The 54651-nt window shown below is 38.0% G+C and carries 51 protein-coding genes and 2 pseudogenes; 23 read left to right on the top strand and 30 right to left on the bottom strand.

All coding sequences use genetic code 11. The annotated features are described in order from the left end of the window. Positions 1-335 precede the first annotated feature (335 nt). A complete protein-coding gene (locus tag WBM60_RS13220; RefSeq protein ID WP_424259766.1) occupies positions 336-1241 on the top strand; it encodes a DUF6268 family outer membrane beta-barrel protein in 906 nt (301 codons plus the stop codon). Positions 1242-1249: 8 nt separating this feature from the next. Here the strand turns inward: WBM60_RS13220 and WBM60_RS13225 are convergent, their stop codons facing one another. Both WBM60_RS13225 and WBM60_RS13230 read right to left on the bottom strand, forming a co-directional pair. After that, the gene (locus WBM60_RS13225) at positions 1250-3544 is read right to left on the bottom strand and encodes an FdhF/YdeP family oxidoreductase (RefSeq protein WP_424277935.1); all 2295 of its coding nucleotides are present in this window, start codon (positions 3542-3544) and stop codon (positions 1250-1252) included. Positions 3545-3584: 40 nt separating this feature from the next. Beyond that, positions 3585-3824, bottom strand: a complete 240-nt coding sequence (locus WBM60_RS13230; protein ID WP_424261381.1) for a DUF7009 family protein — start codon at positions 3822-3824, stop codon at positions 3585-3587. Positions 3825-3974: 150 nt separating this feature from the next. Here WBM60_RS13230 and WBM60_RS13235 point away from each other — a divergent pair, with 150 nt between their 5' ends. From WBM60_RS13235 to WBM60_RS13245, 3 genes are all read left to right on the top strand, one after another. After that, the gene (locus tag WBM60_RS13235) at positions 3975-4163 is read left to right on the top strand and encodes a hypothetical protein (RefSeq protein ID WP_424261379.1); all 189 of its coding nucleotides are present in this window, start codon (positions 3975-3977) and stop codon (positions 4161-4163) included. Between the two features lie 42 nt (positions 4164-4205). Continuing rightward, entirely contained in the window at positions 4206-4343 is a 138-nt protein-coding gene (locus WBM60_RS13240) for a hypothetical protein (protein ID WP_424261377.1), read from the top strand. Between the two features lie 79 nt (positions 4344-4422). Next, entirely contained in the window at positions 4423-5634 is a 1212-nt protein-coding gene (locus WBM60_RS13245) for a multidrug effflux MFS transporter (protein ID WP_424261375.1), read from the top strand. 126 nt (positions 5635-5760) lie between these two features. Here WBM60_RS13245 and WBM60_RS13250 read toward each other — a convergent pair whose 3' ends face one another. From WBM60_RS13250 to WBM60_RS13265, 4 genes are all read right to left on the bottom strand, one after another. Continuing rightward, complete coding sequence (locus WBM60_RS13250; RefSeq protein ID WP_424276636.1) at positions 5761-9003, bottom strand: VPS10 domain-containing protein; 3243 nt, start codon at positions 9001-9003, stop codon at positions 5761-5763. Positions 9004-9072: 69 nt separating this feature from the next. After that, positions 9073-10164, bottom strand: coding sequence for a hypothetical protein (locus tag WBM60_RS13255; RefSeq protein WP_424283182.1), 1092 nt, complete (start codon positions 10162-10164; stop codon positions 9073-9075). Next, entirely contained in the window at positions 10155-11270 is a 1116-nt protein-coding gene (locus tag WBM60_RS13260) for a hypothetical protein (RefSeq protein ID WP_424283183.1), read from the bottom strand. The genes WBM60_RS13255 and WBM60_RS13260 overlap by 10 nt, the downstream gene beginning before the upstream one ends. A 149-nt stretch (positions 11271-11419) precedes the next feature. Continuing rightward, positions 11420-11788 (bottom strand): hypothetical protein, encoded by a 369-nt coding sequence (locus WBM60_RS13265; protein ID WP_424277400.1) that lies wholly within the window; start codon positions 11786-11788, stop codon positions 11420-11422. Between the two features lie 138 nt (positions 11789-11926). Between WBM60_RS13265 and WBM60_RS13270 the strand changes: the two genes are divergently transcribed. Continuing rightward, positions 11927-12883 carry a TerC family protein gene (locus WBM60_RS13270; protein WP_424261333.1) on the top strand — a complete coding sequence of 319 codons (957 nt, stop codon included), beginning with the start codon at positions 11927-11929 and terminating at the stop codon, positions 12881-12883. Positions 12884-12892: 9 nt separating this feature from the next. Here WBM60_RS13270 and WBM60_RS13275 read toward each other — a convergent pair whose 3' ends face one another. Together WBM60_RS13275 and WBM60_RS13280 are read right to left on the bottom strand one after the other, a co-directional pair. Then, positions 12893-13234, bottom strand: coding sequence for a hypothetical protein (locus WBM60_RS13275; RefSeq protein WP_424261331.1), 342 nt, complete (start codon positions 13232-13234; stop codon positions 12893-12895). 264 nt (positions 13235-13498) lie between these two features. Then, the gene (locus tag WBM60_RS13280) at positions 13499-13879 is read right to left on the bottom strand and encodes a hypothetical protein (RefSeq protein ID WP_424261329.1); all 381 of its coding nucleotides are present in this window, start codon (positions 13877-13879) and stop codon (positions 13499-13501) included. 128 nt (positions 13880-14007) lie between these two features. Between WBM60_RS13280 and WBM60_RS13285 the strand changes: the two genes are divergently transcribed. Continuing rightward, entirely contained in the window at positions 14008-14514 is a 507-nt protein-coding gene (locus tag WBM60_RS13285; RefSeq protein WP_424261327.1) for a YceI family protein, read from the top strand. 47 nt (positions 14515-14561) lie between these two features. On the opposite strand, the gene WBM60_RS13290 is transcribed toward WBM60_RS13285, so the two are convergent. The 11 genes from WBM60_RS13290 to WBM60_RS13340 form a co-directional block, all read right to left on the bottom strand. Next, entirely contained in the window at positions 14562-14993 is a 432-nt protein-coding gene (locus tag WBM60_RS13290; RefSeq protein ID WP_424261325.1) for a hypothetical protein, read from the bottom strand. Between the two features lie 2 nt (positions 14994-14995). Continuing rightward, on the bottom strand, positions 14996-15250 hold the full coding sequence (locus WBM60_RS13295; RefSeq protein WP_424261323.1) for an acyl carrier protein: 255 nt from the start codon (positions 15248-15250) through the stop codon (positions 14996-14998). Positions 15251-15258: 8 nt separating this feature from the next. Then, positions 15259-16533 carry a beta-ketoacyl-[acyl-carrier-protein] synthase family protein gene (locus WBM60_RS13300; protein ID WP_424261321.1) on the bottom strand — a complete coding sequence of 425 codons (1275 nt, stop codon included), beginning with the start codon at positions 16531-16533 and terminating at the stop codon, positions 15259-15261. Beyond that, positions 16523-16978, bottom strand: coding sequence for a 3-hydroxyacyl-ACP dehydratase FabZ family protein (locus WBM60_RS13305; RefSeq protein ID WP_424261319.1), 456 nt, complete (start codon positions 16976-16978; stop codon positions 16523-16525). Before WBM60_RS13305 ends, WBM60_RS13300 begins: the two co-directional genes overlap by 11 nt. Before the next feature lie 3 nt (positions 16979-16981). Next, the gene (locus WBM60_RS13310) at positions 16982-17779 is read right to left on the bottom strand and encodes an SDR family oxidoreductase (protein WP_424261317.1); all 798 of its coding nucleotides are present in this window, start codon (positions 17777-17779) and stop codon (positions 16982-16984) included. 12 nt (positions 17780-17791) lie between these two features. Continuing rightward, on the bottom strand, positions 17792-18847 hold the full coding sequence (locus WBM60_RS13315; protein WP_424261315.1) for a type III polyketide synthase: 1056 nt from the start codon (positions 18845-18847) through the stop codon (positions 17792-17794). Then, entirely contained in the window at positions 18840-19565 is a 726-nt protein-coding gene (locus tag WBM60_RS13320; RefSeq protein ID WP_424261313.1) for a methyltransferase domain-containing protein, read from the bottom strand. The genes WBM60_RS13315 and WBM60_RS13320 overlap by 8 nt, the downstream gene beginning before the upstream one ends. Then, positions 19565-20770 carry an NAD(P)/FAD-dependent oxidoreductase gene (locus WBM60_RS13325; protein ID WP_424261311.1) on the bottom strand — a complete coding sequence of 402 codons (1206 nt, stop codon included), beginning with the start codon at positions 20768-20770 and terminating at the stop codon, positions 19565-19567. The genes WBM60_RS13320 and WBM60_RS13325 overlap by 1 nt, the downstream gene beginning before the upstream one ends. After that, positions 20771-21445, bottom strand: coding sequence for an OmpA family protein (locus WBM60_RS13330; RefSeq protein WP_424261309.1), 675 nt, complete (start codon positions 21443-21445; stop codon positions 20771-20773). Between the two features lie 27 nt (positions 21446-21472). Further along, entirely contained in the window at positions 21473-21982 is a 510-nt protein-coding gene (locus tag WBM60_RS13335; protein ID WP_424261307.1) for a hypothetical protein, read from the bottom strand. 81 nt (positions 21983-22063) lie between these two features. Beyond that, the gene (locus WBM60_RS13340; RefSeq protein WP_424278426.1) at positions 22064-24040 is read right to left on the bottom strand and encodes an alpha-ketoacid dehydrogenase subunit alpha/beta; all 1977 of its coding nucleotides are present in this window, start codon (positions 24038-24040) and stop codon (positions 22064-22066) included. Positions 24041-24172: 132 nt separating this feature from the next. Between WBM60_RS13340 and WBM60_RS13345 the strand changes: the two genes are divergently transcribed. The 5 genes from WBM60_RS13345 to WBM60_RS13365 all read left to right on the top strand — a co-directional run bounded on the left by WBM60_RS13345 (position 24173) and on the right by WBM60_RS13365 (position 28350). Beyond that, positions 24173-25123, top strand: a complete 951-nt coding sequence (locus tag WBM60_RS13345; RefSeq protein ID WP_424260259.1) for an isopenicillin N synthase family dioxygenase — start codon at positions 24173-24175, stop codon at positions 25121-25123. A 105-nt stretch (positions 25124-25228) separates the two neighbouring features. Continuing rightward, entirely contained in the window at positions 25229-25558 is a 330-nt protein-coding gene (locus WBM60_RS13350; protein WP_424260257.1) for a translation initiation factor, read from the top strand. 137 nt (positions 25559-25695) lie between these two features. Continuing rightward, complete coding sequence (locus WBM60_RS13355) at positions 25696-26628, top strand: DUF1835 domain-containing protein (RefSeq protein ID WP_424260255.1); 933 nt, start codon at positions 25696-25698, stop codon at positions 26626-26628. A 1-nt stretch (position 26629) separates the two neighbouring features. Next, entirely contained in the window at positions 26630-27502 is an 873-nt protein-coding gene (locus tag WBM60_RS13360; RefSeq protein WP_424260253.1) for a nucleoside phosphorylase, read from the top strand. After that, entirely contained in the window at positions 27499-28350 is an 852-nt protein-coding gene (locus WBM60_RS13365; protein WP_424260251.1) for a substrate-binding domain-containing protein, read from the top strand. Before WBM60_RS13360 ends, WBM60_RS13365 begins: the two co-directional genes overlap by 4 nt. Here the strand turns inward: WBM60_RS13365 and ung are convergent. Further along, positions 28337-29002 carry a uracil-DNA glycosylase gene (gene ung, locus WBM60_RS13370; RefSeq protein ID WP_424260249.1) on the bottom strand — a complete coding sequence of 222 codons (666 nt, stop codon included), beginning with the start codon at positions 29000-29002 and terminating at the stop codon, positions 28337-28339. The two genes, WBM60_RS13365 and ung, sit on opposite strands and share 14 nt — an antisense overlap. Before the next feature lie 89 nt (positions 29003-29091). Beyond that, positions 29092-30156, bottom strand: a complete 1065-nt coding sequence (locus tag WBM60_RS13375; protein ID WP_424260247.1) for a DUF6340 family protein — start codon at positions 30154-30156, stop codon at positions 29092-29094. A gap of 223 nt (positions 30157-30379) precedes the next feature. Here WBM60_RS13375 and WBM60_RS13380 point away from each other — a divergent pair, with 223 nt between their 5' ends. Next, positions 30380-32551, top strand: coding sequence for an endonuclease MutS2 (locus tag WBM60_RS13380; protein ID WP_424260245.1), 2172 nt, complete (start codon positions 30380-30382; stop codon positions 32549-32551). Positions 32552-32661: 110 nt separating this feature from the next. Then, complete coding sequence (locus WBM60_RS13385; protein ID WP_424260243.1) at positions 32662-33075, top strand: thiol-disulfide oxidoreductase DCC family protein; 414 nt, start codon at positions 32662-32664, stop codon at positions 33073-33075. Between the two features lie 30 nt (positions 33076-33105). On the opposite strand, the pseudogene WBM60_RS13390 reads toward WBM60_RS13385, so the two are convergent. The 4 genes and pseudogenes from WBM60_RS13390 to aroC form a co-directional block, all read right to left on the bottom strand. Further along, positions 33106-33252, bottom strand: a pseudogene (locus WBM60_RS13390) (tyrosine/phenylalanine carboxypeptidase domain-containing protein); the annotation flags it as partial. After that, positions 33251-33331: pseudogene (locus WBM60_RS13395) on the bottom strand (hypothetical protein); the annotation flags it as partial. The pseudogenes WBM60_RS13395 and WBM60_RS13390, both read right to left, overlap by 2 nt. A 34-nt stretch (positions 33332-33365) precedes the next feature. After that, on the bottom strand, positions 33366-34691 hold the full coding sequence (locus WBM60_RS13400) for a dicarboxylate/amino acid:cation symporter (protein WP_424260241.1): 1326 nt from the start codon (positions 34689-34691) through the stop codon (positions 33366-33368). A gap of 59 nt (positions 34692-34750) precedes the next feature. Beyond that, positions 34751-35815 carry a chorismate synthase gene (aroC, locus tag WBM60_RS13405; RefSeq protein WP_424277403.1) on the bottom strand — a complete coding sequence of 355 codons (1065 nt, stop codon included), beginning with the start codon at positions 35813-35815 and terminating at the stop codon, positions 34751-34753. A 229-nt stretch (positions 35816-36044) separates the two neighbouring features. On the opposite strand from aroC, the gene WBM60_RS13410 reads away from it, so the two are divergent. Beyond that, entirely contained in the window at positions 36045-36917 is an 873-nt protein-coding gene (locus WBM60_RS13410; protein WP_424260236.1) for a UDP-2,3-diacylglucosamine diphosphatase, read from the top strand. Here the strand turns inward: WBM60_RS13410 and WBM60_RS13415 are convergent. Continuing rightward, entirely contained in the window at positions 36903-39818 is a 2916-nt protein-coding gene (locus WBM60_RS13415) for an FAD-binding and (Fe-S)-binding domain-containing protein (protein WP_424278645.1), read from the bottom strand. The two genes, WBM60_RS13410 and WBM60_RS13415, sit on opposite strands and share 15 nt — an antisense overlap. Before the next feature lie 77 nt (positions 39819-39895). Between WBM60_RS13415 and WBM60_RS13420 the strand changes: the two genes are divergently transcribed. Together WBM60_RS13420 and WBM60_RS13425 are read left to right on the top strand one after the other, a co-directional pair. Beyond that, positions 39896-40393 (top strand): hypothetical protein, encoded by a 498-nt coding sequence (locus WBM60_RS13420; protein ID WP_424263679.1) that lies wholly within the window; start codon positions 39896-39898, stop codon positions 40391-40393. A gap of 101 nt (positions 40394-40494) precedes the next feature. Beyond that, complete coding sequence (locus WBM60_RS13425; RefSeq protein ID WP_424263677.1) at positions 40495-41604, top strand: redoxin domain-containing protein; 1110 nt, start codon at positions 40495-40497, stop codon at positions 41602-41604. 69 nt (positions 41605-41673) lie between these two features. Here WBM60_RS13425 and WBM60_RS13430 read toward each other — a convergent pair whose 3' ends face one another. Together WBM60_RS13430 and WBM60_RS13435 are read right to left on the bottom strand one after the other, a co-directional pair. Further along, complete coding sequence (locus tag WBM60_RS13430) at positions 41674-43320, bottom strand: hypothetical protein (protein ID WP_424263675.1); 1647 nt, start codon at positions 43318-43320, stop codon at positions 41674-41676. A gap of 164 nt (positions 43321-43484) precedes the next feature. Then, a complete protein-coding gene (locus WBM60_RS13435) occupies positions 43485-44132 on the bottom strand; it encodes a rhomboid family intramembrane serine protease (protein ID WP_424263673.1) in 648 nt (215 codons plus the stop codon). Positions 44133-44171: 39 nt separating this feature from the next. Between WBM60_RS13435 and WBM60_RS13440 the strand changes: the two genes are divergently transcribed. After that, positions 44172-45080, top strand: coding sequence for a lysophospholipid acyltransferase family protein (locus WBM60_RS13440; RefSeq protein WP_424278599.1), 909 nt, complete (start codon positions 44172-44174; stop codon positions 45078-45080). A gap of 37 nt (positions 45081-45117) precedes the next feature. On the opposite strand, the gene glmM is transcribed toward WBM60_RS13440, so the two are convergent. Continuing rightward, positions 45118-46506, bottom strand: coding sequence for a phosphoglucosamine mutase (glmM, locus tag WBM60_RS13445; RefSeq protein ID WP_424283184.1), 1389 nt, complete (start codon positions 46504-46506; stop codon positions 45118-45120). 95 nt (positions 46507-46601) lie between these two features. On the opposite strand from glmM, the gene WBM60_RS13450 reads away from it, so the two are divergent. Beyond that, complete coding sequence (locus WBM60_RS13450; RefSeq protein WP_424263667.1) at positions 46602-47195, top strand: ACP phosphodiesterase; 594 nt, start codon at positions 46602-46604, stop codon at positions 47193-47195. After that, positions 47183-48865 carry a gamma-glutamyltransferase gene (gene ggt, locus WBM60_RS13455; RefSeq protein WP_424263665.1) on the top strand — a complete coding sequence of 561 codons (1683 nt, stop codon included), beginning with the start codon at positions 47183-47185 and terminating at the stop codon, positions 48863-48865. Before WBM60_RS13450 ends, ggt begins: the two co-directional genes overlap by 13 nt. Before the next feature lie 58 nt (positions 48866-48923). Here the strand turns inward: ggt and WBM60_RS13460 are convergent, their stop codons facing one another. Beyond that, the gene (locus tag WBM60_RS13460; RefSeq protein ID WP_424263663.1) at positions 48924-49676 is read right to left on the bottom strand and encodes an XRE family transcriptional regulator; all 753 of its coding nucleotides are present in this window, start codon (positions 49674-49676) and stop codon (positions 48924-48926) included. 225 nt (positions 49677-49901) lie between these two features. Between WBM60_RS13460 and WBM60_RS13465 the strand changes: the two genes are divergently transcribed. From WBM60_RS13465 to WBM60_RS13480, 4 genes are all read left to right on the top strand, one after another. Beyond that, positions 49902-50081 (top strand): hypothetical protein, encoded by a 180-nt coding sequence (locus tag WBM60_RS13465; protein ID WP_424277405.1) that lies wholly within the window; start codon positions 49902-49904, stop codon positions 50079-50081. Positions 50082-50086: 5 nt separating this feature from the next. Next, entirely contained in the window at positions 50087-50860 is a 774-nt protein-coding gene (locus WBM60_RS13470; RefSeq protein ID WP_424277406.1) for a TIGR03915 family putative DNA repair protein, read from the top strand. Between the two features lie 325 nt (positions 50861-51185). Then, positions 51186-54047, top strand: coding sequence for an excinuclease ABC subunit UvrA (gene uvrA, locus WBM60_RS13475; protein ID WP_424277407.1), 2862 nt, complete (start codon positions 51186-51188; stop codon positions 54045-54047). Between the two features lie 48 nt (positions 54048-54095). Beyond that, positions 54096-54651, top strand: a 556-nt coding sequence (locus WBM60_RS13480; protein ID WP_424283185.1) for a TIGR00730 family Rossman fold protein, incomplete at its 3' end; no start/stop codon positions are given.

The following is a 54651-nucleotide window of genomic DNA, read 5'->3' on the forward strand; positions in this document are numbered from 1 at the left end:
CGGCGGGCTTCCTCAGCAGAAAGATAATCCGGTTCAAACTTAAACAGCATCGGGCCTTCTTCCGCTTCTACTTGTAATTTCGCCTCTTTTTGCGGCGTATATTGGGCATAGTTGGTCTTTGCCAACAACAGAATACCCATAAAAAAAGCCGTTCTAATTAATTTTTTCATATTCCCATAATCTGCTCTAGCTCAAAGTACAAAAAACTCCTCTATAACATTCATTTCGCCAGACAAAAGGCTTCTTTTTAAGTTGTTCTCTTGATTTAAGCTACCCTTAACCAAGACATTACATGATTTATAAGTATCTTGATGTTCAATAACCTTTACTTCTCAATGAAAAACCGGACTACCTTAATTATTATGGTCTGCTGTGCCTTTTCATATGCTCAGGATTATATAGATATTGGCAAGTTTTTTATAAGTACCACCCCTCAAAATGCCTTTAACCAGGAAAATGCAGGAACTACCGCTATTCAAGAGTTTGGTTTTCAAGTGGATGTCCCTATAGTACTCGACAGTACGAATGCTATTTTAGTTGGTGGTTTTGCAAACCGGACCGACCTATTCTTAGACCCTTCTCTTCCTGACATATCCAGGCTGTACGTAGTGGGTGCCAAAATAGGATTAAATCAGACCTACAATAAAAAATGGAGTGCTACCTACCTTCTTTTTCCTAAAATGGCCACTGATTTCTCCAGTGGTTTTAGACGCGGCTTTCAATTGGGTATTCTGGCTCTGTTCAGTCAGAAGAAAACAAATAAGCTTAAATACTCCTACGGCCTCTTCTACAACAGCGAAGAATTTGGGCCCCTCATTGTTCCTATACTCGGGGTTTACTACAAAAGCCCTAATGATAGATTAGAAGCCAATATCCTTCTTCCACTCTTAGCCGACCTTAATTATACCCTGGGGAGAAGAACTAATATAGGAGCTAATTTTGATGGCATTGGCACCTCCTATGCCATATCCAATCCTGGCTTCCCAAATACCTATGTAAATAAAAACACTAATGAACTTTATTTCTATTTTGAATACGAGTTAAGCCCTACTCTAAATATACGTTTTAAAACAGGTTATACATTCTTTAGAAACTATAGAATCTACGAGGAAAACGATAAGGTAGACCTTTCTATATCGTCTATTTACTTCGGGGATAATAGAACCATACTCAATACCGATTTTGAGGATGGTTTTGTTTTTAAAGCCGTTCTTCGTTATCGTTTCAACCTACCAAATTAGGTATGTTTTTACTTTAGAATACGAACTCTAATCGACTTACTTATTGGAGTTTGACTTCTATCCGCAAAGTGATTATAAGGCACCAGCACATTGGTCTCCGGAAAATAGGCTGCTAGACTGCCTTTAGGGATTTTATAAGGCAAAACCTTAAAGTTATAAGCAGTCCTGGTAGTAGAATCGTAAGTGCTGCTCAGATTTACAACATCTAATTTCTCCAAACTATTTTTCGCCATATCCTCAGGGTTCATAAAGACTATTCTTCTCTCGTTGTATACTCCCCGGTATCTGTCGTCCATACCATATATAGTAGTGTTAAACTGGTCGTGTGACCTTATAGTCATCAGCATATACTCATCAGCTTCCAGATTATGCTCCGGGAGCCTGTTAATAGTAATTTGTGCTTTTCCGCCAGGTAATTTGCTAAAATCGAGTTCCCTCACATTATTTGGTAAATAATAGCCTACTCCTTTGGCTCTTAATTCCGTGTTTTTAAAACCCTTGGCCACTTTGTCTATCATTTCCCTGATTTTGCTGTAATCGCTTCCAAGGGCCTTCCAGTCTACTACATGTTTCCCTTTAAAATATGTATCCGCCAGACTTGCAATTAGTTCCGGTTCGCTTTTTAAATGTTCTGAGGTCGGTTTCAGTACCCCCTTTGATCTTCTTACCCGTCCCATACTGTTTTCCACAGTTACAAAACGATCATCACTCATGTTTTCCTTTTCAGAGCGGCCGTAAGTAGGTAAAATTAGGGCTGTTTTTCCGGTAACCAGGTGGCTACGGTTCAGTTTTGTGCTAACCTGTACTGTAAGCCGGCATTTTTGCATGGCTTCCGCCGTATAATCTGTATCCGAGGCCGCCATTAAAAAATTTCCTCCAAGCGCCATAAAAATCTTTGCATTTCCTTCGTGCATAGCCTGCATTGCCCCTACCACATCTACACCCTCAATTTCTGGCGGTTTAAATCCCAAATGAGTTTCAATTCGCTCATTAAAGGCTTTATCAACATAGTGCATGATACCCACACTGCGGTCGCCCTGAACATTTGAGTGCCCCCTTACAGGGCACGTGCCACTAAAGGGTTTGCCAACAGCTCCTTTTAGCAATAAGAGGTTTACATATTCCCTTATAGTTTCCACTCCATTCTTATGCTGTGTCAGCCCCATGGCCCAACAAATGATAATTTTCTGTTTATTAGCAAGTAATCTTACTGCGGTATCAACACTTTCGATAGATACACCGCTTAACTCCAGCAGTTCTTCATCTATATAGGTATCCAGGTCAGCCAATAAGGCTTCTGCTCCAGACGTGTACTTATCTATAAAGTCGTGGTCAAAGACATTGCACCCTGCCTTGTCCAGCGCAGCCAGCTTTTTCAGAATCAATTTTAGTAAGGGTATGTCCTGGTTGATATTAACCGCCAGGTGCAGATCCGTAATCTTCTCCCCCGAACCCATAAGACCCTTTAGGCTTTGCGGGTTTTTAAAATTCACAAGTCCGGCTTCTTCAAGGGGGTTTATGCTGATGATACTACCGCCATTTTCTTTGCATTTTTCAAGTGCGGAGAGCATTCTGGGATGATTGGTCCCAGGGTTTTGTCCGGCAACTATAATTACCTCTGCCCCGTACAGATCTTCTAGTTTTACAGACCCCTTCCCTATTCCCAGGGTTTCAGAAAGGGCTACACCGCTTGATTCGTGACACATATTGGAACAGTCCGGTAAATTATTAGTCCCAAAGGCCCTTGCAAAAAGCCCATATAAAAAGGCTGCCTCGTTACTGGAGCGTCCCGAGGTATAAAAAATAGCCTCGTCAGGGCTATTTAAATTATGGAGCTCATCCGCAATAAGAGTAAAGGCATCTTCCCATGATATAGGCATATAATGGATACTTCCTTCTTTTAAAACCAAAGGTTCAGTTAGTCTGCCTAAAGCGTTTAGTTCGTAATCGGATCGCAACGACAATTCTTCGACGGAGTGTTCCTCAAAGTATTTGGCTCCAATATGTGATGTAGTAGCCTCATCTGCCAGGGCTTTTGCGCCATTTTCGCAGTACTCCCCTATTTTGGATGGTTTTTCAGGATCTGGCCAGGCACAACTGGGGCAATCAAATCCTTCTTTCTGATTCATATGCACTAAGGTTGTCATTGCACGCACAACCCCCATTTCTTTAAAACTATGTTTCATGGCAGCGGCAATTCCTTCCCTGCCGGCAGCATAGGACTTGGGATCAGTTATTTTGACCTCTGAAAATGCATCGGGTCCTCTGACGCAAACATTTCTTTTATAATCATTTTTAATCATCTATTTAAAGTAATACTTTAGGACTAGGATAGTTGTCCGTCTACTCCTTCGGACACGCATCCAGGCAGGTAAAATCTTTCTCTAATAAGAGAAACAGGCTGTTATTGTTCTTAAATTGTGATATGGGTTGTTCCACATCCTTTACCAGTTTTACGCCGTAGGTATAAATTTCATTATCAAAAGTGGTCTGATTCTCTATATACCCATTGGTACAAATTGGAGCCACCTCTGAACGTGTCAAACTAAAACCCCGGGAATTTCCTAAAACCCTAATCTTCATGGTGATACAGAATATCTCTTCTTAAATGTACAACATATTCAGATTTATACATCTTAGTGCTACCAAGATATTAATTAGAGACTAAGTTGACAAAAGTCATAGGCGATCTGCTTAGTAAAAGGGAATTTTGTACTCTAAACTGATATAATTATGACTACCAAAAACATTTCTCAAACCTCTCATGCCTCCAACGCGGTGTACGGATTGGGCCTTATAGGGGCAGCCGTGTACAATATTCAAATGGCAACAAGCTTCTGGGCCGGAGTAATTGGGTTTATTAAAGCCCTCTTATGGCCTGCATTTATTGTTTATGAGGTTTTGAGGTATCTTGAACTATAACGGACTATTTTCGTATCTTATATTTCTTAATCGTTGAACTATATGAAAAACCTGGTACGCGCCATTATTGCCGCCATTGGCGCTAAAAAAATAGGAGGTGGACGATGTGGTTGTATTGGAACTGTGGTTGTATTTCTTATACTATATTGGCTGCTGGGCTATGTTTTTGAGGTGTTCTAGACTCCATCCTAAAATATAACTCCTTTAGTTCCTTTCTCCCTTATACAATTTTTTCTTGGGATTAATGTACTTTTGCCCGATGGTAAAAAAAGAGCAATCCCAACTAGAATTCGTGGCCCTTATGGCCGCCCTCATGTCTATTGCGGCCCTGGCTTTAGACGCCATCTTACCGGCCCTTGATATTATTGGAATTGCAGTAGGCGTTACAAATCCTTCTCAAAACCAGTTTCTAATTCTATTTTTCTTTCTAGGTCTGGGCGTAGGACCCTTGTTATTTGGACCTATATCAGATAGTATTGGCCGTAAACCAGTTGTTTATATGGGATTTGGACTTTTTATTTTTGCCAGCCTTCTTTGTGTTTTTGCGCCAAATTTCGAACTAATGATCTTAGGACGCATACTTCAGGGCATTTCATTGTCTGCACCACGTACCATTAGCATCGCTATGATACGCGACAAATATAGCGGGGATTATATGGCCAGGGTAATGTCTTTTGTTACTGTAGTATTTATCCTGGTCCCTATTATTGCACCGGCTATGGGGAAATGGATACTTGATTTTTATGGGTGGGAGGCCATTTTTCATGTGCAGGTTTTATTTGGTATCCTGGTCTCTATATGGTTCTGGAAAAGACAGCCAGAAACACTTGTTCCGCAAAAAAGGACTTCCTTCCGGGCCAACGTTTTTATTAATGGCTATAGAGAATTGCTCAATTACAGACAAACCATGTTATTTACCATTATCTGGGGATTTATAACAGGTTCTTTTTTAGTTTATTTAAGTACCTCTCAACAGATTTTCCAGGAACAATATGATCTGAAAGAAGCCTTTCCTTACATTTTTGCAGCCCTTGCCATTACTATTGGCACTGCCACGCTGCTTAACGGTACCCTGGTATTGCGTTATGGGATGCTGCGACTGGTAACTGTTGCCATGGCGGCTTTTGTACTAATCTCTTTGCTCTATATTGTTTTGTTTGCCAGTACCGGAAACCCCCCATTTGGGATCCTGCTCACTTTTTTTGCTTTACAGTTCTTCGCCATAGGCTTCCTATTCGGCAACCTGCGTTCCCTTGCCATGGAACCAGTTGGACATATTGCAGGCATAGGAGCGGCCATTACAGGCTTTATAGCCACCATAATGGGCGTGTTCATTAGTGCCTATATTGGTCAATTTGTTATAGACAGTGTTCTTCCAATGTTTATTGGATTTTTGGTTTGTGGGTTGATCTCATTTGGAGTTTTAGCTTATTTCTTCCTCGCAAAAAGGGGCGTTCAAAGTCCTTTCTAACCATACAATATCCTGATTACCAGCAATTCCCCATTAAAAAATGAACAGTTTTGTAGTTTATTAATTAATGACAAAAAAACCCGCAACATAAAATTATGTGCGGGCATATTTGGTATTATAGTTTATCTAATTCTCAATCAATCCTTGTCCTTCTATCCAAGGGGCTCCTGCTGCTTTTAATTCAGATTCAAGCGATGGCAATTGTGATTTTACAAATCCGTTTAGCTTTGTTTTAATCGCCTTTAATTCTGACTGAGCTACCCCAAATGCCGCTTTGTGGTTGGCAGTAGGTCCGTAAGTGCTTGTAGACAGAGCTCGCCTGCCAATAGAATTCCCTGAATTAGGGTTTGGTTCATTTCTTTCCCCTACTTCATTCTTAGCAGGATTTCCATTCACTTTTGAATCCATCTCCTGAAGCATCGTTCTTGCTGCATGCAATTTTTGAACCAGTTCAGATGAAGCAGATGTCGCTTTTTGTAAAGCACGCTGCATAGCGTCAATTTTTAATTCACTTTCTTTTAATACTGTCTTTGTGGCCTTCAGATCTTGTTGAAAAGCCTGATATGAAACAAGGAATGCGTCTATCTCTTCATACGAAGCCCCTTTTAGAGCCCCTTCTGTCAGTGGCACTACTTTAAAGTTTTTTGTGCTTCCTAACTGAACCATTTGTCCATCAACCACTTTGGATAAACTAACTGAATAATCCCCCGGAGTAACCATTACACTTCGGTTATAATCATCCTCCATAGACTGTGGTGGCTTAAGGTCCTCCCCACTTCTATCTGCAATATCCAAAGCCCAATTCACGCGGTTGAATCCTTTTTTATTGGTCCCCTTTACCATTTTAACTACCTGCCCCTTACTATTTTTAACGGTCAGATAAAATGCAGGTTGCTCTTGTCGTTTTTCAGCTTCCAAAGCTTCCCAGCCAGGAAACGGGATAGAAGATTTACCCTTTTCTGCTAATTTTCGAGCAGATTCCAGAGAAGGAATTGAATCTTTTAAGTAATAGGTAAAAATGGCTCCGAATTCAGGATTTTTAGCGGCATACTGATTACTACCTTGTGCGTAACGCGCGGATTTGGGTACGTACCAATAGGCTGGTTTTACATCAAAAAGGGTTGCTTCTTCATTTTTTATAGCCGTGTTAAATTCCCGCAATGGAGAAATATCATCTAGTATATAAAAGCCACGACCAAAAGACGCAGCAACCAAATCGTTTTCCCTTCTTTGGATAGTGATATCACGCATAGCGATAGTAGGCAAACCTCCTTTTAACTGGCTCCAGTTTCCGCCCCCGTTAGCTGTGAAATACACTCCATTTTCTGTAGCAGCAAAAAGCAGATCTTTCTTAATATGATCTTGTACCAAGCGCCAGGTTAGCAAGCGTTTCGGAAGATTTCCGTTCATTAAACTCCATGTGCGGCCCTTATCCATACTTTTCAACAAATAGGGCTTAAAATCTCCGTTTTTATGATTGTCTAATGCAGCATAGACGATGTTTGCATCAAAAAGGTCTGCTCGAACATCATTTACAAACGGCGTTTCAGGAATCCCTTTTATAACACTTAATTCCACTTTTCGCCAATTAGCGCCTCCGTCTTCAGAAACCTGTATGATACCATCATCAGTACCAGCATAAAGCAGGCCTTCCTGTTTTGGAGATTCAGCCAATGAGGTAATTGTATTGTAATTGGACATGGCATTTACATCCCATGCGTTATCCCAGCTTTGTTGTCCACCCATGATAGGTAATGCCAACCGCTCCTGGTTACGAGTTAGATCTTTTGAAATGGCCTGCCATTCATCACCCCGATTTTCAGATTTCCAAACGCGTTGAGAAGCAAAATAAAGACGCGTTGGTTTGTGCGGACTTACTAAAATAGGCGCATCCCAGTTAAAACGTTCCGCAGGTTCTCCCAATGCAGGTTGTGGCTGAATAAAAACCGTCTCACCTGTAGTTTGGTCTACACGCCATAAAACACCTTGTTGAAACTCCCCATAGGTAATTTTAGGATTCCCGGGTTCAGTAGCAGATTGGTGACCATCGGCCCCCAGGGTAATCCACCAATCCGAATTTAAGATCCCTGCCTCATTTCTGGTTCTGGAAGGACCGCCGTGAGACCCATTGTCCTGTGTGCCCCCGTAAATATTGTAAAATGGTTCGCTATCATCTACCGCAACTTTATAGTATTGCGTTACCGGAAGGTTTGAAATAAATTTCCAGGTCTTTGTAAGGTCAAAACTCTCATATAAACCCCCATCTGTACCAAAAAGCACATAATTAGGATCAGAAGCTTTAAAAGCCATAGCGTGGCTATCCACGTGCTTCCCTTTTTCGTTCATATTTACGAACGTTTTGCCATGATCGTCAGATATTTTCACATAGTTGTTCATCAGGTATAATCTGCCTTCCTTATGCGGTGAAGCATATAATTCCTGATAATAATGTGGCCCGGTGCCTCCGGATACCGTATTGGATTTCTTGCTCCAGGACTTACCGCCGTTTGTGGAAACAAAAACACCCCCAGTAAGCCGTTCCAATTCAATGGCGGCATAAATCATGTTAGGGTCATAAGGGTTCATGGCCAGGCCAATCTTGCCCAATTTTACTTTTGGGATCCCTGTAGTTAATTTTTCCCAGGTCTCTCCCCCATCAGTACTTTTATGAATTCCGGAACCAGGGCCACCACCCATATAAGCAGCTACTGTTCTGTGCCTGTCCCAGGTTGCGGCGTAGAGCACATTGGGGTTTGTTGGATCAATGAGCAGATCAGTGGCACCTGTCCACTCCTCATTTCCAAGGGTTTTATTCCATGTAGATCCGCCATCGGTGGATTTATAAACACCTCTTTCGCCACCTTTACTCCAAAGAGGCCCTTGTGCAGCCACCCAGATAATATTTGAATCCTCCGGATGAATCAGGATTTTAGAAATATGTTCTGATTTCTGAAGACCCATATTTTTCCAGGTCTTGCCATCGTCATGGCTTACGTATATTCCATCACCAAAGCCTACATGACGGCCTCCTACATTTTCACCAGATCCTACCCAAATAGTACTGGGAGTAGATTGATCGATAGTAACGCAACCTATGGAATAGGTGGTTTCCTTATCAAAAATTGGTTTCCAGGTAGTCCCTGAATTGACCGTTTTCCAAACCCCGCCTGAACCAATGGCGACATACCAAACATTCTCGTTTTTAGGATGAATAGCAACATCCGCTATCCGCCCTGAGGTAAAAGCCGGGCCTATACTTCTAAAGTCTAACCCCTGATAGGGATCTACCTTTGCTTCCTGCGCCAGAGCATTAAATACTAGTCCGAGGCTTAAAATAAATGTAAGAGTAATTCTTTTGCTGATCATCATAAAAATATAATTTTGTAGCCCCGAAAGTAAAAAAAATCTGCAATATTATCGCCATCCAAAATGAAAAAATCATTGCACAATAAAAGATCTTTTGTAGTGTGTTTCCGATAGAAAAGAATCTTTTAAATCTGCTGTATTTGTATCAAAAAGATGGTTCATGTTGTTACCGGAAAGATCTTCTATTTTAGATTCAGATATAATATCATATGTTCCCTTTTTCCAGGTATTTACAGGAGTAAATAATATAATTTCCTCTTGCTTATCTAACCTATAATTGCCTCCTACATAAAATTCTCCCTGAAATAGAATTCGCAGGGATTCTCTGGCAAGAACGGCATCCATGCTTTCACCAAAATTTATACGCAGAGCCTCAGTTGTATTTGCTATTGGGTTGGATAGCTCCCAGGTAAGTATATTTGGCATATTGTCATCTCTTTTGCCTACCACAATTCTCTTGGTATAATTTTTAGGTAATTTTATTCCTCTTGCAGATTTCCATTTGTCGGAAACAGTAATGGTATAACTATTTCCCTGCTTGAGAGGCAGGCCTTTTAATTTATTGGGTATCAGGCCGGTTTTAATACGTCCGGGATCTAACCATAAGGTAAGTCTTGTGTGATCGTTATTCCACAAGTCCTTTTCTAGTTTCAGAAAAAGCTCATCTTCTCGCTGCTCCGTTTCGTTATAGACTCTTATAAAGTCTAAAGCATTTCCCACTTCCTGCATTGGTGATGAAAAAATAAGATACAATTTCAAAAGATTCTCCGGCACTGTATCCTTTGATGGAAAAATATTAACAAGTTGAGGAGGATCAAGATTCGATTGATTTTTCACTTTGAATAAAGCTAAATTCTTCTCTCCTTTTCTTATCTCATAAGCATGGCCTGCTCTGAATGGAACTATGGGAGTAAAACTATGTTTATTCCCCAAACTCTTTATTTCACCCAAAACCGAGGTTTTGGCTTCCCCCCTGACAAAAATTTTTAAATCCTGTGCATTCCCCGTTTCAAAGGAAACAGAAATCGCTTTGTCACCGCTGTATTGGAGACTTACATTTTTGACTCCATCTTCCTGAGTACAGGACAGAAACAGTAAAACATAAAAAAAGACCAAGCTGTACTTGATCTTTTTGTAATTATTTTGGCCGGCAGTTACATCCATTTGGTCGTTCTGCTTCTTAAAACCAAATCCCCATCTGATGTCCTTTGCAAATAGATTATATTTTTGTCATCAAGATTATCCATCTGTAATACATATGGAAAAGGTAGATTATCATAAACTACACCTTCTGTCGCCGCAAACTCTTCCACCGGCTCTGTCAATGATTCTTTAAAATTTGCAATTTCATCATATTTAATGCGCATAACCGGTCTATTACTATTAGACATAAGGAAATACTTCTTTCCTTCTTTCTCATAGGAAATCATATCCAAGGGAGAATTCCCGGCTCCAAGTTCTGCCACGGTTCTACCTTTAGTATGAACACCTGCCTTAAGCTCATTTAATGGAAACAGCACCAGAGGCGTACATGTATAACTAGCCATCAAATAGTCTGTTTTGTCCAATTCTATAATATCAAAGGTTTTAATTGGAGCATGAGTTTCATACTGTCCGTGGGCTGCATGCCAGATTTCCAGAGATGCATAGTCCTGCTTATCATCAAATGGAAAAGAAATGCTACGGAAGGTTGAACCAAATTCCTTATTGCTCAATCCGGAAACCAGAACTTTACCATTATGATATTTAAGATCAGAGATAGCCCAAACGCGCAAAGGACGTCCTCTTTTATCTTCTGCATTTACAGCTATTGCATCCTCAAGCGCAATTTTATCATAACTTACCTCTTGCAAGGAAATATGTTCCAATTCCTGGCCATTTAATTTAAGTAAGACCGGAGTCCCATCTGTAACATTCACAGAAAAATATATGCTTTTTGATATCGGATTTACGGCCATATCATTAATTTGGATTTGATCTGCCGTTGTGCCTAAAGAAGAAGCAATTAATTGGTCAAATGCTTGAATATTTACTTCTTCCGCTTCGGGCTTTTTTTTGAAGTCCATTGTATTTATTGCATAAATAGCTGCGTTTTTAGTATCCCCAATGAAAAGTATACCTTCTGGTCCAAAAGTCAATTTATCTATAGAGGCTATTTCCGGATTACCTGTGGAGAAATTTGCAGTAAATGTTGAGGTGTTTTTTGTGTTGGCTGCAATGAATATCAGAATAATTCCAGAAAGGGCAAGTCCCCATTTAATTTTTTTCATGTCTATACAGTTTTCTTAAAAATATCGAATTTTTTAAAAGCATGTAGTCATGAAGATGGAATTAACGAAAATTTAACGGCACTTTAAAATCAGATTTGAACATTAGAAAAACGAAGTGATAAGTATATAAAGATGCTTTAAAAAGTAGATTAATCCTTTATAGGCTGTAACGTTTTCTTCATTTTCTTATATTCCTTGAACTGCTTCGAATCCAAAATAGTTCCTATGTGTTCCGTTTCTTCTTTCGACAATTCCAAAAGACTCTTTTTCTTTTCTTCAGCACTTTCAGAACTATTTCTTACTGCATTTTCTTTTGCTAAAATCTCAGCAATTTTTTCATAGACTGCCGATGCCTGTTCCACAGTCATCCCCACGTCTGCCTGATAAGCTTGTACCAGATTGGCAGCTTGTTTTTCCACCTCGTTTTTTGGTACAAATTGCGCATTGGTGGTATGAATAAACATCATGGCAAGAATAATTGGCAAGCCCTTAATTAGATTTCTAAATACGTCTTTCATGATAGTGATTTTGTTTCCCAAGTTAAGAATTATAATTCGCTGAATTATATGGGAAGTTAATATAATTTATAATAACCAAATACCATTCCGAAATTTATAAAAAACGATTCTTATATTAGCGGCCTAATCGCTTTATGCATGTTAATCTGGGGTGCTTTTATTGTTCTAATTTGTATTTTCCTTGCCCTTGATCTCGGAATTTTTAATAAGGAAGACCATGTGATTCGATCTAAAGAAGCTGGCATCTGGACTGCCATATGGTTCACTGTTGCCATGAGTTTTAGTGGCATAATATATTGGCTTTTCTCGAGTGGTATTATTGATAATCCAACCGCTTTGACCCCTGGTACTGCGGTTTTAAAATATATTACAGGGTACTTAATTGAACTCTCTTTAAGTATTGACAATGTGTTTGTTATAGCCGTTATTTTTTCAGCTTTTGGTATTCCCCCCGTTTATCAGCACCGTGTTTTATTTTGGGGCATATTAGGTGCCATTGTTTTCAGAGCCTTTATGATCCTATTTGGAGTGGCTTTGATAAACAGGTTTGAGTGGACAATTTATGTATTTGGTATTTTCCTTCTTTATACGTCTTATAAGATGTTACGCACCGGAAATTCCGATTTCAATCCTAAGGAATCTTTTGTTTTTAAACAAATAAAAAAAATCTATCCCATCACCACAGTTATAAACGGTCATAATTTTTTTATAAAGAAGATGGGGTTAACTGTCGCTACTCCTTTATTTGTGGCACTTATTGTGATTGAGATAACGGATATAATGTTTGCTTTAGACAGTATTCCTGCTATCCTTGCAATAACCGCAAATCCTTTTATTGTATTTAGTTCTAATATCCTTGCAATATTAGGTTTACGGTCTATGTATTTTCTGATTTCGAGGATGCTGGCTAAATTTAGGTTCATACATTACAGCCTGGTAGTGATATTAGCATTCGTCGGATTTAAAATGTTGTTGGCCCATAAATTTTATCCCCCAGAATGGGTTTCCCTTATGGTAATTGTTGCAGCCCTTTTAGGTGGTGTTGTGACTTCTTTATTAATTCCCCAAAAGGAAGAGGTTATTGAAGATAGCTAATAGTGGCCATTAGCAGTGTAGTTTGGCCATGCCAATATATTCCAAAACCTTTAACTCCAGGGATTGATAGGAATCGAATTGCTCCCTAATGCGGTCTTTTGCATCATCAAAGAACAGCGTATGATTCTTTAACGCCTTGATAATTTCAAGGTTTGAATTTTTTAAGTTCCCAAGACTTTGTTTTATTGATTCCAATCGATCGTAAAGACTGCGGGTTTTAGGTTCACAGACATACGATCTTAATTTTTCCTCTAGCGATAGAAGTCTTTGGTTGTTGCGTTCCAGACGCAATAAGGCATTATTGCTGCTGGAATTAATGGGAACACTCGGAATGGATCCTGTTGCAGTCATAATAGTGTGATTTTGGGGGTATGCGTTTAATTAATTTGTGCAATTAAGGTACGAAAATTTTGACAAAAATGATCAACATAAAATCACAAAAAAGGAATTTTAACTATTATTTATAAGACTTAACTTTTTTAGCACCAGGGTCAGCTCTTGGTGGAGAAAAAAAATATTGAAGTATTTAAAAGGCAAATTTGGTTTAATTCTGGCCTGAACCTGCACTTCCGATAAGGAATATTTTTTCATTGGAATTCTCCATAACCAAGGAAACTAATGCGTTTCTTCCTCAAACTCTAAGTCGGCTATAACCTTGTTCCATTGATCCGAAAAAGGCGAGCGATAAAGTTCTTTTAGCAACCTGCGTCGCTGTCTTTCAGAGATATTTAACGTATCTATAATCTCCTGCCTTTTTTGAATTGTTGCAATCCGCTCCATTTTTAGTTTCATCCGTTCTTCAGGAGAAATCACAAGATCTGAATCAAACCGCTCCAGTACTGTTCTCTTTTCAACCGTAAGTTCGTTCTTATCACTGTTTTTATTCTCTACCTGACAGTACCCAAGAGTAGTCATAGTGAATAAAAATACCACTAGCCCATATTTACTTAAATGCGATGTAGAAGTGAATTTCATTACAAATGTTCTCTCATACAAAGTACTGATTTTTAATGAAATAAAATAGAAAACACCCCTGTTTATAGACCTATAATCGATATAATAAAGCAATTAATCGTTTTGGAGATTTATTTATCTTTGGTAAAAAACAAAAATCAAGTTATCCTATGAAATACTATTCAAAATTGCTGATCTTCTTGTTGTTGACGCTTCAGGTTTTGAATGCACAACAATCTGTTACCTCAGCACGAGTTGAATTTGTCTTTGTTTCCAAAGATGTTGATGGTACTATTGAAGGGTTTCAGTCTTCATCTAAAATTATTTCAGAAGAGCTCACGAGTTCAGTATTTGAGGGATCCGTTGCTGTCAGCACTTTAAAAACAGGTAATTTTTTACGTGACTGGCATTTAAAAAGCAGTAAATATTTTGATGAAGAAACATATCCAACGATTACTTTTAAAAGTACGGAAGTTACGTCCAATGAAAATGGTCTGGAGGTTATTGGAACTATAACCATAAAAGGGATATCTAAAACAATAACCTGGTATTTTCAGAAAGATGGCAATACACTTAGAGGAGCTGCTACCCTTTTTAGTTCTGATTTTAATATCAATATAAAAAAGGGGCGTCAAGAGAACAAGGTAGAAATAAACCTAATACTTGAACTTGGTTAATATTCCTCAGTTCAGAAGACATTAAATCACTAAAAAAGTCCTTGAATCTATTCTTTTGCTTTAAAAATCAATTCATATGTTTTACCTACGGCCCAGTTTCCCAGAGGAAAATAAAATGCGAAGAAAAGCGCCATCCCCAGCGTAAAATTTCGAATCCCAAATAGTTGATCCAGCATATTATCAGGAAACGCATAAGAAGTTTTAAAGAAATAGCCTCCAAATTCTAAAAGACCCATTGCAATTAGTCCATATGCATATTGCATGTGAAAAGGGAGTTTTCGCAACAACAATGAGATGGGCACCATATATAAAATATAGCAACTTATCACCTGCCACCAGTATGTAAACCTTGCAATTTCCATCTCATTGCCAAACCAGTTCATCAACATTCCCCAAGCAAAATAAACAGTGCAATATGTAAGTATAAGCCTCCTGTCTACCCTTAATTTGCTGAGGGCCCAGGAATTAAAAGAACTCATAGTTATTTAGAACTTCGTTTTTTATCGATAATTGCCATGGCGTCATTCACTGTCTGCATTTGATCCATATCATCATTTTCAAGAGTGATTTCAAAAGCATCTTCAACATCCAGAACAATATCTACCAGGTTGGCTGAATTTATATTAAGTTCATTTATAAAATGACTGTCAGGTAATATATCATCTACAGTCACATCCTCTGGTAGATAGGGTTTAACAATACCTTTTAATTGTTGATAATAATTTTCTTCTTTCATAATCTTTTTTAATTATTAAAAGTCCTAAAAATAACGCAAGCATTTACATCTCCAAAGCCAAAACTAGCTTTTGCGATTGTTTTTGGCCTAAATTTTATGGTTTTTCCCGGAATACGGGATTTATCCACTAGTTTTTCTATTTCGGGATGCAAGTCTTCACTATTTACATTTCCAAAAACTTGACCTTCTTTAAACTGCAATACTGCTGCTACACATTCCAAACTTCCAGCTGCGGCTAGGCCATGACCCATAATTCCTTTAAAAGAATTAATATATGGGAAATCGAGTCCTGATCGTTCCAGAGCCAGGGTCCAGTTTAGCACTTCAACAGGATCTTTTCCAGTAGCCGTTAAATGACCGTTTATGGCTTCAATATCTTTACTTTCTATTCCGGAGTTCTTCAGGGCCATTTTTATACACCTCTGAACAGATAAGCTATTGGGAGCCGTCATACTACCCCCTCCTCTTTGACCTCCACTGTTGATAGACCCACCCAAAACCTCTGCATATATTTTTGCGCCTCTTTCTTTGGCACTCTGTAATGATTCTAAAACCAATGCCCCTGCCCCACTCCCGGGAACAAAACCAGAGGCTGTGGCACTTAAAGGTCTGCTGGCAGTAGATGGCGTATCATTATACTTTCGCGGGAGAATGCGCATAGCATCAAAACCTCCCCAGACATATGGACCACTGTCGCTGCAACTTCCGGTTAATATTCGTTTTGCTTTTCCTGATCGTATCCGGTCATAAGCCATAATCACACCCTCTGTTCCTGTTGTGCACGCCGACGAATTTGTAGTTACCTGGTTGCCAGAACCCAGTATACCCCCCAGATAGGCACTTATGCCGCTTGCCATGGTTTGTATTACTGAAGTACTTCCCAACCTGCGTGTATCTCCTGCGTCTACCAGGAGAATTGATTCTCTAAATTTATCCACCCCTAAAATACCGGTTCCAAAAATAACTCCACTGTCCCAATCAGGTTCATCTTCCTCAGCCTTACTTAAACCAGCATCATTCCACGCATCTGTGCCTGCTATCACACCATAAACCAAACCACTTGCATTTAAACCTTTAAGTTGTAAAGGAGTGAAGTATTTATTTATATATTCTGATGTAAGTTCTGGTTTTCCAGCAACTTGACACCCAAAATTTAAATCTTTTAATTCTTTTTGAAAACTTATTCCGGTACTACCCTCCTGCAGGCTTTTGGTAAAGTCCTTAAGTCCAACTCCATTAGGGGCACAAATACCTAAACCTGTAACCACTACCCTATGCTCCATGAGTTGAATATTTAATCATTCCGGCCAATTCACCTTTGCACACCAACTCCCTGGCTGCATTATGCATTTTTACCTTACACTTCAATTTATTGAATCTGAAATAAAGCTTTTCTGAACTTACATATACCGTTTCTCCAGGGGATACCGGGAGATAAAATTCCATTTGAGAACTGCTGAAGGCCACATCCAGATCATTCGTTTTAGTTTCCAGGGTTTCCGAAAGTAAAAAAATACCCAGACAAACCAATCCAATTTGTGCACAACATTCAGTAAGTATAACACCGGGGGTTACAGGACGTTCTTTAAAATGACCTTCATAAAAATCAAGATCCTTCTGAAAACAAAAACTACCTGCAGCGCCACTACTATCGATATGAGATAAGGTGTCCACAAATAGAAACGGTTTGGTATATGGCAGCTTTTCTATGATCTTGATAACATCCATAATTTATCTTAAACTTTCACCTCCATCTACTTTAATTACAGTTCCATTAATCCATTTGGCCTCTTCTGTACATAAAAGGTAGACCACATCAGCTACATCTTCTGGCGTGGTAAGACGCGTATTCGGATTCCGCGATATAGCCTGCTCTATAAGGTTTTCACTCCCCGGAATCCGCCTCAGTGATTCAGTATCCGTTACTCCTGCCTGTATGCAATTGGTTTTTAATCCAAGAATAGCAAATTCCAGGGCCATATTTCTGGCAATAGCCTCCAGGGCAGCTTTTGCCGCTCCAACTGCTCCATAATTAGACATGGCTTTTGTAGAGCCTTCACTTGTAAAAGCAATGATCCGCGAATCATCAGCAAAAAGACCTGCTCTTATAAGCCCCTGTGTCCAGTCATATAGACTAATTGCCATTGCATTTATGGTGATCTGAAAATCCTGGCTGCTGAGTTCCTGTTCATTTATAGCATACATTGGTTTTAGGTTACCCTTTGCAATACTGTGAACCAATACTTTGATCTTGTGACCTTCAGGAATAAAGTCCTGAATTTCCTGTATTAATTCATCTCTGCTTACGGGTTGAATAGCGTCTTTATTAAAATTTTTAAACAACACGCCAGCTGAACCAATTTCTTTAAAAGAGCTTTCTATACCCGGCATATCCAGATTACGATCCCGATGGACCACCAGGATATTATACCCACTCCTTGCGAGCTTTCTGGCCGTAGCAAGACCAAGACCTTTACTTCCTCCAAGGATTAATCCCCAATTATTTGTTTTTTCTTCTTCCACTTTCATTATTTTCTATATCTACCACTCCAGCAAAATGCGCTGTGCGGAAAATCCGGGGCCAAAGCTTAAGATCAATCCCTGTTCACCTGGGCCTATTTCTTTTGACAGAAATCGTTCCAGTACGTAAAGCACCGTAGCGCTGCTCATATTGCCATATAACCGCAAGGTTTCGCGTGTATCATCTATGTTTTTTCCTAATTTTCCAAACAAATCTTCAACGGTTTGGACAATCTTCTTTCCACCGGGATGAAAGATTAAATGATCTACATGCTCAATAGAAGTTCCGTTTTTTTTCAAAAACGGATGCACAATATCAGGAAAGTGCTGTGCAATGGTTTCTGGAACAGATGAATCCAGGATCATTTTAAGCCCGGTATTAGTCAGGTCAAACCCCATCAAATGTGTGGCATTTCTAAAATGATACATTTCTTCCGCAACGATACGCGGTCCTGACGCCTGTTCTTCAGAAGTAAGTAAGACACAGGCTGCGCCATCACCAAAAATAGCGGCACTAACCATATTTGCCATAGAGTAATCCGTTAGTTGGAATGTTGCGGTAGGGCTTTCTACAGCTATTACTGCAGCCCGTTTGCCAGGATTTGCCCTTAAAAAGTTAGCAGCATAAATAAGCCCTGAAACACCGGCTGCACAACCCATTTCAGTAACCGGTAACCTGATAATATCTTGTCTCAATTGAAGATCATTTACAATATAGGCATCTAAAGAAGGAATCATTATGCCTGTACAGCTTACTGTTATTATATAATCCAGAGAATCGGGACTCCAGCTGCTCTCAAGAAGTGCTTTTTGAAGCACAGCTGTTCCCATTTTTTTTACCTCCCTTACATAAATGTCGTTTTTGGCTTCCAGGCTGGTGGCTGTAAACACTTCTTCAATATTCATAATGCCATAGCGTCTATCTACAGCCGCGCCCTCAAATATCTTTATCACTTTTCTTCTAAACCTTTCTTCCTGTTCGCTGAGCCATAGCTCAACAAAAGGCAAGATATCTTTAGTTTCTCTGCAGTATGGCGGCAATTCTTTTGCCACGGTTGCTATTCGTACACTATTCATATGATTGGCTTAGTTGCGCGGTCTGCATCACCCATACATATCTAAAAGCCCATTTCCAATTAATAGTATGAGTTGCATGAGGTAAATCTTTTGAAAAAGATATTAAGTCTTGTTTCTTAAATCCACTTTTAATAGAGATGAGACCATCGTGTTTCGCAATTTTTGTTTTTATAAAAATAGCACTAAACCCTTTAAAAAGATAATATGCAAGAGCACTTCTTTGTAAGTCGTTAATAATAACACCAATATTTGCCAATTTTGCGAATTGGGATAGGAATAATGGAATTTGTTCATTGCTAAAATGATGCATTGTAAGCGTACACAGCAGGATGTCGCAGTTGAGATCCATTGGCTTCAAGGTCAAAATGTCTTGTTTTAAGAATGTAATCTCTGGAAAATCAACTGATAATGTCCGTCCAATAGATAGGGCCTTTTCGCTAAGATCCAAACCTATTAACACAACATCTACATCAGTTTTCCTAAAATAAATTGCCAGCTTTCTAAGAGTTTCTCCATCGCCGCAGCCCATATCTACTATGGTATATTGCTCCGCAGGAAATTCTTTTATCAGCTCACAAACTTCGCCAAGGGTTATTGCATTACCTCCCAAAAAGCGATTACTCATATTGATATCCTTAAATACCTGCTGCAGTGTATCAATAGCCACATTTGGGTCGTCCATTAATTCGGATTCCGTGTTTCTATATCGCAAATCCATTATAGTGATATTGGTTTTCCATGAGTGCTTTTAATAAGTGATCTGATAAGTTGGGGTGATTTAGTTATAGTTCCCATAAGCAGGTTAGAAGCCCGAGGACTCAATAAAACGGATTGTAAAATCCTTCCTGTCTGTAATCGCCGCTTAAAGGAATTCGTCCATTCTTTTTTGTAATCCGATTCCATTTCACTTCGTCCATATTCTGCATTCTTAAAATAATTATCAATCCTTTCTGATGCAATTTTAGCACTATGAATTGCCATTGCCATTCCATTTCCACATAGCGGATGAATTAAACCCGCAGTATCCCCACACATTAAAACATGTTGCTCAACCAGCTGTTTCCGATCAAATGACACTTGTGCAATACTCATTGGCTCTTCAAAAAGAGGTTGTGCTTGCTCCAGGAACTGATTTAGGAATATGTTCTTTGCTACCACTTTTGAATTAAAATTATCGATATTTTTTTCAACCTGAAAGCTTTTGTATGAGGCCAGATAACAAAAATTCACTGCTCCGGACTCTGTTTTAGATAATCCTCCATATCCACCTTCAAAATTATGCAAGGCTACCAGGTTGTCAGGGAATTCAGGAAAAGCATAATGTGCCTTTACCCCAATCCAGGGCGCTTTTTTACCTATAAATTTTCGATTCAATTGTTTATCCAATCCGGATCGTTTGCCATAAGCTCCCAAAGTTACTGAAGCTGAATAAGTATTTTCTTTTTCTGTAAACACACGAAAGGTATCTTTTGAAAAAGTGACATTTTTTACAGTTTCAAATTTAACAGAGACTCCTGAAGAAATTGCTTTTTTATAAAGGGTATGGTCAAAAGTATATCTGCTTATTCCAAAACCTCCCAGGGGTAATTTTGTTTCAAGCGATTTGCCTGTTCGCGTTGACAGCTGCAGGGTATCAATTGAAACTGTTTTGGGAAGTGCAACTCCCAAATTTGCCAAATAAGGTTTTATTTCATTAGATACATATTCGCCGCATACTTTGTGATGTGGATAAGGGTAACGTTCCAAAAGCAGTACCCTATATGACTCATTCCCTAAATGAATAGCAGCTGTCAGTCCTGCTAATCCACCACCTATTATAATAATATCATAGTGATCCACAATTGGAAGATAATGGTTTTTAAATGAAAAAACCCGACTTGCAAGTCGGGTTTGAACAATAATGATTCTTTTCCGTAGAATCAATTAATTAGCTTGAGCTTTAGCATCTTCTATCATTTGCTTATTTGCAGAAACACCTATTTCCACTCTTCTGTTCCCAGCTTGTCCTTCTTTAGTAGCATTGTCAAACCTTGGTGCCGCTTCGCCAAAACCCTCAACAGTCATTCTGCTGGATGCCACGCCTTCTGCTTTCAAATAATCTGCAACTGCGTTTGCCCGTCGTTTGGATAATTTAAGATTATAATCATCATTACCCACACTATCTGTATATCCCTGTATCATCAGATTGGTATCCGGGAATTCCAAAAATATTTCAGCAACCTTATCCAGATTAGACTTGGCTTCCGTTGTTAAATCGGAACTGTCAAACGCAAAGTTCACGCCACTTTTATCGTCAAAAATTATGTGTATTCCTTCACCTACCCGTTTTACATCCGCACCAGGAATTTCAGTCTCAATTTTCTGAGCTTGTTTATCCATCTTATTACCGATAAGTCCACCGGCAACTCCGCCTATGGCAGCGCCAATTAAAGCTCCTCCTATATTCCCTCCAATAAGACCCCCAACCAGAGCGCCACCGGCACCTCCTATAGCAGCACCTCTTTGTGTTTTATTGGAATTTTTTATCGCATTACAACTGCTGTTTAAAGTTAAAAACATCATTGCAACCAATAGGTAACTCGTAAATTTTCTTGTCATCTGAATACTATTTGTTATTGTTAAATTTTAAAGCTTTACCTCGTTAGAAACTTTGTCTAAGGTCAGGACAACATCAAAAGGTTTTCCCTCATAATCTACCTTAACCCTAAAAACGGCATTAGATTCACTTAAGCTCTCAACTGCCATACGATAGCCACTTTTATCTCCGCTCAAAGGTTTGTTTTTGGCATCCACCAATTTAAACTGGAGTTCAGTACTTCCGTCACCCGCCTCATAGAAAGACCAAAGTATTCGGTGGGTACCCTCCTGGCATCGTTCAGATCCGTTAATAGAGAATCTGCCAGTTCCATTATTAGGAATAAAAAGCCATTCTCCTCCCTTATAGCAGGGTGAATCTGCAATTCCAAATAAATCTGCTTTATACAGCCCTTCTTCACCAACAAAGCGAATATTTGTTAAGGACCAGGTACCTTTCAATGTTTTTTTCTTCATTTGTGAAGACTGGGAACTGGCAGTAGTTGTTGCAGAGCATGAAACTACGAGCATGGTAAGTGCCAAATAAAATATGTTTTTCATAAAATTAATTTTGTGAAGATTTTTGAAGTGTTAAAAGTATAAAATATGTTTATTTAACTAACTAAAAGTTCTATTAATATTTCAATATTTAATTAACTCGAGTAAGGATTTAAGAAACCTTTCCTTAGGCAGATAATTGTTTTCTAAAGATTTTGCAAATGGCACAGGGGTTTCCAGGCTTCCAACCCGTTTAACAGGGGCATCCAAAAATTCAAAACACTCTTCCATAACCAGGGCAGATATATCACTTGCAATCCCGCCAAATAAGCTATCCTCTTGCAGAATAATCAGTTTACCTGTCTTTTTAACTGATTCAAAAATAGCAAAAGTATCCAAGGGTTGGAGTGTGCGCAAATCTAAAAGATCAGCCTGTATTTCCGGGTTTTGTTCCAAACATTCCAGAGCCCAGTGAACGCCGGCGCCGTATGTGACTATTGAAACCTCTTCACCTTCTTTCAACAGGGCGGCTTCTCCAAAAGGCAAGGTATAATATGCCGATGGAACCTCCTGATATATACTGCGATAAAGTGCCTTGTGTTCAAAAAACAAAACGGGGTTTGGATCATTAATGGCTGTTGCCAAAAGACCTTTGGCATCATAAGGGAAAGCAGGATAAACTACTTTAAGCCCCGGAGTTTTTGTAAACCAGGCCTCATTGGTCTGGGAATGAAAAGGACCGGCTCCTACTCCTCCTCCACATGGCATTCTAACTACTACATCCGCCTTTTCATTCCACCGGTAGTGGACCTTGGCCAGGTAATTAACTAAGGGATTAAAACCCGAACTAACAAAATCGGCAAATTGCATTTCCATAACACACTTCATTCCGTTAATTGAAAGCCCCATAGCCGCAGATACAATTGCCGATTCACAGATAGGCGTATTTCTCACCCGATCTGTTCCAAATGCTTCAACAAAACCCTCTGTTATTTTAAAAACACCTCCATAATCAGCGATGTCCTGCCCCAGTATCACCAAATTCTCATGCTTTTCCATAGATTGCTTTAAGCTTTCGGAAATTGCATCAACCAGGCGAATATTACGCGTTTCATTATTTGGTTTAATATCTTGATAATCAAACTCTTTATATACGTCTTTTAATTCTTTGCTTTCGTTAAATTGAACTTGTCCTTCCGCGAAAGCGAGCTGTAGGTTTTCATCTATTTCGTGAATAATCTCCTTTTTAAATTCAACTTCCATCTCTTCAGAAAGTAGTCCCTGGGCGTGCAGATATTCTACATAATTTTCTAATGGATCCTTGGCTGCCCACTCCTCCAACAATTTTTTTGGAACATATTTAGTGCCGCTGGCCTCTTCATGTCCGCGCATTCTAAATGTTTTGAACTCCAATAAAACTGGCCTTGGCTTTTTCCGGATGCTTTCACATAGTTCATTAACTTTACTGTAGACCTCAAGTATATTATTACCATTAATAATATAGGCTTCCATTCCATAGCCTTTGCCTTTATCAGCAATATGTTCACACCTAAACTGCTCTGAAATTGGCGTTGAAAGTCCATAACCATTGTTTTCAACACAAAATAATACTGGTAAACCCCAAACCGCGGCAACGTTTAGAGCCTCATGGAAGTCTCCTTCACTTGTAGCACCTTCACCGGTAAAAACAGCTGTTACTTTTTGTCTCTTTTTCAGAAGATCAGCCAAAGCAATTCCATCTGCCACCCCTAATTGTGGCCCCAGATGAGAAATCATTCCCACAATTTTGTACTCTTGTGTTCCAAAGTGAAAACTTCGATCACGCCCATTAGTAAAACCACTGGACTTACCTTGCCATTGCGCAAATAATCGAAATAAGGGTATACCTCGCGTAGTAAATACACCTAGATTCCTATGCATTGGAAGAATATATTCATCTTTAGTTAAAGCACTGGCAACTCCTATTGAAATAGCTTCCTGACCTATACCGCTAAACCATTTTGATATCTTTCCCTGTCGTAAGAGAATTAGCATTTTCTCTTCGATCATCCTTGGCTTCAACATAGCCCGGTAAAGCTCCAGCAGTTTTTCTTTACTAATCCCCTTGCTTAAATAGTGCATATTTCAACGAATAGATTGTAGGCGTATTTTGGGTATAAATGTAACAAAATTGACCTCAATAAAACAGTAGAAATGCCCTGCATATTTGCAGGTAATATTTATTAACTTTGAAACTACTAAAAAACCATAGCAATGAGTAGTATACCCAGCGTAGACCTAAGAGATTATACAAGTGGTGATCCGGAGCGAAAAGAAAAATTCATAAAAGAAATAGGCAGCGCATTTGAAAACATTGGTTTTGTGGCACTGAGCGGTCATTTTCTTTCTGATGACCTGGTTAAGGATTTATATGATGAAGTTAAAAAGTTCTTTAATTTGTCTCAGGAAATAAAAGATTCTTATGAAATTGAAGGTATTGGCGGACAAAGAGGCTATACCTCATTTGGGAAAGAACATGCCAAAGGAAGAAAAGAAGGAGACCTAAAAGAATTTTGGCATTTTGGGCAATTTGTTGAAGATGACCCCGCATTGGAAGCTGAATATCCTGAAAATGTGACCGTAAAAGAGCTACCAGAATTCAATGTAGTTGGCAAAGAAACTTATAAGATGTTGGAAAAAACTGCGAAGTATGTCCTGAGGGCATTGGCCATTCATTTGGATCTGCAAGAAACTTACTTTGATGAGTATATTAAAAATGGGAATTCTATTTTAAGACCCATTCACTATCCGCCAATACTAAATGAACCCAAAAATGCTGTAAGAGCAGCAGCTCATGGAGATATTAACCTCATAACCTTGCTAATGGGAGCCCATGGCAGAGGTCTGCAGGTTCAAAACCATAATGGAGAATGGGTTGATGCAATCGCTACCACAGATCAGTTAATGATCAATGTTGGGGATATGCTTTCGCGCTTGTCAAACGAAAAACTAAAATCAACTGTCCATAGGGTAGTAAATCCACCGCGTGAATTATGGAGCACTTCAAGATATTCTATTCCTTTTTTTATGCATCCCATAAGTAGTATGCCGCTCGATTGCCTTGAAAATTGTATTGATGAAGAGCATCCCAAGCGCTTTGAGGATATTACAGCAGGAGAGTTTTTGAATGAACGTCTTATTGATCTTGGTTTAATTAAAAAATAATTTATTACTTTATATAAACGCATATAACTAATTTTATTTCAATAACTTATAATATTTTTTATTTTAAATATTGTGTGTTTTACCAATAAATAAAATTGTCTTGAAATGGATTTAAAAGATCAATTAAAGAACTTATTCCCCGAACACATCTCTTCAGAAGAGGAAAAAATTACTGAGAAGAAGCGCGAAGTATGGCTTCAGGAAGAGCCCATAATTTGTAAATACGAAAAAAGAAAAGGTAAACCGATCACTATTTTGGAAGGGTATAACGGAGCTGAGCAAGATTTTAAGAAATTAGCGCAGGATTTAAAGAAAAAATTAAGCGTTGGAGGCTCATTTAAAAACAGTTCCATCATAATTCAAGGGGATTACAGGGACAAAATTATGACCTTGCTTCAAGAAATGGGATTCAAGACAAAACGAGTTGGGGGTTAACTTGGGGGTGCTTTTATCCTCCTGAACAGGCGAGATAATTTATTTTTATAAAATTACACAGGTTTTTCTGTTAATTTGTTTTTGTTTTTTTCGATTAAATGTTACTTTTAAACGTTATAAACTAAACAACCTATATAATGAGTTCCCAATTGCATATCACCAACGGGGATAGTTTCACCCAAAAGTTAAAGACACTAAAACTTAAGGGCGATATAATCACCTGGCGGGAAATGCTTTGTGAGGGTAAAACGGAAACCAATGTGGGTAGTGAATCCTTTTGGAAAACGCGTTTTGATTTTCTTCATAAAAATTATAAGGTTAGTAAATCCTGGTTTGTTGAAAAAACACTAAAAGAATATCGTTCCCTTTGTAATCATAAACAACAAGATCAGATTATACTTTGGTTTGAATACGACCTATTTTGCCAGATAAATATGCTGGCTGTCTTAAGTTGGCTTAAAAAACATCGGCGATATGCCGAAATTTATTTGGTGTGCAGTGGCGATGAAGACGAAACAAATCGCTTATACAGGCTTAATGACTTGAGTGATGAACAACTTTTAAATTCTTATGAAAATAAAGTAAAGCTTTCCCAGAACGATATTGAATATGCAGACTATGTCTGGCAATTGTATTGTAGTGATAATCCCATCCGATTAGAAAATCTAATAGATTTTGATAATTATCAATTTGATTATCTCTCAGATGCCATTAAAGTTCACCTCAGAAGGTTTCCTACCATTAAAAACGGTCTAAACGAATTGGAAAATCGCGTCTTGGAATTTTCTCTTCATCAAAAACCTAAATCTAAAAAGGAGCTGTTAGGTAAACTAATTGAAAATCAAGGGTTTTATGGTTTTGGCGATACCCAGTACGAGCGGGTAATTTCTAGCTTACGACCTCTTTTTACCTCCTTCAACCCGGTAAGACTTACCGCAAAAGGGAAACAAATTCTCGATGGCCAAACCAATTATTATTCTCAAATAAGAGACAGTGAAGACTACCTGGGAGGCGCGTTAAAATATAATTTCTTATATAATACTGAGTCCGACAGAATTTTAAAACTGTAGTATGCAGCTGAGTGCATCCGAACTCATTCTTAATGCTGACAAAAGCATATACCATCTCAATTTACTTCCCGAAGACCTGGCAGAGACTGTTATAGTTGTTGGCGATCAAAATAGGGTTCCTTTAGTTTCCAAATATTTTGACACGCTTGAATTACAAAAAGGGAAAAGGGAATTTATCACACATACCGGTATGCTTAACGGCACCAGAATCTCAGTTGTATCCACAGGCATAGGAACGGACAATATTGATATTGTGATGAATGAGCTTGATGCCCTGGTCAATATTGATTTCGGGACCAGAACTATAAAAGAAGACAAAACTAGTCTGGATATAGTCAGAATTGGCACTTCGGGTGGAATTCAACCGGATATAGAAACAGATTCCTTTTTATTAAGTGAATATGCCATTGGTTTTGACAACGTGCTTCATTTTTATGAAAGTGAACATATTCAACATCCTGAAATGCAGCTTGCTTTTATAGATCATTCAGAATGGTCCGTCTTCAAGTCTATTCCTTATGTGGTGGAATCAGATCTGCAATTAACAGAGAAGCTCCGCTCAGACAAGGTTATTTTAGGTTTTACCGGTACCAACGTTGGTTTCTATGGACCGCAGGGACGAAGGCTTCGCTTATTATTAGAGGATAATGACCTTAATTCTAAATTAAGTTCTTTTGAGTATAATGGAATGAGAATTACTAATCTGGAAATGGAAACATCTGCAATTTTTGGACTTGCAAAATTAATGGGGCACAGAGCAGCATCAATGAATTGCGTGCTGGCAAACAGAATTACAGGCCAATTTTCCAAAGATCCGGTTAAAACTATTGATTCCCTTATTAAATATACGCTTGATAAACTTACGGCCTATTGAAAACTGTAAAAATTGTAGGCGTCCCGGAACACTTTAATTTTCCCTGGCTAATGGCTATAGAAGAAGGTGCTTTTAAAACAAGAGGAATAGATCTGGTATGGACAGATATTCCGGAAGGCACAGGGAAAATGAGTGAAATGTTAGAGAATGGGCAAGCAGAGTTAGCCATTATTCTTACAGAAGGAATTGTGAAAAGCATTATTGAAGGTAATCCCGTAAAAATAGTACAAGAATATATTGCGACACCACTTCATTGGGGAATACATGTTGCGGCCAACAGCACTTACCAGAATGTAAAAGATTTGAAAAATACCACTGTGGCCATTTCCAGATATGGTAGTGGTAGCCACTTAATGTCTTTTGTAAATGCCCAAAATCAGGGTTGGGAAACATCTTCTCTGAAATTTGAGATAATACACACTCTGGATGGGGCTATAGAAGCTTTAAAATCGGGAACAGCAGATTATTTTATGTGGGAACACTTTACAACAAAACCTGTTGTTGATGCAGGGATATTTAGAAGATTGGAAGACTGCCCTACTCCATGGCCATGTTTTGTTATCGCTGCTACTGAATCATTTCTCATAAAGAATAAAGAGCTTCTTCGTCATATTTTAGAAATTATTAATCTTTACACAACAGAATTTAAACTTATTCCAAGTATTGACAGGACATTATCCAATAAATATGGTCAGCAGTTAGAAGATGTGCGTGAATGGTTAAGAATAACCCAATGGAGTCAGTCACAGCTAAGTGCAGAAGCTATTGAGAACGTACAGGATTATCTGTATAAACTAGACTTGATAAGTCACAAACTTGACGTTGATAAATTGATCACCAATTTATAGGTACTTTGCCCATCTTCTTTAATAATTCATTTGTTTTACTGAAATGCTTGTTGCCAAACCACAGACCTCTGTTGGCACTTAAAGGGGAAGGATGTCCTGAGGTAAGAATATGATGTTTTGAAGTATCTATCAATGTAATCTTCTTTCTAGCAAATCCACCCCATAACAAAAATACGAGTCCTTCCTTTTCGTACGAAAGTTTCCGGATAACGGCATCAGTAAAAACTTCCCATCCCTTATTCTGATGGCTCCCGGCGCTATGCGCCCTTACAGTAAGTGTGGCATTCAATAATAGAACACCCTGGTCCGCCCAGTGTTCGAGGTCACCACTTTTGGGGTATGGTTTTCCAATATCCGTTTCTATTTCCTTAAATATATTTATTAATGATGGTGGATGCCGGATTCCTTCTTTTACTGAAAAACAGAGACCATTGGCCTGGTTGGGCCCGTGGTAAGGATCCTGACCAATGATTACCACTTTGGTCGCCTCAAAATTTGAGTGGTCAAATGCAGCAAAAATTTTATTTCCCTGAGGAAAACATGTAGTTGAGGCGTATTCATCTCTAACAAACCGCACCAGTGAATCAAAATAAGGTTGTTGGAATTCAGAATGCAGCTGACTCTGCCAGCTTGGATGAATAGAAACGTTCATTTATTATAGGGCTTATTACCGGTCATAAAATTAAACCAATAATAACCACTTTACCAAATCATAAATAACATTCCAATCGGTCTGGAAAACTATTTTGAAGTTAAAGGTTCTGATTGTTGAAGGAGAAGGAGCTCATGTTGCTGTTGCCGGTACTTTAATGATTCTATATACTCCGCTATTTTTTTTGTCTGGTGTTTAGAATAGGCCTTGTGTGCCCAGTCCATTGCCTCTGCTAAATTATTGTTACGTTCATTTAAAATCGCCAGGTTATAGCAGGCTTTGCTGCTTATTTTTGGATCATTATTTTCTGTTTCCTTTTTCCAAAGGTCCGCTGCCGCCTCCCAATCACCCGATAAAGTGTAGATTTCTGCCTGTTCAAAATCTGGTGTGCCGCGAACGTAATAATCTCTGGAAATACTATGCTCATAGGGTTGTAATCTGGCTCCGTAGGAACTTCCTGTCTGTTTACTATGTGCTACTATATTTTTTGTTCTGTCTTCTATTGCCTGCAGTGCTTCATAAGGATCAAGTCCCTTGGCAGTTGAAATAATCTGATTGTTAAAAGTAAATTCATCAATAAGAAGTTTACTAGAGGGGTCATAAATGCGCCATCCGTTTTCAATTAAGGTTTCAAGTGTAATTTGTTGCGCGGCAACTTTTTCTTTAACACGCAACAAATTTAGTTGTTCCATAGTGGTTTTTTTTAAAGAAACCCTTGTGTCTGAATCATAATAAGCCATTGAAAAAATGGCATCAACCTTATTTTTTTGACATAAATATTCAACTGTGTTCCAGTCTAAGTAATTCCCATTAATAGTAAGATCTTCCTCATTTTGTGCGTTATCTTCCAGCAATATTATGGTGTCAAAACGTTTGTCGCCGGCAAGTACATTATATAGTCCATTAATTGCTGCATCCCTTGCCTTAAGGGCAAGTTGTTGATTTTCTCTGGCAATATGCTGGTTTAGTGCAGTTTGATCTTTCGCTTCTTTTAAATGTACCTTCCCGCCTATAATTCCCACTCTTTTAATGGTATTGGAAAGAGAAACCTTTGCAGGCTCCATAGTCTGTATTTCAACATTCCTCGTTGAACTGCAACTAACTATAATTGTAAGTAGTACTAGCAAGGCAGTACTATTGAAATATCTTCTCATTTAAAACAGCTTTTAGGCTCAGAACTAAATTCAAATCGTTGTTCTATAGTTACTAAACACCGCTTTATATTGGATTATTGTGCTAAATGTTAAAATCAGCAAGCATTTTACCCGGTTTTATTTACATAGCTATTCTTTCGCGTGATGTTATTTGTACTCATTGCCACATAGAATTTTCAAAATCACCCCTATTCCATACCTTTGACATCTGCAATTCCTAAAAATGCAAACAATAGATAAAAAAACCTTACAAGATTTAGAGTTCCCTTTAGTATTGCAGCAACTGTCAGACCGCTGCAGTACCGAATTAGGAAAGATAGGTGCTGTAGCTATCCAGCCAATATCAGCAAAAGAAGACCTAATACAAGTATTAGGGCAAACTTCTGAATATCTGTCTTCTTATAGCAATGATAATCGGATTCCCAATCACGGATTTGATTCCATAAACAAGGAATTACAGCTACTTAAAATAGAAAATACAACCCTGGAAATTTCGGGTTTTCGACGAATTGGTATTATTTGCACTTCAGTGAATACCCATAAAAAATTCTTTAAAAAATTTAAGGATTATTACCCCTTGTTATTTGCCAGTACCGAAAAAATTGAATCCAATACCGAGATAATTTCTAATATAGATTTAGTTATCGATCGTTTTGGTGAGGTGAAAGACAATGCTTCCGGTGAATTAAAGGTCATACGCAGTCAAATAAACCATGTTAAAGGTAAAATCAATCAAAGTTTTATAACGGCCCTGAATTCGTGCCAGTCTTCCGACTTTTTGGACGAAATCCGGGAGTCTGTCGTAGAAAATCGGAGAGTACTGGCCGTTAAGGCAATGTACAGGCGGAAAGTTAAAGGTACCGTAATGGGAACCTCTAAAACCGGAAGTATAGTTTATATAGAACCGGAGGCTTCATTAAGATATAGTAGAGAGCTCAATAACCTTGAATTTGATGAAAAAGAGGAGGTTCAAAGGATTCTGAATCAATTAACAAATCTGATCAGGCCTTACGAATATCTCCTGCGTGAATATCAAAGTTTTTTAACACAGGTCGATATTACAGCTGCCAAGGCTAAATACGCAAGTGAAATGAATGCGCTATTACCTGAAATAAACAGTAATGGCAGGCTTTATTTGCGAGATGCTTTCCATCCCTTACTTTTTTTGACTAACAAAAGAAGTGGACAAAAGACATGGCCACAGACCATTGAGCTACATCCAGAGAAAAGGATAATTGTAATTTCGGGCCCAAATGCCGGAGGGAAAAGTATTACTCTAAAAACAATAGGATTACTTCAGATTATGTTGCAAAGTGGGCTTTTAATTCCTGTTCATGAACGCAGTTCTTTATGTCTGTTTAAAAATATTCTTACAGATATAGGTGATAATCAATCTATTGAGAATCATCTAAGCACATACAGTTACAGACTAAAGAATATGAATAAGTTTCTTAAGAAGTGTAATAAGGACACCTTATTCCTTATTGATGAATTTGGAACAGGAAGTGATCCCGAATTAGGTGGAGCTCTTGCTGAGGCTTTTTTAGAAGTTTTCTATGAGCGTGGCGCGTTTGGTGTTATTACTACCCACTATGCTAACCTAAAGGCCTTAGCGGATGAACTGCCACATACTACTAACGCAAATATGTTATTCAATTCCAAGACTCTGGAACCTACCTTTCAATTGGAGTTAGGACAACCTGGAAGCTCTTTTACTTTTGAGGTAGCCCAGAAAAACGGGATTCCATATAATTTAATCAACAAAGCCAAGAAGAAGGTTGAACGGGGTAAATTGCGGTTTGATGCAACCATTGCCAAAATGCAGAAAGAGCGGAATAAAATGGCTCAAACTGGCACCAGGTTACAGGAAGAAGAGTCTAAAGCCCGGGATGAAGCTATTCGGCTGGAAAAACTAAATGCCAAAGTAAAATCGAAGTTGGAAAATTATCAGGAATTGTATGACCATGACCAGAGAATGATCGTATTGGGTAATAAAGTAAATACTATAGCAGACAAATATTTTCAAGATAAAAAGAAACGTATCCTTGTTTCCGAACTTATAAGAATTGTGGAGACTGAAAATAGTAAACGCAAGAAAAAATCTGCTGTTCAAGCCAAGACTGAGAGACAAAAAAAAGTACAAACTGCTCAGGAAGTACAGAAAGAGGTAAATATTATTCGTGAGAAAAAGAAGACAGAAAAGAAAAAAGCAGGTTTAAAAGAGAAAAATAAACCGAGACCAGTTTTTAAAATTGGAGATCGGGTTAGAATGTTTGATGGCAGGGCCGTTGGCAGCATTGACAAACTCGAAAAAAACAAAGCTGTAGTCAATTACGGTATGTTTACCACTAATGTAAGTGTGGATCAATTAGAATTGGTTGAAACCAAAAAATAGTTTTTGACTATCATTAGAAACCACAAGCTTACTCTTAAATTAATGCCGAACTTTCTTAAATACATTATAAAACATATCGGAATCTTATTGTTAGGCTTTATTTTTGAATCGTGAAAACACAAGGAGATAAAAAAATCATATTGTTCGATGGCGTTTGCAACCTTTGCAATAGCGCTATTCAATTTGTCATTAAGCATGATAAAAAAAATGTCTATAAGTTTGCCGCTTTGCAAAGTGAGGTAGCTGCATTACTTCTTAAAGAAAGAGGAATAAATTCCTCACAAATAGATTCAATCATTCTGATTGATCCTAATATTGCCTTTTATACAAAATCAACTGCGGCGTTGGAGATTGGTAAGTCTTTTGGGGGTGGATGGCGTCTATTAGGTGTATTTGAATGGGTGCCGAAACCTATAAGGGATTGGATCTATGATTTTGTAGCAAAAAACAGGTATGGCTGGTTTGGGAAACAAAATGAATGCATGATCCCAACTCCCGAATTAAAAGCAAAATTTCTGGATTAAACTGTCTGAAGCTAAAACTCTATATGCTTATTCTTTAAGTCTTTTAATTGAAAGTGCTCCACTAATATATTCACTAAAAACAGCCAGACCTTCCTAGGTCACTACATTTTTTGGGAATCCGTTAGAAAATATTTTTAAAGGTTGATGCGCATCATTAAACGTAGTGACCAGTTGCGCCGCGGTTTCGTTTAACGCATTCGTGAATTAAAGCCAGGCTTGTGTCATTCTCAGGATCAATCTCCTCCCAGGGATACATAAGAAAACAAATGTTCATTGGTATTGTATTAAATTTATTTTACTTCTTCATAAAATTCGTCCCAATCCTCTACATGGGGTTTCCCTAATTTACCAACAGACTTGGCAACAACCATAGCAACCGTTGCATCTCCGGTAACATTTATAATAGTTCTGCACATATCCAAAGGCCGGTCTACTGCAAAAATAAGTGCCAGACCAATTGCCAGCTTATCTGATGGAAAACCAATAGATTCCAAAACAATGACCAGCATGACCATACCAGCACCAGGTACAGCGGCAGAGCCAATTGACGCAAGTAAGGCGGTAAGAACAATTGTCAATTGCCCTCCAAGCGTAAGATCAAAATCAAGAGCCTGAGCAATAAAAACAGCCGCAACACCCTGATATAAGCTTGTGCCATCCATATTTATAGTAGCTCCAACAGGGAGTACAAAACTAGAAACTTCTTTGTCTACGCCAATATGCTCTTCTACCCTTTCCATTGTCACAGGTAATGTAGCGGCACTAGAGCTTGTGGAAAAAGCCAATAGTTGGGCCGGACTAATCTCCTTTAAAAACCAAAATGGATTCTTCTTGGTATACGTGGCCACCACTATGCTATAAAAAACAATCATTAAAAGTAGTCCTAAAACTACTACGCCTGCATATTTCAATAATGCCAGCAATAGATCCGGGTCCCCGGAAGAAACAACAACATTGGCTAATAACGCAAAAACGGCCACCGGAGCCGTAAGCATTATTAAATCTACCATTTTCAGCACTACATCATTTAGTGAATCAAAAAACTTCTTTAGCGGTTTAGACCTTTTTTCACCTATTAATAACATAGATATACCCAAGAAAATAGTGAAAAATATCACTTGAAGCATTAGGCTGTTATCACTAAGCGCACCAAATGCATTATCGGGAACCATATCTTCCAAAAACTGTAACGGGCCAACTTGTTTTTGCCTGGAAGCTGCTTCAAGCTTGGAGGTTACGCCACTATCTGAAGCATAGGTCTCTGTTAATTTAGTAATTGTTTCTTCTGAAATGCCTTCACCTGGTTGCAAAATATTAACCAAAACCAGACCGATAGTAATAGCAATTATTGTAGTACATATGTAAATGGCTATTGTTCGAAGTCCAATATTTCTAAATTTGGAAATATCCTTTAAATCAGAAATTCCCTTGACTAAAGACGCTAGAATAAGAGGAATTGCAATTAGTTTAAGTAGTTTAACGAATATGGTCCCAAAAGGATTGATCCAATCCTGTACGAAACCACGCCCCCATTCAATATAGGTCATTGCGAAGCCGAAAAGAAGGCCAAGAATCATCCCTATCAGGATTTGCCAATGCAATTCCAGTTTCTTCATATAAAAAGTTTAGTCTAGAAAGATAGTATTTTGATGGGAAAACCCCTAAAAAAGCAAGTTTATAATTTGATGGTCCTGTTTAGCAGAGTGAAATCTGCAAGTACTAATGCCGCCATTGCTTCTACGATTGGCACCGCTCTTGGTACTACGCAGGGGTCATGCCGACCTTTACCCTGAGTTTTGACCATGTTCCCATCTTTATCAAGAGTTTCATAAGACTGAATGACCGTAGCAACCGGTTTAAATGCCACGTTGAAATAAATGTCCATTCCATTGCTTATTCCACCCTGTATACCACCACTGTTATTGCTAGTTGTACTGCCATCAGCTTTAAATTGATCATTATGAACACTCCCTTTCATTTTAACACCTTCAAAACCACTGCCATATTCAAATCCTTTAACCGCGTTAATAGATAACATAGCTTTTCCCAGGTCGGCATGTAGCTTATCAAAAACAGGCTCTCCAAGTCCAACAGGGACATTCTTTATTACGCAACTAATAATCCCACCCACTGTATCTCCTTCTTTTCGTATTTCTTTAATGTACGATTCCATCCTGGCAGCCGTATCCGGATCCGGACAACGAACAACGTTACTTTCCGTTAAATTTAAATCCAGATCGGTGTAACCCTTTTCCAGGCAAATTGAACCTACCTGAGAAACAAAAGCATTTATGCGAATTCCATTTAAAAATTGTTTGGCTATTGCGCCGGCAACCACTCGGCTCGCTGTTTCACGGGCTGAACTTCTGCCCCCTCCCCTGTAATCTCTAAAACCATATTTTTTATCATAGACGTAATCTGCATGAGAAGGACGATAAGAGTCCTTTATATGTGAATAATCTTTTGATTTTTGATTGGTATTATAAATAGCAAAACCAATTGGTGTTCCCGTAGTCCTCCCTTCAAAAATACCGGAATAAAAAACGACTGTGTCCGGCTCTTTACGCTGGGTAACTATTGCCGACTGGCCAGGCTTTCTTCTATCCAGTTCTTGTTGAATCGCATCCATGTCCAAAGTTATTCCTGATGGGCAGCCATCCAAAACGCCCCCGATTGCTTTACCATGTGATTCACCAAAAGTAGTGAGTTTAAAAAGTGTCCCAAACGTATTACCAGCCATAAACTAAGGTCTTTCTTATATCATATTATGAGTACTGCCTCATTTTTACAATAGCCAAAGATAGATGTTAAATTATGGGAAACCAAAATGCGCGTCCAGTTAATATTAAGGTAACAAATGGCTGTTTATCTACGTCAAACTTAACCTTGGCATTATACAATAGTGTCTTTAACTTAAAACAATATTATACCAATGGGTCTAATTTTACAATCAATTAATTCTTTATCCTTTGAAGAAGCGGTATATAGACGTAGTGGTAATATCAGATGTGCATTTAGGGACCTATGGCTGCCATGCAGAAGAATTAATGGCCTATCTAAGTAGCATAGAACCTAAAAAATTAATTTTAAACGGGGATATTATTGACATCTGGCAATTTAGCAAATACTACTTCCCTGCGTCTCATTTGAGGATTCTTAAAAAAATTATAAGTATGGCTTCAAATGGTACTGAAGTCATCTATATTACTGGCAATCATGACGATATGTTGCGTAAGTTCAGCAATATCTTTATAGGAAACTTTAGTATTCAAGACAAATTAATTTTAGAATTAGACGGCAAAAAAGCCTGGGTTTTTCATGGAGATGTTTTTGATATTTCCATTTTACACGTAAAGTGGCTCGCTAAACTGGGTGGATATGGTTACGATCTCTTACTCCGTTTAAATAGAATATTAAATTGGTTCTTTATCAAACTTGGGAAAGAAAGATATTCACTGGCAAAAATAATAAAAAATAGTGTGAAGAATGCGGTAAGATATATTGACAATTTTGAGCGAACAGCAATAGAAACCGGTATAGCGAAGGGATATGACTTTGTGATATGCGGACATATTCACCAGCCTAAAAAGGAAATTCTTGAGACAAAGAACGGCAATTGTACTTATCTTAATTCCGGTGATTGGGTAGAAAACCTTAGCGCTTTGGAGTATTCATTTAAGCGATGGAAAGTTTATAATTATAGCTATGACAAACTCACTCCCTTTTTTGCAGATGAAGATTTAAAGTCAATGGATTTATCAGAACTCATTACCTCCCTTAAAATGAAACAGGTCTCAAAACAACAAACTGCTGAAAAAGTAGACAAATCAATTAATGCATAATGCATTTTTTAAAATAGTTAAGGGGTGGAGCGCCTTCCGCTTTGTTCCGTCTAAAATCTGATGCCTGCAACTCGTCCCATTAGCTGCAATAATTACGCTCTCTTCAGATTTTCTTATTGATGGAAAGAGTTTTAACTCCCCAATTTGCATGCTTATACTATAATGCTCCTTTTCATATCCAAAGGATCCGGCCATACCGCAGCAGCCTGAAGAAATGATACTTACTTTATAGTTTTCCGGGAGATTTAATACATCGAAAGTTACTTTTTGGTCAGAGAGTGCCTTTTGATGGCAATGGACATGTATTTTTATAGTTGCAGCCGACTTTGTAAATTGTTCTTTTCTAATGTTTCCATTTTTTATTTCCTTAGCCAGGAATTCCTCAATGAGGTAAGATGCAGAAGCAATTGCGTCAACTTTTTCCGTTTCAAAATGAAACCTTTTGTATTCATCTCTGAAGGTCAGTATTGCAGATGGTTCTATTCCAAGAATTGGAGTACCCTTTTGGGCATATTTGAACAATGATGCCATATTTTTATCTGCCAGCTTTTTAGCCTCATTTAAAAACCCTTTTGAAATATATGTTCGTCCACTTTCGCCGTAAAAGAGATGCACGCTATACCCTAATGCACACAATAAATCTACAGCATCTTTACCAACATCAGTGTCCAGGTAACGTGTGAATTCATCAATATAGAGGATAACTTCTTTTTCTTTATTAACTTCTTGTTTATAAGTGTTTTGAAGGTATTTATTTAAATTTATATTTGAAATATTTGGCAATGATCTTTCAGATGCAATTCCTGAAATTTTCTTGATCAAATAACCCAGTATTCGAGAATTGTAAATCGTATTCGTGATTTTGGGAGCAATACTTCCCAAAGCATTTAATCGGGTATTAAATGCAAATAATTTATTTCTGAATTTATACCCGTTGGCCTCCTGATATTGATACAAAAACTCAGATTTTAAGGTGGCAACATCAACATTACTGGGGCATTCACTGGCACAGGCTTTACAACTTAAACACAGGTCGAATACCTCTTTTAAATCATAAGAATTAAATCGGTTTGTCTCAGCGGAATTTGTGAGTACTTCTCGAAGCGCATTTGCACGTCCTCTGGTGGTATCCTTTTCATTCTTTGTTGCATGATAGCTGGGACACATTCCACCGGCAGCTAAATGGGTTTTTCGGCAATCTCCACTCCCATTGCATTTTTCAGCGGCTTTTAATATCCCTTCGCTGTCTGAGAAGTCAAAAATTGTTTTGATCTCGGGTTCTTTGCGTTCAATTTCATAGCGCAATGATTCGTCCATTGGATAGGCGTCTACAATTTTTCCCGGATTAAAAATATGATCAGGATCAAAATAAGATTTTATCCGGGTAAGCAATTTATAATTATCCTCTCCAAGCATCATAGGAATAAATTCTGCTCTGACAATGCCATCACCGTGTTCCCCGCTAAAGGACCCTCCATATTTTTTGGTGAGTTTAGCCACATCTGTTGTAATTGACCTGAAAAGAGAAACATCATCAGCCCGTTTTAAGTTCAGAATTGGTCTTAAATGAAGTTCGCCAGCACCTGCATGAGCGTAATAGACCGCATCCTGACCGTAACCCTTCATAATCTGTGTGAATTCTCCAATGAAATCATTCAGATCGTCTAAGGCAACCGCAGTGTCCTCTATACAGGCCACAGCCTTCCTATCTCCCACCATATTTCCTAATAGGCCAAGACCTGCCTTTCTTAACGCAATGGCTTTAATAATATCGTTTCCCCTCAGAATAGGATTGGCATAGCTAAGTCCGGAAGCCTCTATCGTTTTTAGGAGTTTTTGCAAATTTCCTTCAAGACCATCTTCAGAATCATCTTTCAACTCTAACATAAGTAAGGCTGCCGGATCACCTTGAACAAAAAATCGGTTGGATAACTGTTCTCTATTATTTTTGGTGCAATCCAATATCACTTTATCCATCATTTCGCACAGGTGTAAATTGTGTTTCATAACTGGAACTACGTCCTGGAGGCAATCTTCGAGGGTTTTATAGTGGGTAACGACCATGGCTGCAAGTGGAGGTGGACTGTCGTCTAATTGCAACGTGATCTCAGTAGTAAAAGCCAGAGTTCCTTCGCTCCCACTTAGTAGTTTGCAAATATTAATTTCATCCTCATGACCACCAAAAAGGCTACTATGCAATAATTCATCTATTGCGTAACCGGTATTTCTTCTATGAATACTGCTTTTTGGAAATTCTTCTTTAATATTTTGCTGTATCTTTTTGTTTTGCAACTCGGTAAACAATTCTCTGTATATAGATCCTTCAAGAGTATTTAAATTCATTTTTTTTCTGTATTCTGAAGGGGTAACAGATTTAAATGAAGCCTGGGAACCATCTGATAGTATTGTTTTTAATGAAATGACTTTGTCTCGCGTTACCCCATATTGAATAGATGTTGTCCCACTCGAATTATTTCCCACCATACCTCCAATCATACAGCGGTTAGAGGTTGATGTATTTGGTCCGAAAAACAACCCATACTCTTTTAGATATTCATTGAGTTCATCCCTGATTACCCCAGGCTGAACTGTGACAGTTTTTCCCTCGACATCTAGTTGTATAATTTTAGTCAGATGTTTGGATACGTCAACAACTATTCCATCACCTACGCATTGTCCGGCTAATGATGTACCTGCAGTTCTGGGTATAAGCCCAACATGATGTTGTTTTGCAAAAAGAATTAGTTTTATAATGTCATTTTTACCTTTGGGAAAGGTTACAGCCATTGGTACTTTTCTGTATACAGAGGCATCAGTAGCATACAAGGCTCTGGAAAGCTTATCAAAATGTAAAGTGCCTTCCAGGCTACTCTCCAGATCTTTTAAAAGATTTTTATCCAATCCTGAACAATTTTAGATGCAAAATTAAGTTTTTATTAGCTGAGAGCGATTTTAAACCTAAACTAAAATCAGAACATATGAAAATTTTAAATCCCTTTTTCCTATTAGCGTGTCTTTTTACAGTAACAATAAGTGCTCAGGAAATTTCCGATAATGCACTTGGTCTTCGCCTGGGTGACAGCGATGGTTTTGGCGCAGAAATTTCTTATCAAAGATTACTGAGCAGATATCACAGATTGGAGTTAAATCTGGGTTGGAGAGACAGCAGGGAATATAACGCTTTCAAAGTAACTGGGCTTTACGAATGGGTACGCCATATAGATGGTAATTTTAACTGGTTCTATGGAGCGGGCGCAGGATTTGGTAGTGCAAGCTTTGAACCGATTCCAGATGATGTCACTCCCGATGGCGGTTTCTTTGTTTTAGTGGCGGGAAATGTAGGAGTAGAATATAATTTTGATATCCCACTCTTATTATCATTTGACTTAAGGCCTGAACTCGGTATTTTGGGATATAATGACTTTTCAGATAATTTTGACTTTGATATTGCATTGGGAATACGCTATCAGTTCTGAAACAACATTTTATGAGTACAGATGTCCTTAACATAACCTTATGTATAAGGACTTTTTTTATTCTGTCTTATATAATTACCTTTGCACCTCTTAATTAAAAAATGATGAAAAAAATCGTATTACCTGTATTGCTATTAGGCATACTTATGGCATGTAACACTTCTCCTGAAGGATTTAAACTGGAAGGCACTCTTAATGGTGAAATAGAGAACGGAACACAGGTCTTTCTTAAAAAGACCGATGAGGCCAATCAGTTAATTGAAATAGACACCACAACAATAGAAAACGGAAAGTTTACATTTACAGGCTCTTCTTCAATGCCAGAGCTCCATTATTTATTAGTTAACAGCGTACGTGGAAATATTCCGGTAATAATTGAAAATGGTAATATTGAGGTAAGTGCCCAAAAAGACAGCCTGGCCTTCGCCAAAATTGAAGGTACTTTACAGAACGATTTATTTGCTGATTTCCTTCAGGATTCAAGAAGCCTGGCTCAAAGGGCAAGATCAATGTCTGATGAGATGAGAAATGCCTCTGGAGTACAAGACACTGCCTCAATGGCATCTTTAAGAGATGAATATTTCGAACTACAGGAAGAGGCCAAAACTTTCGAATTAAAATTTGCCAAAGAAAACCCGGATGCTCTAATTTCTGCTTTAATAATTGAAAAAGTATTGACAACAAAGGTACTTCCCGAAAAGGAAATTCAAGAATTGTATGACGCACTGAGCCCTAAAATAAAGGAGACTGTTGTTGGTCAAAGAATTAAGGGTAAACTTGACAAGCTTGTAAACACCTCAATTGGCGCAAAGGCTCCAAATTTTTCCGCTCCTACCCCTACCGGCGATGAATTGGCACTCAATGATGTGTTGGGAAAAGTAACAATAGTAGATTTTTGGGCGGCATGGTGTAAGCCTTGCAGAGCAGAAAACCCCAATGTTGTTCAGGTTTATAATAAATACCATGACAAGGGTCTTAATATTCTTGGAGTTTCTTTAGACAGACGGGCTGAAGACTGGACTAAGGCTATTGAAGAGGACGGTTTGGTTTGGAACCATGTTTCAAATATCAAATATTTTGATGAAATAGCCGAACTCTATAATGTCAGAGCAATACCTGCCACATTCATCCTGGACGAGAATGGGGTAATAATTGCTAAAGATTTAAGAGGCCCTGCTCTGGAAAATAAAATATCAGAATTGCTGCAATAATAAAAACTTAATTCCATAAAAAAAGCCCCTGCAAATATGTGGGGGCTTTTTAATTTTTATTTCGTGGTATTAAAATTTATCCCTTAGGTCTTCAAATTGACCGGTGATTGTTGCATTGCCATTTTTTATAACATCTCCAAAAATATTAGCCTTAGAATCATTACCTATAAATTCAAGACTTGCTCCATCATTCAGGATTAAATCTCCGTAAATAGTAATATCTCCTTCAATTTTGAGAGTAGCACCCTCATCAACCGTTACATTTCTGCGCTTGTTATTTCGCGCTACCACTAAGGTACCAGACATAGCAAAAAGTGCATTGCTGTTAATATTTACTTCTTCCCTAACCGTCCATGATCCACATAATAATAAGTTTCCACTTACATTAAAATTCTTGAATCTTTTAGATCCGCTATAGGCCAGATCCTCTCCCTGATTTACATCTAAATTGGAATTACCATTGTATTTTGGAGTGTCGGTACATTCTGCCTCCAGACTTGCACTGGGTCTGTTTAGTTTTATAATCTGAAGTCCCTCTCTGCCTGAAGCAGCAAAAATATAATCCCCTTTTGAGGCCACGTAATTGATTGATCCTTCTAATTCAATTATTCCAACAAGATCTGCAGCATTCCCATTTTCTTCAGATAAACAAAGTCCCGCACCTCCGTTTGCCATTAATAATACACCTTCATTAGACGCCACCGCATTGGTTACTTTATCTTCCTGTTCCACTCCATCCGGATTAATCAAAATAGGTATATACTCCAAAAGGCTTCCCGAAGAATAACTATATACACCGGCGCCTTTATTTCCCTCAGAAACAATTATTTTGTCTCCCGTAAAATCTATTATTTTCTTAGTTGCCAATCCAAGGTCCGAAGAAATTGGTATTTCCTTTAGGGTTTGGAAATTTGAGTCAACAATTGTAATTCCCGTTCCTGCATTTAGAAGTGCAATAGAACCATTATTTATTGATAATGACCGTAGGTCGCTAAAAGGAACTTCATTCAATACAGATAAATCCGATTGATCATAAGCCGTTAAGGAACCATCTTTACCACTGGTTACCAGAACCTTGCCATTGTCAATTGAGATATCATTGGCATTGAAGCCTTCCTGAAATCCGTAGACAATACCTGATCCAAGGTTAAACTTTCCGTTAGCTACCGCCAGTTTAGCAACAAATGAATTGGAAGTAGCTGTAACTGAAGTTTCTGAGTTAACACCTCCTGCAGCATATAAATAGCCATCCTTATATTGTAAAGAATTCATATCTGCATTAATATAAAACAACCTGGAAGTTATTCTGGGGCTATATGGGTTACTCACATCAATAATATCCAGAGCACCAAAATAGTCCTCGCCGGCCGTGTTATATGATACATAAGCATAATTACCATCCACATGTACATGGGAGGCTGTAAGATTATCTCTGCCCTGATAAGTTGGAGATTTAACCTGGGCTACAAGAGTTAAAGGATAATCACCCGCCAGTTCAGCTTTGGCAGTACCAAAAGACTTGTTTGTTAATTGTTCTTCCTCAAAGATATCCAGTACACCGGATTTATCATAGGAGATACTGCTTACAAGCTTAGATTCGCTGTTTTCCAAAAAAACATCATCTTGCAATTCGTCCTGAAAGACAGTAGTTTCGTCGCTACATGATTGAAAAAAGGCCATTAGGGCCATAAGTAAAAGGGGGATTCTTTTAGTCATAAGTAGGTAATTAAATTAATTTGGGCATTTAACTAACGTCAAAAGAACAAAATTGGTATAAAATAACCTTAATTTTTTCGTCAAATAGTAATATTTAGTTGACTGCAAATTGAATATTTCTCTAATTTATATAGGTTTTTACTTACTGTTTTATGTAAGTGTTATTATATCTTACCTAATTTTTCAAGAACAAATAGAATTATTATTGGGATAGCAAGAAGGATCACCATTAATGTATCGGTAATTATTAAATCCGGTTTAAAAAGTAAGGTTGTAGCATATCCTCCAATAGCTCCACCAAAATGAGCGGTATGTCCAATATTACCCAAACGCTTTTTCATACCATAGATAGAGTATAACATGTAGGCAAGACCCAGAATATATGCCGGGATAGGAATTGGTATAAACATGATTCCCAATCGCATATCAGGTTGTAGCAATATCGCAGCATATAATATACCGGTTACAGCACCACTTGCCCCCACAGCGCTATAAAAGGGTTCATCTTTATGAAAAAACAAGGCTAGTATACTTCCCGCAACAAGGCTAACAAAATAAATAATTATAAATTTTTCCCAGCCAAACCAGTTAATTACAACCGAGGCAAAGAAATAAAGAGTAAACATATTCATGAAGAGGTGGGAAATATCTACGTGAAGAAACCCTGAAGTCACCATTCTATCACGTTGACCTGCCTTTATTGCCCCAATGGCAAACTTATAGCGATCAAAGAAAGTGACATCATTAAATCCTTTCAAGGAAATCAAAATATTCACAGCCATAATGGCAATTGTTGCCAGATGCATATTCATAAATATATCCATTTAATTAAGCGCTAAATATAGCTATATTTGCCCATATTAATTTTACGCATGCAACTTCTGGTATATATTCTTGCCTATCCTTTTTTATGGTTAATCTCTATACTTCCTTATAGGCTATTTTATCTTTTTTCTGACCTGGTTTATATTCTGGTATATCGCATTATTGGTTATAGAAAAAAAGTAGTTTATAACAATCTGACCCTTGTTTTTCCTCATAAAAGTGACCAGGAGATCAAAAAAATTCAAAAGGCGTTTTACAAGCATATGTGTGATATGTTTCTGGAAACTATCAAAACCTTAAATATCGGGGAAGAAGAATTAAAAAAGCGCTATGCCACTCCCAATATTGATTTACTTCTTGATTTGGAGAAAAAACGAAGCATTTTGGTAATGTTTCCTCATTATGGCAATTGGGAATGGAGTATCATCGTAAATCGTTATGTAAAGTCAAAAGGATTTGCAATATATCAGGAAATTGGAAATGTTTATTTTGATCGATTAATAAAAAAAATCCGTGCGATATGGAGCACAACGCCCATTTCTCAGAAAGAGACCGTTATAACCATGGCACGAAATCATCAAAATGGCATAAAAGCAGTATATGGTATTGTAAGTGATCAATCGCCTCAGGCACACCTGGCGCAATACTGGACAAAATTCATGAATATAAAAGTGCCCGTTTTTAATGGTCCTGAGTTACTCGCAAAAAGGTATGACCACGCAGTTGTTTTTGCCAAAGTCTCTAAGGTTAAACGTGGATACTATAAAACTGAATTTATACCAATTGCTCTGGAAGGCAGTAAAACTGCAGAGAATGAAATTACCAATCAGTTCCTAAAACTAACCGAGGAAGAAATTATTCAGAATCCTGCGTATTATCTTTGGACACACAGACGATGGAAACACCGTGATAAAGTACCTGAAAAATATCTCTAATCCTCACGCAGCCTTATAAATAAATTTGCTTTAAATATTAGATGCCTGCAATTTCTCTAATCTCATCTATTATTCTATCCGCTAAAGTATCAGCTTCTGCTTGCGTTTTTGCCTCTGTATATATTCGTATAATTGGTTCAGTATTGGATTTCCTCAAATGCACCCAATTTTCTGGAAAGTCTACTTTTACCCCATCGATAGTCGAGACTTCCTCATTGCTATATTTTTTTTCCATAGCCACTAAGATTTCATCAACATCAAGTTCCGGTGTTAATTGAATTTTCTTTTTGCTCATATAGTAACTTGGGTAACTGTCACGCAATTCCCTTACAGTACCTCCCTTCTCTGCCATAAGCATTAAAAATAAGGCAGTGCCTACAAGAGAATCTCTTCCGTAATGACTTGACGGATAGATAATTCCGCCATTGCCCTCACCCCCAATAATGGCATTGTTGGACTTCATTTTCTTCACTACATTGACCTCCCCTACAGCCGAAGCTTCATACGTGCCATGATGCTTAATCGTAATATCCCTGAGCGCCCTTGAAGAAGATAAATTGGAAACAGTGTTTCCCTTTGTTTTCCCGAGAACATAATCTGCACAAGCCACTAAGGTATATTCCTCACCAAACATTTCGCCGTCATTACTAATGAATGCCAAACGATCTACATCCGGATCTACTACTATACCAAAATCAGCCTTTTCCTTTACAACAAGTTTGCAGATATCCCCCAGATGTTCTTTCAGGGGTTCAGGATTATGCGGAAAATTCCCGGTAGGGTCACAATATAACTTAATGACTTCCACCCCTAAGGATTCAAGTAATTTCGGAATAGCAATGCCTCCTGTAGAATTGACGCCATCCACAACAACTTTAAATTTGGCCTTTTTAATAGTATCTGCGTCAACCAATGGCAAATTAAGAACTTCGTCTATATGTATATCAATGTAGGCATTATTTCTGGTAATCTTTCCAAGTTCATCTACTTCAGCAAAATTGAAATCTTCTTTTTCCGCTAATTGAAGAATAATTGCCCCTTCGGCTGCATCAAGAAACTCTCCTTTTTCATTTAATAGTTTTAATGCATTCCATTGTTTTGGATTATGACTTGCGGTAAGAATAATACCCCCATTGGCATTTTCCAGCGGAACGGCTATTTCTACGGTAGGTGTTGTAGACAACCCAAGGTCTATAATATCTATTCCGAGCCCAACCAGTGTAGATACTACCAAATTCTGAATCATTTCTCCGGAAAGACGGGCATCTCTTCCAACAACAACTTTTAAATTATCCGATTTAGAATAGTCTTTTAACCATGTCCCATAAGCCGCCGCGAACTTAACAGCATCAATTGGCGTGAGATTATCGTTAGGCCTCCCTCCTATGGTGCCCCTTATGCCTGAAATAGATTTTATTAATGTCATAGAATTTTAAATAGTTTTTGCAAATATACATGTCTTAACAATTATCATGCGCTCCTAATTTGTAAATTCAGTTGCTAAGGTTATATTCGTGTTGAATGAATTTTTTAGCACACATATATCTCTCTTTTGGAGATGACGAAATAACTATCGGAAATTTTATTGCGGACAGCATAAAAGCAAATAAATACAAACACCTTCCAGATAGAATACAAAAAGGAATCCTGTTGCATCGTGAAATAGATACTTATACAGATACACACCCTATACCCAGGGTAAGCAGTAAAAGATTACACCAGAATTACAGTCATTACAGCAGGGTAATAGTAGATATTTTTTACGATCACTTTCTAGCTAAGAACTGGAAGCAATATTCAGAAACTCCTTTGGAAATTTTTGTAGATAAATTTTATGATTTACTGGAGGACAACTATACCATTCTGCCCGATGGCACTAAACGAATGATCCCTTATATGATAAGTGATAATTGGCTTCTCAACTATGCCCAAATGGATGGGATTAGCAGGGTTTTAAGTGGTATGAACAGAAGAACCAATAATAAAAGTAAAATGAATTTTGCCATTCTTGATCTTGAAAAAAACTACGAAGCGTTTGAAGTAGAATTCACCGATTTTTTCAATGAACTTGTGGTTTTTTCCAAACAAAAATATACTTCAATATGCGAATACTAATTCTACTCTTTGCGCTTTTACTATTCGCGCAATGTTCACCTCCGCCTCCTATACCGACTGGTGTGGTAAGTAAAAATGCAATGGTAGTATCTGCGCGTGAAGAGGCTTCAAAGGTAGGAATAGCCATACTTCAAAAAGGAGGAAATGCTTTTGATGCCATGGTTGGAACTGAACTTGCATTGGCAGTGGCTTATCCATTTGCCGGCAACCTTGGTGGTGGTGGATTTATGGTTTACCGCAAAAATGATGGCTCTATAGGAGCCCTTGATTATCGTGAAAAGGCACCATTAGCGGCCCACAAAGATATGTATCTGGATTCTTTGGGCAATGTAATTCCGGGAAAGAGCACCCTGGGTGCCACTGCCACTGGAGTGCCGGGAACTATAGCCGGAATATTTGAAGTTCATAATAAATTTGGTACGCTGCCTATTAAAGAGATAATGGACCCGGTTATTAAACTGGTTGATGAAGGGGTTCAGGTAACTTCAAAGCAAGCCGACAGACTGGATAAATACTGGGATCAGATTAAAAGTGTAAATGGAGAAAGTACTTTGTTTTACAATAAGTGCGATGCCGGAGACACCCTAAGATATCCTGGCCTGGCAAATACTTTAAGGAGAATAGCAATAAACGGAAGGGATGAATTCTACAAAGGCGAAACCGCCAAAATACTGGCAAGATTTATCCAGGAAAAAGGAGGTTATGTAACTGAAGAAGATTTGGCGGGGTACGAAGCCAAATGGCGACAACCTATTGTATTCAATTACAAGGACTTAAGGATAATTTCAATGAGCCCCCCTAGCAGTGGTGGAGTAACAATAAATCAAATCTTTAAGATGATTGAATCTTATGACATCTCCGACTTTGGTCATAATTCTGCTAAATCAATTCAGTTGTTTACTGAAGCGGCAAGACGGGCCTATGCCGACAGAAACTTCTTCCTTGGCGATCCGGATTTTGTAGTTATTCCGCTTGATGTTTTATTAAGCAAAAAGTATTTACAAGCCCGTATGGAGAACTTTTCATTTGATTCGGCAACTCTTTCGAGTGATGTACAGCATGGTACCGTGGAAATTATTGAAAGTAATGAGACTACTCATTATTCCATTGTGGACCAGATGGGAAATGCTGTTTCAGTAACTACAACCTTAAACGGAGCATATGGCTCCAAACTCTATAGCGATGAACTAGGGTTCTTCCTAAATAATGAAATGGATGATTTTAGTGCTAAACCAGGAGAGCCCAATATGTTTGGTCTTATAGGAGCTGAAGCCAATAGCATAGCAGCTGAGAAACGAATGCTAAGCTCAATGACCCCAACTATTGTTGAAAAAGACGGTACGCTTTGGATGGTGGTCGGTTCGCCCGGGGGATCTACAATAATTACAGCCGTTGCACAGACAATTCTAAATACATATGAATTTAATTTAAGTATGCAGGAATCTGTGAACGCGCCTAGATTCCATCACCAGTGGCTTCCGGATCATATTGTTTTTGAGACAGAAGGATTTTCCGATGCACTGAAAATTGAATTAAAATCCAAAGGTTATAATATTAATGAGAAACCTACACCTATCCTGGGTAAAGTGGATGCTATCCGGGTTTTATCGGATGGTAGCCTTGAAGGAGGCGCAGATAAAAGAGGAGATGATACGGCAGTAGGTTTTTAAACCTCAGAAGTTTGGATTAACGATTCTTTCTTTAACTTAAAATCTGCTTTTTGGATGCCTATTGCTTCAGCTGATTTTTTAACTCTTCCATAGATTCCTGCAGCTGCCTTAACAAGCCTTTTTCTGTGGTTGCATCTACCCCAAAAGTTATTTTGCTGCTTACCTGCCAAAGTTCCTGTACTTGGTCAGATTCTATTTCATAAGGTGGATAGATTTCGTTAAGTGAAATCAAAAGCATTTTTGAATTCCCGGGTAATTTCTCAATCTTCTTAACAAGTAGAGCATCTTGAAGCACCACTACATACATTTTATTACGATTTATATCATCCAGTCCCTCCACCGCTTTAGCTAATACCCATTCGCCCGGCTGCAGATTAGGCAACATACTATCACCCTCAACCTGAAAGCCCCTGTAGGTGGCATTTCTGAATTCGGGAAGTGGGAGATCAAAGGCAGGCAGTTGTTTGTACCAACTTGTATCCTGAATATTTTGAGGATAGCCAGCGGCTGCTTTGGCATTTACCAAAACCATATTATCATTATCAGAAGAATCCACTGTTACAACTTTTGGGATAACACTGGTACCGGAATAATTTAAATATTGATTGTTACTATCGCCAAATAACCATAGTGGGTTCACATTAAATTGTTTTAATAATTCAACTACCACCCTGCCAGAAAGTTTGGTGCGACCACGTTCTATATCGGCTGTAGTATTAGGAATTCCAAGCATCCCTGCAAATTCAGCCTGCGTATATCCCAAATCTCGTCTAATCTCAATAAATCTTTTTATGGTAAGTTCATTTTCCATAGTCATTTTTTTATTTTTTCTGTTCTACACCTATACGTATGATTACAACTGTTTTCTCATCTTTTGTACCAGTTAATACTACTTCGCCTCGTTTTATTTTGGAAAGTTTCCCATTCAGGAGTCTCAAAGATACAAAATTTGGAATATTTCCAAAATAATTTAGGAATATTTCCTAATTTAGGATTTTTTCCATATTTTTGGAATATATACAAATGAGTTATAATCATGTTAGATGAAATTATTACTGAAAAACTTAGCCTATGGGCTCAAAGAGGATTAAATGACAGCTTTTATTCAAGCGGCATTAGAGAACTTAAAAAAGAAAAGAGGCCGTCAAAGATAAAACAGAAAGTATCTAAAAATATATCGCAGAAATCATTTAGCAAACAATTAAGCCTATTCTAAAAGTTATGGAAAAAGAAAAAATATTGTTGTATGACGGGAGTTTTAATGGGTTTTTAACTTCCATATTTACCGCATTTGAGGAAAAAATCAATGTTGTTGATATTCAAAGGAAAAATCAGGTTCAAAAGGGACTGTTTACTGAAACGCAAACTATTTTAACACAAGTACATAAAGCTAAGCGGGTCTGGAATGGTATTAGCCAAAGAAGTAATAACGCCATGAAGAATATTTATTTTGCTTTTTTAAGTGAGACTCCTGGTATTGAACAATTACTTTATTCATATATTCAAAAAATAGTTGCTAAAGGGTCACCCAATCACATAGATTTAGCGGATGATATGGTTTTTAGGATAAATTATTTAGCAAATATGGTAAGTAAGAAAAAAAACCGGATGGAGACATATATGAAATTCAATGTCTCAATAGATGGCGCTCACTTTATTATTGTGGAACCCGAGTTTGACATATTACCTCTTGTATCAAAACACTTTAGGTCTAATTTCAGTGACCGTCAATGGATTATTTACGACATAAAGCGGAACTATGGGCTTTATTATAACTTTCATACAATTCAATTAATGACATTGGATTCAAAAGGCATAATAGCGAATGTCAGACCTCTAAATAATCTTATTCAAACTAATGCAACAAGTGTTATTGAATCATGGAATACTTATTTTGCCAACAATTCTATTAAATCTTTAATCTCCAATAAATTACATACACATCAATTGCCTAAACTTCAGAGGAAATATCAGGACGATAAGGAAGCAGTATAGTATCATAGTATTTATCTTAACAGGAATTATGAAATAGTCACACATTGAAAAACTTTTAAGTTTTATACCAGCTTGTTACTGGCATTACAGTTCACTACACTCCGTTAATGGGATCTTTCAGGCTTGATAATACATATATCGACTGATTTAACCCTTTTGCTTCTATCTGAAATTATAGCAATTGTTATAGAAACAGTTATTTATGAAACAAGTTACCGGGAAGGCAATTTGCCATAGATTATTTACAACTCTTTAACAAAATCAAAATAAACCACGCTTCCTTTTTAGTCGTCAAAAACGTACCTTTGCAACTTTGTCTAATTCAATGATAAATTACGAGGAGAATATTGAAGTTAAGGGAGCCCGCGTTCATAATTTAAAAAATATTGATGTAACCATCCCAAGAGAAAAACTGGTAGTAATTACCGGGCTTTCAGGTAGTGGTAAATCTTCATTGGCTTTCGATACTATTTACGCTGAAGGGCAACGTCGCTATATTGAGACCTTTTCTTCTTATGCAAGACAGTTTTTGGGAGGCCTTGAACGTCCCGACGTAGATAAAATCGATGGTCTGTCCCCAGTTATCGCGATAGAACAGAAGACCACCTCCAAATCTCCGCGTTCCACGGTAGGAACAATAACTGAAGTTTACGATTTCCTTAGGTTATTGTTTGCCAGAGCCTCTGATGCCTATAGCTATAATACAGGCGAAAAAATGGTAAGCTATAGTGATGAGAAGATTAAAGAGCTTATTAAAGAAAGTTATTTTGCAAAAAAGATAAACATCCTTGCCCCTGTAATTAAGTCCAGAAAAGGGCACTATCGTGAGCTTTTTGAGCAAATTGGAAAGCAAGGGTTTGTAAAGGTAAGAGTAGATGGTGAAATTTTGGATATCACCAAAGGAATGAAGGTGGATAGATATAAAACCCATGATATTGAAATCGTCATAGACCGCCTAAAAATTGATGACAATGAAAATTTAAATAAAAGACTTTCCGAGTCCATAAATACAGCCATGTATAGTGGTGAAAATGTCTTAATGGTTCTTGAAGAAGGTGAAGCAGTCCCAAGGTATTTCAGCAGGGACTTAATGTGCCCAAGTACCGGTATTTCATATCCAACACCTGAACCCAATACATTTTCCTTTAACTCCCCTAAGGGAATGTGCAAAGATTGTAATGGTCTGGGGCATGTCTTCGAGGTAAACGAAAATAAAATTTTTCCGAATAAAAAATTATCCATTCAATCAGGTGGTATTGCACCCCTTGGTGAATATAAAAGCTCATGGGCATTTAAGCAATTAGAAACTATAGCCAAACGATATGAATTTGAACTTACGGATGCCATATCGATAATTCCGGACGAAGCACTTAAGACTATTCTCTATGGAGGCGCTGAACAGTTTGAAGTTGATTCTAAAACCCTTGGTGTAAAAAGACTATACCACATAGACTATGAGGGTATTGCAAATTTTATAAAAAACCAGTACCATCAGGCAGATTCTACATCAATTAAACGCTGGGCCAGAGATTTTATGGATAAAAGAATCTGCCCCAGTTGCAATGGTACAAGGTTAAAAATAGAATCACTTTATTATAAAATTGAGGATAGGAATATAGCAGAATTATGTCAACTGGATATTTCTGATCTCGCCAGTTTTTTTGATCAACTTGATTCCAGACTAGAGGGAAATCAAAAAAAGATTGCCGAAGAGATCATCAAAGAGATTAAATCGAGAATTAAGTTTTTGTTAGATGTGGGCCTTGATTATTTATCGCTGAACCGCAGCTCAAAGTCACTTTCGGGAGGTGAAGCACAACGGATAAGGCTCGCAACACAAATAGGATCGCAGTTGGTAGGGGTTTTATATATATTGGATGAACCCAGTATTGGATTGCATCAGCGAGACAACAATCGCCTTATTAAATCACTGGAATCGCTCAGGGATATTGGAAATTCTGTAATTGTAGTGGAACACGACCGTGATATGATTGAGAATGCAGATCATGTAATTGATATAGGGCCGCTGGCAGGAAAACACGGAGGCGAGATAATCTCACAAGGAACACCAGCTGAACTCATTGAACAACATACATTAACCGCTCAATATATAACAGGAGAACTGGAGATTCCTATTCCTGATACAAGGAGAAAAGGGAATGGAAAAAGTTTAAGTTTGATGGGTTGCACAGGTAATAATTTAAAGAATGTATCTGTTGAATTTCCTTTGGGTAAAATGATCGCCGTAACGGGTGTTTCTGGAAGTGGTAAATCAACATTAATTAATGAAACGCTTTACCCAATAATGAATGCCCATTATTTTAATGGTGTTAAAAAGCCTATGCCCTACACCGATATTAAAGGTCTTGAAAACATCGATAAGGTAATAGATATTAACCAGTCTCCAATTGGAAGAACACCTAGGTCCAATCCGGCTACGTATACCGGCGTTTTTGGAGAAATACGTTCCCTTTTTGCAAAAACACCTGAAGCGGCAATAAGGGGCTATAAACCGGGCCGATTTAGTTTTAATGTAAAAGGAGGCAGATGTGAAACTTGCCAGGGAGGTGGATTGAGGGTAATTGAAATGAACTTTCTTCCCGATGTATATGTTGAATGTGAAACCTGTAACGGTAAACGATTTAACAGGGAGACTCTGGAAATTAGATATAAAGGACAATCCATAGCGGATATTCTTGAGATGACCATTGACGAAGCAGTAGCCTTTTTCGACCAAATACCAAAGATTTATAGAAAGTTGAAGACCATTCAAGATGTCGGACTAGGTTATATCTCATTAGGACAGCAATCGACTACTCTTTCAGGAGGAGAAGCGCAACGTGTAAAACTTGCCACCGAATTGTCTAAACGGGATACAGGAAACACTTTCTATATTTTGGATGAACCTACAACCGGACTGCATTTTGAGGATATCAGAGTACTCATGGAAGTTTTAAACAAACTGGTGAACAAAGGAAATACCATTGTGATAATTGAACATAACATGGATGTCATAAAAATGGCGGACCATATAATTGACATAGGTTATGAAGGAGGCCGGGGAGGCGGCATGATAGTTGCGGAAGGAACTCCTGAAGAAGTGGCTAAAGACGATAAAAGTTATACCGCATTTTACCTTAAAAAGGAATTTAGTCTAAAAAATTCGAAACTTGAAGTTCGCAGTTAAATCTCTAGTTATATTAGATCGATCTGCAAGTGATAAAAAATTAAATATATGAGGAAAGAGAAGCATCATAAAGGATGGAATGAAATTAAAACCAATGATTCATGGGCCATTTTTAAAATAATGGGAGAGTTCGTGAATGGTTTTGAAAAAATGAGTGCAATTGGCCCTTGTGTTACAATTTTTGGTTCTGCCAGAACCAAGGAGGATTCTAAATATTACCAACTTACCGTCAATGTTGCCAAAAAAGTATCCGAAGCTGGTTATGGTATTATTACAGGTGGTGGTCCTGGTATTATGGAAGCCGGTAACAGAGGAGCACATTTGGCTGGAGGAACTTCAGTCGGATTGAATATAGATCTTCCTTTCGAACAACATGACAACCCTTATATTGATGATGACAAGAGCTTGGATTTTGATTATTTCTTTGTGCGAAAGGTAATGTTTGTAAAATATTCACAAGCATTTGTCGTCTTACCTGGAGGATTTGGTACGCTTGATGAACTCTTCGAAGCCATTACGCTAATTCAAACAAATAAAATTGGTAAATTTCCCATTATTCTGGTCGGCGTGTCTTTTTGGAAAGGTTTGATGGACTGGATTAAGA

This window comes from Eudoraea sp. (assembly GCF_049669105.1).
Classification (GTDB): domain Bacteria; phylum Bacteroidota; class Bacteroidia; order Flavobacteriales; family Flavobacteriaceae; genus Eudoraea.

What these genes read in the sequence shown, in the direction of transcription:
- WBM60_RS13380 (WP_424260245.1), top strand. Translation starts at nt 30,380, where the DNA reads ATGCAAACAATAGATAAAAAAACCTTACAAGATTTAGAGTTCCCTTTA.
- WBM60_RS13420 (WP_424263679.1), top strand. Translation starts at nt 39,896, where the DNA reads ATGAAAATTTTAAATCCCTTTTTCCTATTAGCGTGTCTTTTTACAGTA.
- WBM60_RS13265 (WP_424277400.1), bottom strand. Translation starts at nt 11,788, where the DNA reads ATGAAAGACGTATTTAGAAATCTAATTAAGGGCTTGCCAATTATTCTT.
- WBM60_RS13400 (WP_424260241.1), bottom strand. Translation starts at nt 34,691, where the DNA reads ATGAAGAAACTGGAATTGCATTGGCAAATCCTGATAGGGATGATTCTT.
- ggt (WP_424263665.1), top strand. Translation starts at nt 47,183, where the DNA reads ATGCGAATACTAATTCTACTCTTTGCGCTTTTACTATTCGCGCAATGT.
- WBM60_RS13270 (WP_424261333.1), top strand. Translation starts at nt 11,927, where the DNA reads ATGTTAATCTGGGGTGCTTTTATTGTTCTAATTTGTATTTTCCTTGCC.
- WBM60_RS13275 (WP_424261331.1), bottom strand. Translation starts at nt 13,234, where the DNA reads ATGACTGCAACAGGATCCATTCCGAGTGTTCCCATTAATTCCAGCAGC.
- WBM60_RS13250 (WP_424276636.1), bottom strand. Translation starts at nt 9,003, where the DNA reads ATGATGATCAGCAAAAGAATTACTCTTACATTTATTTTAAGCCTCGGA.
- WBM60_RS13235 (WP_424261379.1), top strand. Translation starts at nt 3,975, where the DNA reads ATGACTACCAAAAACATTTCTCAAACCTCTCATGCCTCCAACGCGGTG.
- ung (WP_424260249.1), bottom strand. Translation starts at nt 29,002, where the DNA reads ATGAACGTTTCTATTCATCCAAGCTGGCAGAGTCAGCTGCATTCTGAA.
- WBM60_RS13285 (WP_424261327.1), top strand. Translation starts at nt 14,008, where the DNA reads ATGAAATACTATTCAAAATTGCTGATCTTCTTGTTGTTGACGCTTCAG.
- WBM60_RS13470 (WP_424277406.1), top strand. Translation starts at nt 50,087, where the DNA reads ATGGAAAAAGAAAAAATATTGTTGTATGACGGGAGTTTTAATGGGTTT.
- WBM60_RS13435 (WP_424263673.1), bottom strand. Translation starts at nt 44,132, where the DNA reads ATGAATATGCATCTGGCAACAATTGCCATTATGGCTGTGAATATTTTG.
- WBM60_RS13290 (WP_424261325.1), bottom strand. Translation starts at nt 14,993, where the DNA reads ATGAGTTCTTTTAATTCCTGGGCCCTCAGCAAATTAAGGGTAGACAGG.
- WBM60_RS13300 (WP_424261321.1), bottom strand. Translation starts at nt 16,533, where the DNA reads ATGGAGCATAGGGTAGTGGTTACAGGTTTAGGTATTTGTGCCCCTAAT.
- WBM60_RS13230 (WP_424261381.1), bottom strand. Translation starts at nt 3,824, where the DNA reads ATGAAGATTAGGGTTTTAGGAAATTCCCGGGGTTTTAGTTTGACACGT.
- WBM60_RS13460 (WP_424263663.1), bottom strand. Translation starts at nt 49,676, where the DNA reads ATGGAAAATGAACTTACCATAAAAAGATTTATTGAGATTAGACGAGAT.
- WBM60_RS13430 (WP_424263675.1), bottom strand. Translation starts at nt 43,320, where the DNA reads ATGACTAAAAGAATCCCCCTTTTACTTATGGCCCTAATGGCCTTTTTT.
- glmM (WP_424283184.1), bottom strand. Translation starts at nt 46,506, where the DNA reads ATGACATTAATAAAATCTATTTCAGGCATAAGGGGCACCATAGGAGGG.
- WBM60_RS13225 (WP_424277935.1), bottom strand. Translation starts at nt 3,544, where the DNA reads ATGATTAAAAATGATTATAAAAGAAATGTTTGCGTCAGAGGACCCGAT.
- WBM60_RS13340 (WP_424278426.1), bottom strand. Translation starts at nt 24,040, where the DNA reads ATGCACTATTTAAGCAAGGGGATTAGTAAAGAAAAACTGCTGGAGCTT.
- WBM60_RS13310 (WP_424261317.1), bottom strand. Translation starts at nt 17,779, where the DNA reads ATGAAAGTGGAAGAAGAAAAAACAAATAATTGGGGATTAATCCTTGGA.
- WBM60_RS13350 (WP_424260257.1), top strand. Translation starts at nt 25,229, where the DNA reads ATGGATTTAAAAGATCAATTAAAGAACTTATTCCCCGAACACATCTCT.
- uvrA (WP_424277407.1), top strand. Translation starts at nt 51,186, where the DNA reads ATGATAAATTACGAGGAGAATATTGAAGTTAAGGGAGCCCGCGTTCAT.
- WBM60_RS13450 (WP_424263667.1), top strand. Translation starts at nt 46,602, where the DNA reads ATGAATTTTTTAGCACACATATATCTCTCTTTTGGAGATGACGAAATA.
- WBM60_RS13330 (WP_424261309.1), bottom strand. Translation starts at nt 21,445, where the DNA reads ATGACAAGAAAATTTACGAGTTACCTATTGGTTGCAATGATGTTTTTA.
- WBM60_RS13335 (WP_424261307.1), bottom strand. Translation starts at nt 21,982, where the DNA reads ATGAAAAACATATTTTATTTGGCACTTACCATGCTCGTAGTTTCATGC.
- WBM60_RS13305 (WP_424261319.1), bottom strand. Translation starts at nt 16,978, where the DNA reads ATGGATGTTATCAAGATCATAGAAAAGCTGCCATATACCAAACCGTTT.
- WBM60_RS13295 (WP_424261323.1), bottom strand. Translation starts at nt 15,250, where the DNA reads ATGAAAGAAGAAAATTATTATCAACAATTAAAAGGTATTGTTAAACCC.
- WBM60_RS13315 (WP_424261315.1), bottom strand. Translation starts at nt 18,847, where the DNA reads ATGAATAGTGTACGAATAGCAACCGTGGCAAAAGAATTGCCGCCATAC.
- WBM60_RS13360 (WP_424260253.1), top strand. Translation starts at nt 26,630, where the DNA reads ATGCAGCTGAGTGCATCCGAACTCATTCTTAATGCTGACAAAAGCATA.
- aroC (WP_424277403.1), bottom strand. Translation starts at nt 35,815, where the DNA reads ATGGCTGGTAATACGTTTGGGACACTTTTTAAACTCACTACTTTTGGT.
- WBM60_RS13240 (WP_424261377.1), top strand. Translation starts at nt 4,206, where the DNA reads ATGAAAAACCTGGTACGCGCCATTATTGCCGCCATTGGCGCTAAAAAA.
- WBM60_RS13345 (WP_424260259.1), top strand. Translation starts at nt 24,173, where the DNA reads ATGAGTAGTATACCCAGCGTAGACCTAAGAGATTATACAAGTGGTGAT.
- WBM60_RS13255 (WP_424283182.1), bottom strand. Translation starts at nt 10,164, where the DNA reads ATGGATGTAACTGCCGGCCAAAATAATTACAAAAAGATCAAGTACAGC.
- WBM60_RS13245 (WP_424261375.1), top strand. Translation starts at nt 4,423, where the DNA reads ATGGTAAAAAAAGAGCAATCCCAACTAGAATTCGTGGCCCTTATGGCC.
- WBM60_RS13375 (WP_424260247.1), bottom strand. Translation starts at nt 30,156, where the DNA reads ATGAGAAGATATTTCAATAGTACTGCCTTGCTAGTACTACTTACAATT.
- WBM60_RS13465 (WP_424277405.1), top strand. Translation starts at nt 49,902, where the DNA reads ATGTTAGATGAAATTATTACTGAAAAACTTAGCCTATGGGCTCAAAGA.
- WBM60_RS13355 (WP_424260255.1), top strand. Translation starts at nt 25,696, where the DNA reads ATGAGTTCCCAATTGCATATCACCAACGGGGATAGTTTCACCCAAAAG.
- WBM60_RS13320 (WP_424261313.1), bottom strand. Translation starts at nt 19,565, where the DNA reads ATGGATTTGCGATATAGAAACACGGAATCCGAATTAATGGACGACCCA.
- WBM60_RS13260 (WP_424283183.1), bottom strand. Translation starts at nt 11,270, where the DNA reads ATGAAAAAAATTAAATGGGGACTTGCCCTTTCTGGAATTATTCTGATA.
- WBM60_RS13220 (WP_424259766.1), top strand. Translation starts at nt 336, where the DNA reads ATGAAAAACCGGACTACCTTAATTATTATGGTCTGCTGTGCCTTTTCA.
- WBM60_RS13425 (WP_424263677.1), top strand. Translation starts at nt 40,495, where the DNA reads ATGATGAAAAAAATCGTATTACCTGTATTGCTATTAGGCATACTTATG.